Source organism: Microbacterium sp. 2FI, assembly GCF_005502885.1.
GTDB lineage: Bacteria > Actinomycetota > Actinomycetes > Actinomycetales > Microbacteriaceae > Microbacterium.
Window position 1 is genome coordinate 1 of sequence record NZ_SCMR01000009.1, and the last position, 56416, is coordinate 56416.

General features: G+C 69.1%; 57 protein-coding genes (1 of these 57 cut by a window edge). 21 read left to right on the forward strand and 36 right to left on the reverse strand.

The features are described 5' to 3' along the window. From FFS15_RS09085 to FFS15_RS09135, 11 genes are all read right to left on the reverse strand, one after another. Positions 1-183 (reverse strand): hypothetical protein (locus FFS15_RS09085; protein WP_137844707.1); only part of this gene is annotated, 183 nt, incomplete at its 3' end. A gap of 128 nt (positions 184-311) precedes the next feature. After that, positions 312-1586, reverse strand: coding sequence for a right-handed parallel beta-helix repeat-containing protein (locus FFS15_RS09090; RefSeq protein ID WP_137844708.1), 1275 nt, complete (start codon positions 1584-1586; stop codon positions 312-314). A 34-nt stretch (positions 1587-1620) separates the two neighbouring features. Beyond that, complete coding sequence (locus FFS15_RS09095) at positions 1621-2685, reverse strand: DMT family transporter (protein ID WP_137844709.1); 1065 nt, start codon at positions 2683-2685, stop codon at positions 1621-1623. Between the two features lie 39 nt (positions 2686-2724). Next, positions 2725-3708, reverse strand: coding sequence for an NADP-dependent oxidoreductase (locus FFS15_RS09100; protein ID WP_137844710.1), 984 nt, complete (start codon positions 3706-3708; stop codon positions 2725-2727). Positions 3709-3818: 110 nt separating this feature from the next. After that, positions 3819-4619 carry a DUF1206 domain-containing protein gene (locus FFS15_RS09105; RefSeq protein ID WP_137844711.1) on the reverse strand — a complete coding sequence of 267 codons (801 nt, stop codon included), beginning with the start codon at positions 4617-4619 and terminating at the stop codon, positions 3819-3821. Positions 4620-4695: 76 nt separating this feature from the next. Further along, complete coding sequence (locus FFS15_RS09110) at positions 4696-5385, reverse strand: phosphatase PAP2 family protein (RefSeq protein WP_137844712.1); 690 nt, start codon at positions 5383-5385, stop codon at positions 4696-4698. A gap of 56 nt (positions 5386-5441) precedes the next feature. Next, the gene (locus FFS15_RS09115; protein ID WP_137844713.1) at positions 5442-5777 is read right to left on the reverse strand and encodes a hypothetical protein; all 336 of its coding nucleotides are present in this window, start codon (positions 5775-5777) and stop codon (positions 5442-5444) included. Next, positions 5774-6622, reverse strand: coding sequence for a hypothetical protein (locus FFS15_RS09120; protein ID WP_137844714.1), 849 nt, complete (start codon positions 6620-6622; stop codon positions 5774-5776). The genes FFS15_RS09115 and FFS15_RS09120 overlap by 4 nt, the downstream gene beginning before the upstream one ends. A gap of 15 nt (positions 6623-6637) precedes the next feature. Continuing rightward, a complete protein-coding gene (locus tag FFS15_RS09125) occupies positions 6638-7501 on the reverse strand; it encodes an amidohydrolase family protein (protein WP_212743133.1) in 864 nt (287 codons plus the stop codon). Then, positions 7498-8649, reverse strand: a complete 1152-nt coding sequence (locus FFS15_RS09130) for a CoA transferase (RefSeq protein WP_171013140.1) — start codon at positions 8647-8649, stop codon at positions 7498-7500. The genes FFS15_RS09125 and FFS15_RS09130 overlap by 4 nt, the downstream gene beginning before the upstream one ends. 64 nt (positions 8650-8713) lie before the next feature. Then, positions 8714-9745, reverse strand: coding sequence for an alcohol dehydrogenase catalytic domain-containing protein (locus tag FFS15_RS09135; RefSeq protein WP_137844717.1), 1032 nt, complete (start codon positions 9743-9745; stop codon positions 8714-8716). A 147-nt stretch (positions 9746-9892) separates the two neighbouring features. Between FFS15_RS09135 and FFS15_RS09140 the strand changes: the two genes are divergently transcribed. Then, positions 9893-10978, forward strand: a complete 1086-nt coding sequence (locus FFS15_RS09140) for an ABC transporter substrate-binding protein (RefSeq protein ID WP_137844718.1) — start codon at positions 9893-9895, stop codon at positions 10976-10978. 142 nt (positions 10979-11120) lie between these two features. Here FFS15_RS09140 and FFS15_RS09145 read toward each other — a convergent pair whose 3' ends face one another. Genes FFS15_RS09145 through FFS15_RS09175 form a run of 7 tightly spaced genes read right to left on the reverse strand, consistent with a single transcriptional unit; the run spans position 11121 to position 17382 of the window. Further along, positions 11121-11528, reverse strand: a complete 408-nt coding sequence (locus FFS15_RS09145) for a RidA family protein (protein WP_171013141.1) — start codon at positions 11526-11528, stop codon at positions 11121-11123. Between the two features lies 1 nt (position 11529). Then, on the reverse strand, positions 11530-12357 hold the full coding sequence (locus tag FFS15_RS09150) for an ABC transporter permease subunit (RefSeq protein ID WP_137844720.1): 828 nt from the start codon (positions 12355-12357) through the stop codon (positions 11530-11532). Continuing rightward, positions 12354-13199: an ABC transporter permease gene (locus FFS15_RS09155; RefSeq protein ID WP_137844721.1), complete on the reverse strand. Its 846-nt coding sequence runs from the start codon at positions 13197-13199 to the stop codon at positions 12354-12356. The genes FFS15_RS09150 and FFS15_RS09155 overlap by 4 nt, the downstream gene beginning before the upstream one ends. Next, complete coding sequence (locus tag FFS15_RS09160) at positions 13196-14029, reverse strand: ABC transporter ATP-binding protein (RefSeq protein ID WP_137844722.1); 834 nt, start codon at positions 14027-14029, stop codon at positions 13196-13198. The genes FFS15_RS09155 and FFS15_RS09160 overlap by 4 nt, the downstream gene beginning before the upstream one ends. Positions 14030-14070: 41 nt before the next feature. After that, entirely contained in the window at positions 14071-15045 is a 975-nt protein-coding gene (locus FFS15_RS09165) for an LLM class flavin-dependent oxidoreductase (RefSeq protein WP_137844723.1), read from the reverse strand. A gap of 1 nt (position 15046) precedes the next feature. Beyond that, the gene (locus FFS15_RS09170; protein WP_137844724.1) at positions 15047-16435 is read right to left on the reverse strand and encodes a dihydroorotase family protein; all 1389 of its coding nucleotides are present in this window, start codon (positions 16433-16435) and stop codon (positions 15047-15049) included. Beyond that, positions 16432-17382 (reverse strand): alpha/beta fold hydrolase, encoded by a 951-nt coding sequence (locus tag FFS15_RS09175; protein WP_137844725.1) that lies wholly within the window; start codon positions 17380-17382, stop codon positions 16432-16434. Before FFS15_RS09175 ends, FFS15_RS09170 begins: the two co-directional genes overlap by 4 nt. A gap of 217 nt (positions 17383-17599) precedes the next feature. On the opposite strand from FFS15_RS09175, the gene FFS15_RS09180 reads away from it, so the two are divergent. The 3 genes from FFS15_RS09180 (at position 17600) to FFS15_RS09190 (ending at position 20477) form a co-directional block, all read left to right on the forward strand. Beyond that, positions 17600-18598: a putative F420-0 ABC transporter substrate-binding protein gene (locus FFS15_RS09180; RefSeq protein ID WP_137844726.1), complete on the forward strand. Its 999-nt coding sequence runs from the start codon at positions 17600-17602 to the stop codon at positions 18596-18598. Between the two features lie 116 nt (positions 18599-18714). Next, positions 18715-19683 carry a putative F420-0 ABC transporter permease subunit gene (locus FFS15_RS09185; protein ID WP_249353910.1) on the forward strand — a complete coding sequence of 323 codons (969 nt, stop codon included), beginning with the start codon at positions 18715-18717 and terminating at the stop codon, positions 19681-19683. Beyond that, positions 19680-20477 carry an ABC transporter ATP-binding protein gene (locus FFS15_RS09190; RefSeq protein WP_137844727.1) on the forward strand — a complete coding sequence of 266 codons (798 nt, stop codon included), beginning with the start codon at positions 19680-19682 and terminating at the stop codon, positions 20475-20477. Before FFS15_RS09185 ends, FFS15_RS09190 begins: the two co-directional genes overlap by 4 nt. Here FFS15_RS09190 and fgd read toward each other — a convergent pair. From fgd to FFS15_RS09220, 6 genes are all read right to left on the reverse strand, one after another. Next, complete coding sequence (fgd, locus tag FFS15_RS09195) at positions 20474-21490, reverse strand: glucose-6-phosphate dehydrogenase (coenzyme-F420) (RefSeq protein WP_137844728.1); 1017 nt, start codon at positions 21488-21490, stop codon at positions 20474-20476. The genes FFS15_RS09190 and fgd overlap by 4 nt on opposite strands. Then, on the reverse strand, positions 21487-22185 hold the full coding sequence (gene cofC / locus FFS15_RS09200) for a 2-phospho-L-lactate guanylyltransferase (protein WP_137844729.1): 699 nt from the start codon (positions 22183-22185) through the stop codon (positions 21487-21489). The genes fgd and cofC overlap by 4 nt, the downstream gene beginning before the upstream one ends. Beyond that, on the reverse strand, positions 22182-23087 hold the full coding sequence (gene cofE, locus FFS15_RS09205; RefSeq protein WP_212743134.1) for a coenzyme F420-0:L-glutamate ligase: 906 nt from the start codon (positions 23085-23087) through the stop codon (positions 22182-22184). The genes cofC and cofE overlap by 4 nt, the downstream gene beginning before the upstream one ends. After that, on the reverse strand, positions 23084-24076 hold the full coding sequence (locus FFS15_RS09210) for a TIGR03557 family F420-dependent LLM class oxidoreductase (RefSeq protein ID WP_283205749.1): 993 nt from the start codon (positions 24074-24076) through the stop codon (positions 23084-23086). Before FFS15_RS09210 ends, cofE begins: the two co-directional genes overlap by 4 nt. 174 nt (positions 24077-24250) lie before the next feature. After that, positions 24251-25015 (reverse strand): GntR family transcriptional regulator, encoded by a 765-nt coding sequence (locus FFS15_RS09215; protein WP_137844731.1) that lies wholly within the window; start codon positions 25013-25015, stop codon positions 24251-24253. Between the two features lie 56 nt (positions 25016-25071). Further along, positions 25072-25575: an Lrp/AsnC family transcriptional regulator gene (locus FFS15_RS09220; RefSeq protein ID WP_137844819.1), complete on the reverse strand. Its 504-nt coding sequence runs from the start codon at positions 25573-25575 to the stop codon at positions 25072-25074. A 124-nt stretch (positions 25576-25699) separates the two neighbouring features. On the opposite strand from FFS15_RS09220, the gene ald reads away from it, so the two are divergent. Continuing rightward, entirely contained in the window at positions 25700-26821 is a 1122-nt protein-coding gene (ald, locus tag FFS15_RS09225; protein WP_137844732.1) for an alanine dehydrogenase, read from the forward strand. Positions 26822-26844: 23 nt separating this feature from the next. On the opposite strand, the gene kynU is transcribed toward ald, so the two are convergent. From kynU to FFS15_RS09270, 9 genes are read right to left on the reverse strand one after another with little or no spacing between them, the layout of a single operon-like run. Then, positions 26845-28116: a kynureninase gene (gene kynU / locus FFS15_RS09230; RefSeq protein ID WP_137844733.1), complete on the reverse strand. Its 1272-nt coding sequence runs from the start codon at positions 28114-28116 to the stop codon at positions 26845-26847. A gap of 32 nt (positions 28117-28148) precedes the next feature. Continuing rightward, positions 28149-29186 (reverse strand): amidohydrolase family protein, encoded by a 1038-nt coding sequence (locus tag FFS15_RS09235; protein ID WP_212743135.1) that lies wholly within the window; start codon positions 29184-29186, stop codon positions 28149-28151. After that, a complete protein-coding gene (locus tag FFS15_RS09240; protein WP_137844735.1) occupies positions 29147-29671 on the reverse strand; it encodes a 3-hydroxyanthranilate 3,4-dioxygenase in 525 nt (174 codons plus the stop codon). Before FFS15_RS09240 ends, FFS15_RS09235 begins: the two co-directional genes overlap by 40 nt. Further along, a complete protein-coding gene (locus FFS15_RS09245) occupies positions 29668-30120 on the reverse strand; it encodes a RidA family protein (RefSeq protein WP_137844736.1) in 453 nt (150 codons plus the stop codon). The genes FFS15_RS09240 and FFS15_RS09245 overlap by 4 nt, the downstream gene beginning before the upstream one ends. Beyond that, a complete protein-coding gene (locus tag FFS15_RS09250) occupies positions 30117-30932 on the reverse strand; it encodes a fumarylacetoacetate hydrolase family protein (protein ID WP_137844737.1) in 816 nt (271 codons plus the stop codon). The genes FFS15_RS09245 and FFS15_RS09250 overlap by 4 nt, the downstream gene beginning before the upstream one ends. Further along, positions 30929-31990, reverse strand: coding sequence for a 4-hydroxy-2-oxovalerate aldolase (gene dmpG / locus FFS15_RS09255; protein WP_249353894.1), 1062 nt, complete (start codon positions 31988-31990; stop codon positions 30929-30931). Before dmpG ends, FFS15_RS09250 begins: the two co-directional genes overlap by 4 nt. Further along, entirely contained in the window at positions 31987-32916 is a 930-nt protein-coding gene (locus FFS15_RS09260; protein WP_137844738.1) for an acetaldehyde dehydrogenase (acetylating), read from the reverse strand. Before FFS15_RS09260 ends, dmpG begins: the two co-directional genes overlap by 4 nt. Next, positions 32913-33722, reverse strand: a complete 810-nt coding sequence (locus FFS15_RS09265) for a fumarylacetoacetate hydrolase family protein (protein ID WP_171013142.1) — start codon at positions 33720-33722, stop codon at positions 32913-32915. Before FFS15_RS09265 ends, FFS15_RS09260 begins: the two co-directional genes overlap by 4 nt. Next, on the reverse strand, positions 33719-35224 hold the full coding sequence (locus FFS15_RS09270) for a 2-hydroxymuconic semialdehyde dehydrogenase (protein WP_212743136.1): 1506 nt from the start codon (positions 35222-35224) through the stop codon (positions 33719-33721). Before FFS15_RS09270 ends, FFS15_RS09265 begins: the two co-directional genes overlap by 4 nt. A gap of 84 nt (positions 35225-35308) precedes the next feature. Here FFS15_RS09270 and FFS15_RS09275 point away from each other — a divergent pair, with 84 nt between their 5' ends. The 11 genes from FFS15_RS09275 to FFS15_RS09325 all read left to right on the forward strand — a co-directional run bounded on the left by FFS15_RS09275 (position 35309) and on the right by FFS15_RS09325 (position 47209). Beyond that, complete coding sequence (locus FFS15_RS09275; RefSeq protein ID WP_137844740.1) at positions 35309-36274, forward strand: LysR substrate-binding domain-containing protein; 966 nt, start codon at positions 35309-35311, stop codon at positions 36272-36274. Between the two features lie 133 nt (positions 36275-36407). Next, on the forward strand, positions 36408-38027 hold the full coding sequence (locus tag FFS15_RS09280; RefSeq protein WP_137844741.1) for a hypothetical protein: 1620 nt from the start codon (positions 36408-36410) through the stop codon (positions 38025-38027). Between the two features lie 85 nt (positions 38028-38112). Then, the gene (locus FFS15_RS09285; RefSeq protein ID WP_137844742.1) at positions 38113-38619 is read left to right on the forward strand and encodes an ester cyclase; all 507 of its coding nucleotides are present in this window, start codon (positions 38113-38115) and stop codon (positions 38617-38619) included. Beyond that, positions 38616-39458: a DUF427 domain-containing protein gene (locus FFS15_RS09290; RefSeq protein WP_137844743.1), complete on the forward strand. Its 843-nt coding sequence runs from the start codon at positions 38616-38618 to the stop codon at positions 39456-39458. Before FFS15_RS09285 ends, FFS15_RS09290 begins: the two co-directional genes overlap by 4 nt. Positions 39459-39466: 8 nt before the next feature. Then, positions 39467-40591 carry an ABC transporter ATP-binding protein gene (locus FFS15_RS09295; RefSeq protein WP_137844744.1) on the forward strand — a complete coding sequence of 375 codons (1125 nt, stop codon included), beginning with the start codon at positions 39467-39469 and terminating at the stop codon, positions 40589-40591. 50 nt (positions 40592-40641) lie between these two features. After that, positions 40642-41811 (forward strand): ABC transporter substrate-binding protein, encoded by a 1170-nt coding sequence (locus tag FFS15_RS09300; protein ID WP_137844745.1) that lies wholly within the window; start codon positions 40642-40644, stop codon positions 41809-41811. A 3-nt stretch (positions 41812-41814) separates the two neighbouring features. Then, positions 41815-43695: an iron ABC transporter permease gene (locus FFS15_RS09305; RefSeq protein WP_137844746.1), complete on the forward strand. Its 1881-nt coding sequence runs from the start codon at positions 41815-41817 to the stop codon at positions 43693-43695. 78 nt (positions 43696-43773) lie between these two features. Further along, on the forward strand, positions 43774-44505 hold the full coding sequence (locus FFS15_RS09310; RefSeq protein WP_137844747.1) for a patatin-like phospholipase family protein: 732 nt from the start codon (positions 43774-43776) through the stop codon (positions 44503-44505). 10 nt (positions 44506-44515) lie between these two features. Beyond that, positions 44516-45658, forward strand: coding sequence for a 3-oxoacyl-[acyl-carrier-protein] synthase III C-terminal domain-containing protein (locus FFS15_RS09315; RefSeq protein ID WP_137844748.1), 1143 nt, complete (start codon positions 44516-44518; stop codon positions 45656-45658). Further along, entirely contained in the window at positions 45655-46335 is a 681-nt protein-coding gene (locus FFS15_RS09320; RefSeq protein ID WP_137844749.1) for an iron-containing redox enzyme family protein, read from the forward strand. Before FFS15_RS09315 ends, FFS15_RS09320 begins: the two co-directional genes overlap by 4 nt. Before the next feature lie 52 nt (positions 46336-46387). Continuing rightward, a complete protein-coding gene (locus FFS15_RS09325; protein ID WP_249353896.1) occupies positions 46388-47209 on the forward strand; it encodes a hypothetical protein in 822 nt (273 codons plus the stop codon). Positions 47210-47221: 12 nt separating this feature from the next. Here the strand turns inward: FFS15_RS09325 and ppsA are convergent, their stop codons facing one another. From ppsA to FFS15_RS09340, 3 genes are all read right to left on the reverse strand, one after another. Then, complete coding sequence (gene ppsA / locus FFS15_RS09330) at positions 47222-49612, reverse strand: phosphoenolpyruvate synthase (protein WP_137844751.1); 2391 nt, start codon at positions 49610-49612, stop codon at positions 47222-47224. Between the two features lie 53 nt (positions 49613-49665). Beyond that, positions 49666-50520: a pyruvate, water dikinase regulatory protein gene (locus FFS15_RS09335; protein ID WP_137844752.1), complete on the reverse strand. Its 855-nt coding sequence runs from the start codon at positions 50518-50520 to the stop codon at positions 49666-49668. 143 nt (positions 50521-50663) lie between these two features. Further along, positions 50664-51416 (reverse strand): GntR family transcriptional regulator, encoded by a 753-nt coding sequence (locus FFS15_RS09340; protein WP_137844753.1) that lies wholly within the window; start codon positions 51414-51416, stop codon positions 50664-50666. 179 nt (positions 51417-51595) lie between these two features. Here FFS15_RS09340 and FFS15_RS09345 point away from each other — a divergent pair, with 179 nt between their 5' ends. The 5 genes in view from FFS15_RS09345 to FFS15_RS09365 are tightly spaced (at most 46 nt apart) and all read left to right on the forward strand, a layout consistent with a single transcriptional unit that may run on beyond the window. Further along, a complete protein-coding gene (locus FFS15_RS09345; protein WP_137844754.1) occupies positions 51596-52519 on the forward strand; it encodes a phosphate/phosphite/phosphonate ABC transporter substrate-binding protein in 924 nt (307 codons plus the stop codon). A gap of 46 nt (positions 52520-52565) precedes the next feature. Then, positions 52566-53390: a phosphonate ABC transporter ATP-binding protein gene (phnC, locus tag FFS15_RS09350; RefSeq protein ID WP_137844755.1), complete on the forward strand. Its 825-nt coding sequence runs from the start codon at positions 52566-52568 to the stop codon at positions 53388-53390. Further along, the gene (locus tag FFS15_RS09355; protein ID WP_137844756.1) at positions 53387-55123 is read left to right on the forward strand and encodes an ABC transporter permease subunit; all 1737 of its coding nucleotides are present in this window, start codon (positions 53387-53389) and stop codon (positions 55121-55123) included. The genes phnC and FFS15_RS09355 overlap by 4 nt, the downstream gene beginning before the upstream one ends. Next, positions 55120-56256: a TIGR03364 family FAD-dependent oxidoreductase gene (locus tag FFS15_RS09360; protein ID WP_137844757.1), complete on the forward strand. Its 1137-nt coding sequence runs from the start codon at positions 55120-55122 to the stop codon at positions 56254-56256. The genes FFS15_RS09355 and FFS15_RS09360 overlap by 4 nt, the downstream gene beginning before the upstream one ends. Next, positions 56253-56416, forward strand: partial view of a phosphonatase-like hydrolase gene (locus FFS15_RS09365; protein WP_137844758.1) — the beginning only. The gene runs 574 nt beyond the window's last position; the window shows 164 of its 738 coding nt (coding positions 1-164); it begins with the start codon at positions 56253-56255; its stop codon lies beyond the right edge, outside the window. The genes FFS15_RS09360 and FFS15_RS09365 overlap by 4 nt, the downstream gene beginning before the upstream one ends.

The window sequence follows — 56416 nt, forward strand, 5'->3', positions numbered from 1 at the left end:
GGCGGAGGGGGCGGGCGCGATCGCGCTGGCGGGTGCGATGCCGAGGGTGACGACCATGGCGGCGGTGACGACGGCTGCGATCCCCGAGATGCCGAGCGCGCGCGCAGTTCGTCGAGGACGATCCACGCCCCCACGGCGATCGGCGCGCAGAGCGCGGCGATCAGCGAACTTCGGAATCGGCACCCCTGCCCCCTACGCAGATTGCCCCAGAACGACCAGACGGCAACGTCATCGGCGTCTGGTCACCGACAGAGTGGAGTATGGCACTGCAGGCGAGCGCTGTATAGACCTCGTGTCGGAGAGTGTCGCGACTACGACGGTCCGCGGGCCAGCTGACAGCTGTTCTCGCCCAGCGTCGGGGCTGCGGCATCCGAGACCACGATGCCGAACGGCACGTCTTCGCACGAGGTGTTCGCGATCGACCCGCCCGACTCGCCGCCGTAGATCACGGCCGCCGAACCGCTGCCGCTGATGCGGATGCCGTCCACGATCGGTGCGGCGGCGGCATCCATCTGAAGTCCGACCGATCCTCCCGTGACCGTGCTCGACAGCCACGTCGGCGTCGCCGCGCCGGTCGCCGCGAGCCCGACGGTGTTGTCGGCGAACGTGCTGGCGCTGACCGAGCCGCTCGAGGAATCCAGGAACAGGATGCCGACCTCGCCGTTGCCGGTGAAGGCCGACTCCTCGATGCTCACGCGGTGCCCGCCGGCGACCGCGACGCCGGCCCACCCGTTGCGGTCGAAGACGGACGCGGTGATCTCGAGCGTCGTGCCGCGGCCCGAGCCCTCGTCGCCTTCGGCGGAGAGATATACCCCGGCTCCACCCAGGCCCGCCTCGCCGGCCTTCGCACCGGTGACCCGCACGCCCTTCAGCGCGACGGATGCCGACGGCCCGGCGACCAATCCCGACGCGGGATCGGCGCCGGCGAGCTCGAGCGTGAGGTCTTCGAGCCCGACGAGACTCGCGGTGGCGACGATCAGCGCCGCCTCGGGAGCCGTCGAGCGGATGGTCGTGGCATCGCGACCCGCCCCGCGGAAGGTCACGCCCTGCAGCAGCACGACGGTGGAGTCGAGTTCGATGATGCCCTCCGGCAGCACGATCGTGGTGCCTTCGGCCGCTCGGGCGACGGCGTCGCGGATGTCTTCCTCAGCCGTGAGGATCCACTCCCCCGCCTCGGTGCGCAGGGTTCCGAGGATCGACGCCGAGGCGCGGCGCCAGATCGCCTCGGCGATCGGCGTGCCCGGCGCGACCGCCGCGAGGCCCGCCTCGAGCGTCGCGGCGAAGGCCTCCGGGTCGCAGCCCAGTTCGTCTCGTCTCAGGCGAGCGGCCTCCACCGCGTCGGCGAGCGTGTCGGCCGACTGCGTGGGCGCAGGCTCGGGGGTCGCGGTCGGGCTCACCGCGGGCTCTTCGTACTCGGCGACGACCGCCTCGACGGCGTCGACGATGCCGGCCGCCGCATCGGCGCACTGCGCCGCGAGTTCGGCCGTCGACAGCGGCGACGGCGACGGTGACGCCTCAGGGCTCGCGCTGCAGCCGACGAGCGCGATCGCCACGCCCAGGACGACGATGATGCGCGGCAGGATCACACGCGGAGCCTATCGCCGCGGCGCGGCGCTGCCGCTATATGCCGTCGCCAGCATGGGAGTGCCGATGGTGGCTGTCGGGGTAGTGGTCGTGCGTGTGGGTCAGCTCGGCGTGCACGTGCGGGTGTCGGTGCCGCGTGCCGGCGGCGACCGGCTCGGGATTCCGATGATCGTGGTGTTCGTCGGGATGCGTGTGCCAGTGGTCGTGCTCGAGCGGCTCGTGCGTGTGCGGGTGGGCGTGGGTCTCGGTCAGGTGCAGCCACACCCCCAGTGCCATGAGTGCCCCCGCGACGACGAGGGGCACGGTGACCGGGTCGCCCATCGCGATCGCCAGCAGCGCGCCGAAGAAGGGCGCGATCGAGAAGTACGCGCCCGCACGCGCCGTGCCGATGTGGCGCAGCGCCACGATGAACAGCACGAGCGAGATCCCGTAGGCGAGGAGGCCGGTCAGCATCGCCGCGCCGACGTTCGCGATCGGGGGCAGCGACGCTCCGAGCGCGAAGGCGATCGTGAGGTTCACGGGTCCCGCGACGAGACCCTTGACCGCGGCGAGCCACGTGGCGTCGTGGAGGGCGACCTTGCGCGTGAGGTTGTTGTCGATGCCCCACGCCAGGCACGCGCCGAGGATCGCGGCCGCCGGAAGGATTCCGGCGAAGTCGGCCTGACCCGGCCACGAGAGCACCACGGCGCCGGCGATGATCGCGGCCACTCCGAGCGCGATGCGCCGGTCGAAGTTCTCGCGGAACACGAACCACGCCAGGAGCGCCGTGGCGACGCCTTCGGCATTGAGAAGGAGGGAGGCACCGGATGCCGGCATCCCGGCAAGTCCGAACATCAGCAGCACCGGCCCGATGATTCCGCCGAAGACCACCGCTCCCGCGAGGGGTGCGATCTCGCGCCGCTCGAGCCGCACGCGCGGGGTGCGGCGAACCGCGCGGTAGACGCCGAGCCCGACGCCCGAGCCGACATAGAGGAGGCCGGCCAGCATCCACGGGCTCACATCGTCGAGGAGGATCTTGGCGACCGGCGTGCCCGCGCCGAAGAGGACCGCCGCGACGAGCGCGGCCTGCACTCCGGGGTTGCGCAGTGAGGTCAGCCGCATGGCTCCAGGCTACGCGCGGGGCGCCGGCGCGGCACCCCGCTACGAGGCCTCGTGGACGTCGCGGGCCTTGAGCGTCCGGAAGGTCGTGACCGGGTGCGTCGCCACCACGATCTTGCCGCGCGCGTGCAGCCGCGCGAGGTCGGCGTACGCCTCGGCGATGTCGGTCAGCGGGTAGAGCCCCGAGATGAGCAGCGTGAAGGCGTGCAGCCGCGCGAGCTCGGTCACGCGCACCAGCAGGTCGGTGCCGAAGGCGACCGCCTCGGGGTCGCCCTGCAGCAGCCGCAGCTCCAGCATCCGTCGGTCGTCGCTCGAGCGGTAGCGGTGGGGCGGCACGTCGAGCGCCGCGGCGAGGTCGCGACCGTCCTTTCCGAAGTTGTCGATCATCGCGGTCACCGGCCGGCCGGCGGCACGGCGGATCCGCTCCTCGAGGCCGTCGCCGTACTTCACCGGGGTGATCCCGAGCTGGCGCAGGTAGTCGAAGTTGCGCTCGCCGCACGTGCCGATCACCCGCGCCCCACGGTGCTTCGCGAGCTGCGCCTCGATGCTGCCCACGCCACCGGCAGCCGCCGAGACGACGATCGTGTCTCCCGCGCCGATGCGCAGCTCGTCGAGCGTTCCGAGCGCGGTGGCCCCGGCGAGGTAGAGCCCGCCGGCGGTCTCCCACGTCACCTCGCGGGGCTTGGGGACGAGCACGCGGTCGGACACGTTCAGGTACGTCGCATGCGCTCCGCTGGAGACGTGCCCGATGACGTCCGACCCGACGGCGAAGCCGGCGACCTCAGCACCGCGTGCGACGACGACGCCGGCGAAGTCGCTCCCCGATCGCCGCGGCCACTCCTCGTCCCATTCGGTCTCGCTGCCGCTGCGGATGAATCCGTCGATGTGACTGAGGCCCGACGAGATCACCTCGACCGTCACCTCGCGCGGTCCCGGCCTCGGCAGGTCCCTCGTGCGCATCTGGAGCACCTCGGCATCGCCGAAGGCCTCGTACTCGACCACCGTCGTCTGTCCTGGAACGCGCATCGCGACTCCTCCGCACTCTTCGCTGAGCTGCTGACGGAGAAACCCCGTCGTGGAGTTGTTCGTCCACGACGGGGTTCTTGGATGCACGCGGGGGCCGGATGCCGAGCGTGCTACATCTTCGCGTACCGCGCACGGGCGAAGCAGAAGATGCCGTAGGTCACGAGACCCGCACCCACGATCCAGAGGATGATCGGGCCGAACGGGAGCGCGGCGAGGGCGTGGAGCGCGGCATCCAGCCCCCCGGCGCTCTCGGGGTCGTTCGTGAGTGCGGCAACGACGAAGAGGATGCCGGTGACGCCGATGGCGATGCCCTTTGCGACGTACCCGACCACGCCGAAGGTGACGATGCCCTTCCGGGCGTCGCCGGCGGGCAGGTCGAGGTGCTTCTCGAACGCCTTGGTGATGCCGCGCACGATGAACGCGATGCCGATGGCGGCGACGCCGAGGCCGACGAGCACCAGCAGGAACACCCCGCCCGGCGTCGCCAGAAGCTTCGCGCTGAAGGTCTGCGACGACTCGGACGAGTCGGACTGACCGCCGAGCGCGTAGATGAGGGCGGTCGCCGCGATCGCGATGTAGGCGACCGCGGTGCCCAGGAACTTGAGGCGGTGACCCCACTTCTTCTTCGTGTCGGGGTCGCGCTCGAGGAACGCCTCGGCGATCTGCCAGATCGCGAGCGCGGTGAGCCCGAGCACGATGATCCACAGCAGGAAGACGCCGAACGGCGTCTGCTGGATCTGCGCCAGTGCACCGCCCTGGTCGGCTTCACCTCCTCCGCCGGTGGCGACCGAGACGGCGAGCACGCCGATGAGGATATGGAGGATGCCGAGGACGACGTAGCCGATGCGTGCGATCACGCGGAAGACGGTCGAATCCTGCGCGGCGCGCGCCGCGGACGAGGGGGCGTTCATAGCCGAAGCGTATGCCCTGCCGGCACCCTCACGGGGGGCCTTGCGCCGGGAGGCTCCGACGTGCAATACGCCGGGCTCACGTATCGAGGGTCACTGCTCTCGCCCGGACCGCGCGCCGGTCTCGCACGGCCTCGACCGCGCACCACACGAGGGTCGCCACTGCGATCCCCTCCAAGAGCCCCGCGACCACGTCGCTCAGCCAGTGCGCGTGCAGGTACGTGCGGCTCCACATCATCAGCACGACCCACAGGGCCCCGCCCACCCAGACGTACCAGCGCCGCAGCAGCAGGCCGAGCGTGACGGCGACCGTCGTCGCGACGGCGGTGTGACCCGAGGGGAACGATGTCGCGACGCTCTCGGCGAGCGAGTCCACCGGCCGCAGCCGCGCGATCACGGCGGCCATCGGGGCCCCGATCGCGACGACGACGACGATCGCGATCGCGACGTTCGCGGCATCCCACGGCCTCTTCCGCCAAAGGAAGAGGACGACGATCAGGATGCCGATCACGATCATTCCGATCGTGCCGCCGACCACGGCGGGGATCCACGCGATCAGCACACCGGCATCGGTGAGGATCGCGTGCATCTGCGAGTTCCACCACACGTCGATCGCGAGCGGCGCGTGATCGTCGATGGCAACCACGAACCGCAGGATGACGAAGGCCACCGTCGCCGAGATGCCGACGACGAGTGCGATCATGCGGCGGGCATCGGGTTCGGGAGCGGGGTCGAGCGCGGACGTCGGTGGCGGCGCTGGTTCGGTCATCGTCCGATGGTGTCAGATCGAGGGCCGCGAGACGAAACGATCCGAGGCCTCGCCGATCAGGCGATGTAGTCCACGTGCCCGTACGGCGTGACCGCAGCGCGGTACTGCTCGACGAGGTCCCGCCAGCCGACCTCGTGACTGTAGACCGCCTCGATGAAATGCCAGAGCAGGTACGGATGGGCGCCCAGCGCATACAGCGCCGCGTAGTCGCGAGTGGCGAAAGCCGACCGCTCGGGCGGCGAGAGGACCCGATCGTCCGAGGGGAGATCGGAGCGCCCCGCCTCCGCCAGCCATGCGTCGACGAAGGCTCCGGGGTCGGCGACGTAGGCGGCCACCGCCCGGTCGCTCATCTCCACTGCGCGCATGAACTTGCCCAGCATGTACTTGCTCATCGGGGCTCCTTCCAGAGGAAGAACGGACTCGACGCGAACCTCGACTCCGTCGCCTCGGCGAAATCCGCGGGACGCCCGCCCATGGCCGCCAGCGCCGCGATGACGTTCACGTACTGGTAGGTGACGTTCCCCGCCGCCATGATGCGGTCGTAGCGGCATCCGTGGATCGCCGCCTCGAGGTCGCCGTCCCGCATCCATCCGACCGCTTCCGCGTCGAACGCGGGGTCGGGCGATCCGTGACCCAGGAACTGCCGGGGTCCCCCGATGTCGGTGGCCATGTGGCCGGACGTGATGAGGGCGACGCGCGCATCCGACTCCCACCGCTCGACGGTGGCGCGAAGGTGCTCGCCGAGGGCAGCGAAGCGACGCGGGCTGGGCAGCGGCGGCAGGGCGGCGTTCACGTGGATGGGCACGACCGGGATGTCGAGCGCGGGCGTGAGGTACTGCAGCGGAATGATGAATCCGTGGTCGAGGCGCCATTCATGGCTCACCGCGAAGTCGATCGCCTCGGTCAGCACCTCGCGCCCGGTGATGAGATCGGCGAGTTCACGATGACCGGTGACCTCGACGTACTCCATGCCGAACGTGCGGACCTCGTTCTCGTAGGTGCCGTGGTAGCTCTCCGCCTTGCCGACGACGAAGGCGGGTGAGTTGTCGGCGTAGAACTGCCGGATGTGATCGGTGCCGATCTCGATGATCACATCGACGCCGAGGTCCTCGATCGTCGTGCCGATGAGGTCGAAGTTCGCCCGGACCCCGACGAGGTCGTCGGGCATGGGCTCGACCATCGCCCGCCAGAGAAGCGGATTGTGCGGCGTCGCCGCAGCCATCACCAGTTCTGCCATGGTGTGCTCTCCTCCTCAGATGCCGAAAAGTCTGCGCGCGTTGTCGAGCAGGATCTTCTGCCGCGACTCCGCTTTCACGGGCAGCGCGTCGAATTCCTCGAGCCACCGCTCGGGAGTCATCACGGGCCAGTCCGATCCGAAGAGCACGCGATCGCTGATGAGGGAGTCCGCGTAGCGGACGACCTCGGGGGGCAGATACTTCGGCGCCCACCCCGACAGGTCGAGATACACGTTCGACTTGTGCCACACCATGGCGAGGTTGTCCAGGTGCCAGGGCCACGCGGGGTGAGCGCTGATGATGTTGAGCTCGGGGAACTCGGCTGCGACGTCGTCGATGTACGGCACCGGGCGCGCGTTCTCGAGGCGATACCCGCCGCCGCCCGGGGTGCCGGCACCGGCGCCCGGGAAGCCCGAGTGGAACATGACCACCAGCCCGAGCTCGGCGCACACCTCCCAGATCGGGAAGAACCGGCGATCGTTCGGGAGGAACTTCTGCCGTGCCGGGTTGAGTTCGCCGACGCCCTTGATGCCGTACTCCGCGTGCATGCGGCGGATCTCGGCGACCGCGGCCTCGCCCTTCCACGGATCGATGCCGGCGAAGGCGATGAAGGCGTCGGGATGATCGGCCTGCGCCTTGCCGAGCAGATCGTTCGGCGCCCCCTTGATCCCCGAAGTCGTCTCGGAGTCGGAGTTGACGATGACCGCCATCATCCTGAGGTCCCGGTATCGATCCGCCTGCTCCGCGAAGGATACGACCGGGCGCTCCCGGCCGAAGTGCTTGGCCATCTCGAGATGGCGGGAGCCCATCGCCGCGAGGAACTCCTCGGTCTGGGGGTGGGTGTGAACGTCGATCGCGCGGAGATCCCGGGGAATGCTCACCATGCGCTCCTCTCGTGGGCGTCGAGCTGCGGAGCGGCTCGATAGTCGGGACGCCCGCTCACCGAGAATCCGGCGCTGTGGACGGGAACGCGCAGCGGCTCGCCGTTCGGCCCGTCGATCTGCTCCACCAGACCCATGGAGGCGATCTGGGGGTCGTCGAAGAGATCGGCCACCGTGTTGAGCGGGCCGTGCGGGATATCGTGCTCGAGAAGACGCGCCAGCCAGTGCTCGCGCGGTCGCGCCGACGTGATGCTCTTGAGCTCGACGTCGAGCTCGTCGTAGTGGCGCACGCGCGCCTCGCGTGTCACGAAGCGAGGATCCTCGGCGAGGTCCGGCCGCTCGAGCACCGCGAGGAGGCCCACCCAGAACTTCTCCGGTACCGAGAGATGGACGACGAAGGCGCCGCCGTCCGAGCCGACGCACGCGAACGCCTGCGCACGTCGCGGTCGGGAATCGGGCTGCGCGACCTGCCCCGTCTCGAGGTACGTCGAGGATGCCTCGGTGAGGAAGTCGATCAGAGATCCCACCATCGAGATCTCGACGTGCTCGCCGGTGCCCCGACGATCTCGTGCGTGGAGCGCCGCGAGGATCGCCTGCACGGCGGCAGCGCCCGAGAGCAGGTCTGAGAAGGCAGGACCCAGGGGGCGGAGGATCGACGCCGGAACGACCTGGCTGTACATGCCGCCGACGGCCGAGATCACCGTGTCGTAGGCGGGCCGGGTCGCGTAGGGACCGGTCGGACCGAACCCCGTGATCGAACACGACACGATGCGAGGGTTGCGCGCGCTCAGCGCTTCCGGCCCGAAGCCCAGCCGTCGTGCGACGCCCGGACGGAAGTTCTCGATGAGCACATCGGCGGTGGTCGCAAGATCGAGGAGGTACTCGAGGCCCTCGGCCGACTTGAGATCGAGGACGACGCCGCGCTTGTTGCGGTTGTATGCCGAGAACTGCGGACTCATGAGGCCGCCGCCCTCCCAGCGACGCATCGGATCCCCCTCAGCGGATTCGACCTTGATCACATCGGCGCCGAGATCCGCCAGCACCTTGGCTGCGTACGGTCCGGAGATGTACTGTCCGACCTCGATCACGCGGACACCGGCGAGGGGTCCGGCTGCGGGGTGGTGCGGCTCGCCGTGCTCTGCCGTCATCTGACCTTCTCCTGTCGGGGTTCGGTGCGTCGCCTGCGCGCCATTGTCCATCGTCGCTCGGGTATCAGGACACATCGATGATGACCTTTCCGCTCGCACCCGCCGAGAATGCCCGGTAGGCGTCGGCGATGTCCGCCAGCGGGAATCGCGGGCCGATGCGAGGCCGCACCACTCCGCGGGCGACCAGTTCGAGGGCGCGTGCGACCTGCGCGAAGTCGGCGCTGGCCACTCCGGCGAGACTCTTGCGCTGGAGATAGAAGTCGCGGGCGTCGAGAGTGAGCCGCGGGTCGACCGATGCCGAGCAGAAGACCGCACGGCCTTTCCACCCGAGTGCCGCGATTGCCGCCGCGATGACGCCGCCGTGGCCACTCACGTCCACGGCCACGGTCGGGCGGCCGAGATCCAGCGCCGCTACGGCCGCGGGGATCTCAGCCGGGCTGGCGCAGCGGACCGCCCAGGAACCGGCGGGGGCATCGACCGCCGCCCGCGAGGCTGCGATGACACGAGCACCGCGGCCGAGCGCCACCTCGACGGCCGCACGCCCGAGCGTGCCGCTCGCTCCCGTGACCAGCACGAGATCGTCCTCGGTGACCTCTGCGACGTCGAGGGCGTTCAGGACGATGGGGACGCTGTGGACCGCCGCTGTGGCGATCGCCGCGTCGAACGAGCCGCAGGCGAAGGCGTTCATCGCCGGAACGACCACGAACTGCGCGGCTCCGCCGTCGCAGTGGACGCCGACGACGCGCTGCTGCGGGCAGTCGGCCTCGCGCCGCGCGGTGCACTCCGCACACGCTCCGCACGGAATGTTGGGCTTCACGACGACCCGCTCGCCGACTCGCACGGGGTCGACCCCTGCGCCGACCGCCACGATCGTCCCTGCCGGGTCGAGCCCGAGCGTGCGCGGAAGGGCCGCCGCCGCGCCGGGCCCGACCCCGCCGATGACGTTCAGGTCGAGCTGGTTCACGCCCACCGTCTCGACGGCGATGCTCACCTCGCCCTCACCGGGTTCGGGTCGGGGGATCTCACCGACGACGAGCTCGTCGAGGCTTCGGCCCATCAGCCGCGCTGCCTTCATCCGATCCTCGCCTTCGCTCATTGGATACCGTATCCAGTTTTAGGTCGAGTGTCCAATGCGCGCTGCGCAAACCCGTAGACATCAGGGGAGATTCTGGATACCGTATCCACTAATTCGCGGGCGTTGCCTGTGCTCCGTTCGTGAGTGACCCGTCCAAGAAGGAGACTCATGCGCAATTCGAAACGGAACATCACCCTCGGCGTCGCCGCCGCGGTATCGGTGTTCGCCCTGCTGACCGGCTGTGCGGCCACGTCGGGAGACGACGGCGGCGGAGGCGGCCCGGCCGCCCTCCCCGACGGCGAGCCCGGCGCCGCGGAAGACACGGAGATCGTCGTCGCGATCCCGTTCCCCGACATCACCATGTACTCGATGTACATCCTCGCCAGCGAGCTCGGCTACTACGAAGACGAGGGCCTCACCGTCGAGGTCATCACCGCCGACAACGTCACCGCCGCCGTCGCGAGCGGCAGCGCCGACATCGGCGTGGAGTCGACGGGGACGGTGATCGAGGCCATCCGCGGCGGCGTCGAAGTGGACCTCGTCGCCGGGCACTACTGCCGGCAGAACTTCGACTTCGCCACCCAGGAGGGCATCACGGCCGTCGACCAGCTCGACGGCACCGCGGTCGTGCTGGCGGGCACGCCCGGCGATCCCGCCGAGTTCCAGCGCAAGCTCGTGCTCAAGGAGGAAGGCTGGGATCTCGACACCGTGGACGTCGAGGTGGTCTACCCCGGGCCCGGCTCGGAGTCGTGGACCGAGTTCTTCGTCAACGACAAGATCACCCTGCAGCCGTTCTACGGGGATGACCTGCCGGCCCTCGAGGCACACAACGCGAACATCATCGTCGAGTCGCTGCGCAACTGGGCGAACGACGTCCAGGTCGCCGGGAGCGCGTGGGCGCAGGAGAATCCGAACACGCTGGTCCGGTTCCTCCGCGCGACGATCATGGCGACGGATTTCATGCTCGCCCCGGAGGCCGGCGCGGTTCCGGAGAACAAGGATGAGGTGCTCGACATCTACGAGGCGAACGACTTCGACGTCGCCGCGCTGCGAGAGCTCGACAGCCCCTGGGTCCTCGATGGTCACCTCGCCTGCCCCAACCTGTACTTCGATGCAGAGGCGTGGGACACCACGATCGAGACGCAGTCGCTCGAGCCGATCGAGTTCGACGACGCGCAGCTTGCCTATCTGCTGAAGGCGCAGGAGCTCTTGGGCATCACCAACGAAGGACCCTCCACGCTCACCTACCCCTGAGTCCGAACGACTCACGACGAGAGCCCCCGCCGTAGCGCATGACGGCGGGGGCTCTCGCGTGCCCGCTCTACGTCGGGAGAGGAAGAGAGCCGGCTCTCGGCATCGCGCATGATGCCGAGAGCCGGTGGTCGGTCCGAACGGGCTACTCCACCGGTTCGGGCGGCAGCACAGCGATCGCCTCGATCTCGAAGAGGTAGTCTGCCCCGGCGAACCCCGCCACCTGCACCAGCGTCGAGACGGGGTACTCGCTCGTGAAGTAACGCGCGCGAATCGCGCGAAGATCATCGCGGATGAGGGCGAAGTCGTCCCGGATGAACAGGGTGACCTTGACGATGTCTGCCATCGTGCCGCCGGACGCGTCCATCACCCGGGCGAGGTTCCGGAAGGCGAGGTCGATCTGCTCCGCCGCGGTCTCCGGCATCGTTCCGTCCACACGCATGCCGATGATGCCGCTGAGGAAGACCAGGTCGCTCCCGCTCACGCGGATGGCCTGACTGAACGCAGCTGTCGGCGGATAGACGCCATCGGGCTCGATGATCTCCTTGCGCACGTCAGGCTCCGCGCATGATCTGCTTGTCGTCGTACCACGGCGCCAGGCGCCTGCGCAGTGCGGCGATGAGCATGAGGGTGAGATTGGCGATGATCACCATGACGACGACCATCGCGATCGCCTCGGCCATCTCGAACTGGTACGCGGCGAACTCGAGCATGTGCCCGAGGCCTCCGGAGCCTCCGAGGAACTCGCCGAGCACCTCGCCGGTGAAGCCGAGGGCGGCGCCCCGCTGGATTCCGGCGAGGCTGTAGGGCAGCGTCGCCGGGAAGATGACCTTCCAGCCGAGTGCGGGGCCGTTCACTCCGAACACTCGAGAGGCATTGACCAGCGAAGCGGAAACGGTCACGGCGCCTTCCATCGTGTTCAGGATGATCGGGAACACCGACAGCAGGAACACCAGTGCGATCTTCGATTCCGCGCCGAGCCCCAGGACGAGGATGAAGATCGGCGCGAGCGCGACCTTGGGCGTCGAGTACAGCAGCCACAGGAACGGCGCCACCGTGAAGCGCAGCACCGGCGACCAGCCGACGGCGAGGCCGACGACCACGCCGACGACGACGGCGAGCACGAGCCCGATGAACAGGTTCTGGATGCTGTACGCGAACGCCTCCCAGAACTCCGGATCGACCATCAGCTCGAGGAAGGCCGCGAAGACCGCGGTCGGGGGCGGGAGGAAGGACGCCGGGATCAGCTCCAGCCACGAGACGGCGGCTTCCCAGATGAGGAGGATCCCGAAGACGACGGCCAGCAGCAGCAGTCGCCACTTGGTCTCACCCGGGGCGACGAGTCGTCGCGGTCGCATGACGCGGCCGGTTGCGGAGCTCATTTGCGGCCCTTTCTCGTCCACGGGGCGAGTCGTCGCTCGATGAGCGTCACGACCTGCGTCATCCCGACGCTCCAGAGCACCACGACGGCGATCGCCGCGAACGCCTGATCGGTCTGATACGTGTTGGTCGAACGGATGATGAGAGCTCCCATCCCGGTCGGCGACCCGGTGAGCTCGGCGACGACCATGCCGATCGTCGCCAGCACGACGGCTTGGCGCAGCCCCGCGAACAGGAACGGAACCGTCGAGGGCAGGAACACCTTGCGATAGAGATCCATCCTCGATGCGCCGTAGACGCGACCGGCCCGCAGAATCGAGGGGCTGGTAGTGCGCATGCCGGCTGAGATGTTGAGCAGGATCGGGAACACCGCGCTGATGGCGACGAGGAAGATCACCGGCCCCATGCCGAATCCGAACCACGCCTTCGAAAGCGGCTGGTACGCGATGGTCGGCGTCGCATAGATCGTCCAGGCGATCGGCCCGACCACCCGATCGACGGGGAGCGAGCTTCCCATGAGAAGCCCGAGGGGGATGCCGATGACCACCGCGATCGTGAAGCCGGTGATCCAGGCCTGAAGCGAGTAGACCGCGTTGACGGCGAGGCTCCCGTTCGCGACGATCTCGACGAATCCCTGGGCGATCGCCGAGGGCGGGGGGAGGAAGACCGGGTTGATCCAGCCGAGCACGCCGACGACGAGCTCCCAGATCAGCAGGAAGATCACGAACTCGCCGGCGAAGACGAGCGCTTTGCCGCGAGGACTCAGCCCCACCAGCCAAGCGGCGAGCCCGCGGCGCTCGACGCGGGGACCGGAGGCGGTGAGGATCGTCGTTGTCGTCGTCATGAGCCCGACGTCTTCGCGGCCGCCGTCGCCTCCCCCTGCAGGGCGTCCCACAGATGGTCGCGCAGCTCGAGGAACCGCGGATCGCTCTGCACGCTGCGCTCGCTGCGCGGGCGCTGGATGTCGGTGCGGATGATCTCCTTGATCGCGCCCGGATGACTCTTGAACACGACGATGCGGTCACCGAGGAGAATGGCCTCCTCGATCGAGTGGGTGATGAAGAGCACGGTCTTGCCGGTGGCCGTGATGAGCTTCTCGATCTCGTCGCGCATCACCTCGCGGGTCAGCGCATCGACCGCGCCGAGCGGTTCGTCCATCAGCAGGATGCGCGGCTTCGCCACGATCGCGCGGGCAAGTCCCACGCGCTGCTGCATGCCTCCCGACAGCTCCCGCGGATAGGAGGACTCGAATCCCGCGAGCCCGACCAGCTCGATCGCCTCCTGCACGCGATCGCGCCACCCCTCTCCGCGCAGCGGCTTCTGCATCTCGAGGCCGAACTTCACGTTGTCGAAGACCGAGCGCCAGGGAAGCAGCGCATAGTCCTGGAACACGACCGCGCGGTCCGGACCCGGGCCGGTGACCTTCTCGCCACCGACCCGGACCTCGCCGCTCGTGGGCTGCACGAGCCCCGCGATGACGTTCATGAACGTCGTCTTGCCGCAGCCCGAGGGGCCGAGGACCGTGACGAACTCGCCCTCCTCGACATCGAGGTTCACCCCCTCGATCGCGACGAGCGATCTGCCCGTGCGTGCCACGTCGTAGCTGACCGTCAGATCTCGCACCGAGATCAGGGGGGTTCTCCCGGGGGTCTGGCTGGGCTCGTCGGTCGTCATGGCATCACTTTCTCGTCGCGTCGGCTGAGACTGGATGGCGGTCAGCGCATCCGGGGCAGGACTTCGTCGCCCAGCAGTTCGATCTGCTCGAAGAACCGGTCGAACTTGAAGCGGAAGTCGAACACGAGGTGCTCGACGCCCGCGGCTTCGAACTTCTTGAGCTCGTGTACAGCTTCCTCCGGGCTGCCCACGATGAGCTGACCCTCGAGGTCCTCGACGGTCTCGAACGTGCCCGACGGCGGCTTGACCGCGAACTTGGCCTTGTTCGCCCATGCGAGCAGCCCCGGGACGTTGACGTCCTTGAGAGCCTCTTCGCGCGTCGCCTCGATCGACGTCGGGGGGATGACCGCGACCGTCGGCATCGGGCGACCCGACTCGTCGGTCATGTCGCGCATCACGTCGATGCGCTTGCGCATCGACGCCAGCGAGATGCGGCCCGGCATCCATCCGTCGGCATACTCCGCGGCAAGTCGGGCCGAGCGCGGTGTCGCGCCGCAGTACCAGAATGGGATCCGCCCGCCGACGGGCTTCGGCTCGATCGTGACGTTCTCGAACGAGAAGATGCCGTCGTCGTACGTCACGTCGTTTTCCGTGAACACGCGCTTGAGGATCTCGGCGTTGGAGCGCACCATCTCCACGCGGTTCAGGTCGCCCCATCCGATGGCCTCGAACTCGTGGTCGAACGTGCCGGCGCCGAATCCGAGGATCAGGCGCGGGCCGACCAGCTGCGTGATCGTGCCCGCCATCAGCGCGGTGACCAGCGGGTGCCGGAAGGGAATGAGCGAGCCGGTGCCGAGCTCCAGCTTCTCGGTGACCGCACCGATCGCCGTCAGCGTGGTCAGGGCGTCGTAGAACGTGCGGTTGGGCTTCTCCATCTCGCCGTGGGGCTCGAACACGAGGTGATCGCGCACCCATACCGAGTCGAAGCCCTTCTCCTCCGCGAGCTTCGAGCCTTCCAGCAGCTTCTCGCGGCTGGCCTCCTCGCCGAAGTGGGGCAGCAGCAGTCCGAACTTCATGTCACTTTCCTTCCTCTGCCCGCGCAGCCGCGAGCGTTCCGAAACCTGGTTCGCCCACGACGACGCCGTCGGCATAGACATCTCGCCCGCGCACGAGCGTGCGCTCGATCCGGGCGCTGATCGTGCGGCCGTTGTAGGGGGTCCAGCCGATCTTGGACAGCACGTCGTCGTCGGTGATCGTCCACTCCGAGTCCATGTCGGCGATGACGACGTCGGCGTCGGCGCCGACCTGGAGCGAGCCCTTGACACCGCCGAGGCCGAACTTCGCCGACGGCACCGAAGCGACCATCTCCACGACCCGGTCGAGAGTGAGCTCACCCCGGTTGACCGCGTCGAGCATCAGCTCGTAGTAGTACTGGATGCCGGGTGTGCCGGTGTGGGAGCTCCACATCTGCGTCCACCCGATCTCCTTCTCCTCGCGCGTGTGCGGGGCGTGGTCGGAGGACGCGATGTCGATCGTGCCGTCGCGCATCCCCTCCCAGATGGCCGCGCGGTTGTCGTCGGGCACCCAGTACGACAGCGCGTAGGGCCCGAGCGTCTCGACGTCGTTCCAGGTGGAGAGGAAGGGCGCCCAGTGGTTGACCTCGCACGTGACGTCGACGCCGGCGGCCTTCGCGCGACGCACCGCCTCGATCGATCGCCTCGTCTGGATGTGGGCGATGTGGACCGGGCAGCCCGAGGCCTCGGCGAGGCGCAGGACGACATCGATGGCGGTGTCCCAGATGACGCCCTCGCGAGCGGCGTACGCAGACGCGTATCCCTGCGGCGTGTTCTCGCCGCGTGCGAGGTACTGGCCTTCGATGTAGTCCATGAGGGCCTGGTCGTGGGGGTGGACGATGAAGCGGATGCCGGTCTCGGCGATCCGATCCATGATCTGCAGCAGATGCCCGTGATCATGGATGCCGGTCCCCGCCGGATGCGGGTAGGTGCGCCCGGTGTCGACGACCATGTAGATCTTGAACGCCCGGATCCCCATCGCCGCCATCGGGGCGATCTCGTCGAACTTCGTCGGTGCCGGGTTGTGGTTCCAGTCGACGATCGACGTCGACGCGTAGCGCTCGAAGACATCGGTCAGGCTGGCGACATCGGTGGTCGGCGGCTTGAGGTTCGGCATCCCGAAGATGGTCGTCACGCCGCCGGCCGCCGCCTGGCGGGTCGTGGTGAGGATGTCCTCCTTGTGCTCGTAGCCGGGTTCGCGGGTGTGGACGTGGACGTCCACCATCCCCGGCAGCACCAGTCGGCCGGTCGCGTCGATCTCGCGCTCGGCGTCGACGGCCACTCCGGGGGCGACGATGCCGGCGACGACGCCGTCCTTGATGAGCAGGTCGCCGACGACAGGGCCGCCGGGCGCCATGACTGTTCCTCCGCTGATCCTGACGTCGATGCTCATAGCGGGGCCTCCAGGTTCTCCGAGCTCTCACCGGACGTCGGCGAGAGGGTTGTGGTGATGCGCACGTCGGCGGGTCGCACGAAGCGTGCGAACCACTCCACGATGCGCGGGGTCGTCTGCTCCCAATAGCGGTCGTAGGCCGCGTAGTGCGACGTGTGCCGCTGCATGATGAGCTGCTTCGGCCCGCGTGCCGCGGCGTAGAGCGCCTCCGCGTGATCGGTGGGCGTCGTGGCGTCCGCCTCGACGCCGATGACCAGCAGCGGCGTCGTCAGCCGGGCGGCGGCGTCGATGGGGCGGTAGGCGAGGATCTCCTCGGCGCTGGAGAGCGAGATCGCGGTGGGGATCCGGTCGTCGACATCGGCCTTGATCGTGGTGGTGCGACGCTCGGGCGTCGGCACCATGATCTCCTCGCGCGGGTGCACCAGCCGGCCTCGACCGGTGCTCACGCGCTGGCGGCGGTCCTCCTCGAGCGCTGCGAGGAACGCGAGCCACTCGTGCTCCTGTCGCATGCGGTGGAGCCAGTCCGTGCCGTCGGCGACGGGAACCTGGCTCACCGCAGCCTTGACGCGCGGGTCGGCATCGGCGAGCAGGACGGCGTTGCCGCCGCCGGTTCCCCCCGTGCCGAACACGCCGATCGCGTCCGCGACGACATCGTCGCGGGTGGTCAGGTAGGTGACCGCGTTGACGAGGTCCTGCAGCTGACGTGACGGCGAGAGCACCCCGCGATCACCGTCCGAGTCGCCGAAGCCGCGGTAGTCGAAGACGAGGACGGCGAAGCCGGCTGCCGTGAGCGCCTCGTGGTACCGCACGTAGAGCTTGGCGTCCTTCAGACCCAGCCAACCCGGCCCCTGCACGATCGCCGGGTAAGGCCCCGCGGTGTCGGGGGTGCGCCAGAGGGCCGCCAGGCGATCCCCCTCGCTGAAGAAGTCGACCTCTGTGGTCTGCATGGGTGAAGGACCTTCCGGTGGAGACGGTGGCGCGAACCTCGCGCAGATTCATCATTGCGCATTCTGGATCCAGAATCCAGTATTGTTTCCAACACGTCGGACAAGCACTGACGACGACCGCCGATCGGACTGATCGGCTGAAGCGAGCCCGGGACTGGGCCGCGTGTCGCCGACACCGTCGGATAAACCGCGCACGCTCACACATCCCGGAGGAATCATGCTCAACTCGCCCATCCGCCACGGCGCCGCCCTCTCGCTGCTCATGGCAGCCGGAGCCGTCGCACTCGCCGGCTGCGCTGCACCGCCCTCCGTGGCGTCGGAGGGGGCTCCCGCCTCCGAAGCCCGCTATCCGCTCACGATCGACAACTGCGGAGCAGAACTCACCTTCGACGAGGCACCGGAGCGCGTCATCACGATCAAGTCGTCGACCCTCGAACTGCTGCTCGCCCTCGGCCTCGCAGACCGCATCGTCGGCAGCGCCTTCAGCGACGGCCCCCTGCCCGACGCTCTGTCGGCCGGCGCGGAAGACATCGACGTCCTGTCCGACAAGGTGCCCTCGCAGGAGGTCGCGATAAGCGCCGAACCCGACCTGATCTTCGGAGGGTGGGAATCGAACTTCTCGGCGGAGGGCGTCGGCGAACGCGAGTCCCTCGCCGCCCTCGGTGTCACCGGCTACGTCGCCCCGGCTGCGTGCAAGGGCCCGGGGTACATGCCCGACCCGCTCACCTTCGACACCGTCTTCGCCGGGTTCGAGGAAGCGGGCGCGATCTTCGGGGTCCCGGATGCCGCGAACGAGCTCGTCGCGCAGCAGCGTGCGGCCCTCGCCGACGTCACGCCGAGCGATGACGGGCTCAGCGCCCTCTGGTACAGCTCCGGCACCGACACCCCGTACGTGGGCGCGGGGATCGGCGCCCCGCAGATGATCATGACGGCTGCAGGACTGAGCAACGTCGCGGCAGACGTGCGCGACACCTGGACGGCGATGGGCTGGGAGGCCGTCGTGGCCGCCGACCCCGATGTGATCGTGCTCGTGGATGCCGCGTGGAACACCGCGGCGTCGAAGATCGACCTCCTCGAGTCGAACCCGGCGACCGCCGCGCTCCCTGCTGTCCGAGACGAGCGGTACGTCGTGATCGACTTCCCCGCCACGGAGGCGGGGGTGCGCAACGTCGACGCCGTGGCATCCATCGTCGACCAGCTCGAATCGATGGACTGATGTCGCACGCGCCCATGCTCGTGGCTCCGGCAGCTGCCGGAGCCACGGGGGCGCCCGCGCCGGAGCGCGGCGCGCGGCGACCCGCACGCGCGGCCGCCTGGATCGCCGGCCTCACGATGCTGCTCGCCGTCTCGGTGCTGGTGGCGGTGACGATCGGCCCGGCGAGCCTCGCACCCGCCGACACCCTGTCGAGCGTGCTCGCCCGCATGGGTCTCGGCGACTCCGCCCTCACCGCTGTTCAGGACGGGATCGTCTGGGAGCTGCGGATGCCGCGCGTGCTCACGGCCGCAGCCGTCGGCGCAGGACTGGCGATCTGCGGCGTGGTCATGCAGGCGCTCACGCGCAACCCGCTGGCCGACCCGTACCTGCTGGGGCTGTCGGCGGGCGCGTCGGTCGGCGCCGTGATCGTGATCGTCCTCGGTGCGGCCGTCGTGCTGCCGTTCGCGGCATTCGTGGGTGCCGTGGCCGCGCTCGCCGCCACGCTCGCACTCTCGCGGGCCGGGGGCGCGATGACCCCGACACGCACGGTGCTGGCCGGACTCGCCGTGTCGGCGGTGTTCGGAGCCGTCACGAGTCTCGTCATCTTCTGGTCGTCGACCGGAGACAGCTATCGCGAGATCCTCAACTGGCTGCTGGGCTCGCTAGCCGGGACCGACTGGGGCTCGGTGGCCATCGCCGCCGGCGCTGTGGCCGTCTTCGGTCTGCCGCTCGTGGCGAGCGCGCGCACCCTGGACTCCTTCGCGTTCGGCGATACCGCCGCCGCCGCGCTCGGCGTGAACGTCGGGCGCAGCCGGACGCTGCTGCTCACGACGACGGCGCTGCTGACCGGAGCCCTGGTGTCGGTGAGCGGCTCGATCGCCTTCGTCGGTCTCGTCCTGCCCCATGCCGTGCGTCTGGTGGTCGGATCGGGCCATCGGGCGCTGCTGCCCCTGTCGGCACTCGCCGGGGCGGTGTTCCTGGTCTGGGCCGACACGGCCGCGCGCACGCTCTTCGATCCGCGGGAGCTGCCCGTCGGCATCCTGACCGCCCTCATCGGCGGTCCGGTCTTCGCCTTCCTCCTCGTGCGCAGCAAGGCCGTCACGTGAGCGGGCTGGAAGCCTCGCGACTGCGATTCACCCGCGGCGGACGACTCATCGTGGACGACGTCGACATCACCGTGCCGACGGGCTCGGTCGCCGCGCTCCTCGGGCCCAACGGCGCCGGGAAGTCGACGCTCCTCAATCTCATCGCGGGCGTCGACCGGCACGATGCCGGTTCGCGGCGCCTCGATGGCGCCGATCTCGGCGCGATGCGGCCACGCGACCGCGCGAAGCGCGTCGCCCTGGTGGAGCAGGAGGTGCAGGGACCCGTGGGGCTGCGCGTCGACGACGTCGTCGCGATGGGACGCACCCCGCACATCGGCGCGTGGTCCGGACTCGGCGAGGAGGACCGCCGGGTCGTGCGGCGCTGTCTGGAGGACGCCGGAGTGGCGGGCCTCGCCGACCGTCGCTACGCGGACCTCTCCGGAGGCGAGCGCCAGCGCGTCAACCTCGCGCGCGGTCTCGCGCAGCAGCCGACACTGCTGCTGCTGGACGAGCCGACGAATCACCTCGACATCCGCGCTCAGCTGTCGACGCTGGGGCTGCTCACCGAGCTTGCGCGTGGCGGCCTCACCGTGCTCGCGGCCCTCCACGACATCGCCCTCGCGGGGACGTACGCCGATCACGTGATCGTGCTCGCGGAGGGGCGTGTCGTGGCTGCGGGCGCCCCGTCCGACATCATCGACGAGGCGCTTCTGCGAGATGTCTGGGGCGTCGACGCGAAGGTGGTCCCGCACCCCGTGAGCGGACGACCGCTCGTGGCGTACGAGGGCGTCGCGCCGACGCCCGCCCGCACCTAGAGCGAGCGCAGGCGCGGCGCGATGTCGCGCTCGAACAGCTCCATGAAGCGCAGCTGATCGTGACCGGGCGCGTGGAAGACGAGGTGATTCATCCCCGCGTCGACGTACGCCCGGATCTGCTCGACGACCGCATCCGGATTGGTGCCGACGATCCAGCGCCGCGCGATCTGCTCGATGGGGAGCGCATCGGCTGCCCGCTCCATCTCGACGGGGTCGGTGATCGAGTGCTTCTGCTCGGGCGAGAGCGACAGCGGTGACCAGAAGCGCGTGTTCTCGAGCGCAGTCGCCTCATCCTCCTCGTACGACAGCTTGATCTCGATCATCCGATCGATGGCGTCGAAGTCGCGCCCGGCGGCCTCGGCGCCTTCGCGCAGGGCCGGGATCAGCTTCTCGGTGTACAGCTCCATGCCCTTGCCCGACGTGCAGATGAAGCCGTCGCCCGTGCGGCCGACGTACTTCGCGACGACGGGCCCGCCGGCGGCGATGTAGACCGGGACTCCGCCTTGAGGCCGATCGTAGATCGACGCGTCATGCGTGGAGTAGTACTCCCCCTCGAAGTTCACCCGATCCCCGCTCCAGAGGTCCCGCATGAGGCGGACCGATTCACGCAGCCGTGCGAAGCGCTCGCGGAACTCGGGCCAGTCCTGCGCACCCGCGCCACGGAATCCGGGCGCGATCTCGTTCAGCGCCTCTCCCGTGCCCACGCCGAGCATGATGCGACCCGGGTACAGGCACCCCAGCGTCGCGAACGCCTGAGCCATCACCGCGGGGTTGTAGCGGAACGTCGGGGTGAGGACGCTCGTGCCGATGCGGATCGTCTGCGTCCGCTCGCCGACCGCAGCCATCCAGGCGAGCGAGAACGGGGCATGACCGCCCTGATCCCGCCAGGGCTGGAAGTGGTCGCTGACGGCGACGGATTCGAATCCGTGCCGCTCCGCCGCGACGGAGAGTTCGACGAGCTGACGCGGTGCGAACTGCTCCGCCGATGCCTTGTATCCGAGTGTGAGCGTCACGCGAGGTCCAATCTGTTGTGGTGTCCGGTGCGGCCGCGCCCGCGTGATGCGGACGGGACGGGTTCGAGTTCGAGTCGGCGCAGAACGGCCGCAGTGCGAGCACCGGGTCCGATCCGCCCGACCGTCTCGAGGTCATCGGCGGTGTCCACGTCCGTGCGCAGCGCGAGCGCGACGACGGTCGGCGACAAGGAGGTGAGGTCGACGAATCCCGCACCGCGATGGCGGGCGGCGGAGTTCGGCCCGAAATGGGCGTGCAGTGGGCATGCGGCATTCGCCGTCGCGAGCGTCGTGCCGTGGCCCTGGACGTCGGGGACGAAGGCGAGTGGATGCTGGGCGGCCTCGCGCAGAGCGCGCTCGAGGTGCGCCGGCGCCAGCGCGGGCAGGTCGCCCAGCAGCACGGCGGTCGGCTCGACCGAGCGTCGGCGTGCGTGCGCGACGCCCGCTGCGACAGCGGAGCCGAGACCGCCGCCCGCCGGCTCGGCGACCACCTCGACGCGAACGTCGAGCAACGACAGCTCGTCGGGCCGCCCGACCACGATGACCCGCCGCACCGACCGCGCACCCAGCGCGGCGTCGACGGTGTCCAACGCGAACGCTCGGGCGAGCGCCGCGCGCGTCGGTGCATCGAGAGGCTGAAGCCGCGACTTGGCGCGAGCGAGGGGCTTGATCGGGATGACGACCGTCCACGCCGTCACAGCAGCGACCCCTCAGGGCGCAGCGCCCCGCGTCGCGACGGAGCGCGCCCGGCTGAACCGGCGGCGTGCCCGGACGACCAGCCTTCGCCGTAGCCGGCGGACCACCCCTCGGCCTGACCGACGGCACGGCCGTTCGCATAGCCGGCGCGAACGCCTTCTGCGCGCCCGAGCGCGATCGCCTCGTCGGTGCCGAGGCGGAAGAGGTCATCGGCCGCGCGTCGCACGATGGCGGCGGCGCCGGCGAGGTCGAGGTCGCCGACCAGGTGGCCGAGACCGCTGATGACCGCGACCGGGCATCCGCTGGCCTTGCCCTTCACGAGATCGCCCGTCGCGCACAGCTCGTCGGCGATGCAGGGCATGGTCACCGACAGCGGCCGCCCCTCGGCATCCGTCGAACCGCGAAGGTCGTCGAAGACGCGCACCCCCGCTGCGCCGATCGCGATGTCGGTCTGACCCTCGCGCCACGGTCGCCCGAGGGTGTCGCTGAGGAGGACCCCCACGCGCGCACCGGTCGCACGACGGAGTCCGGCAGCCAGTGCGCGCGCCGACGCGTCGGGATCCTCCGGCAGCAGCAGCACGGTTCCCTCGGGTGTGTTGGATGCATCCACCCCCGCCGCCGCCGCGACGATCCCGAGCCGATTCTCGACGATGCGGGTCACGCCGCCGGCGTGACGGCGCGACGCCACGACGCGCTCCGTCTCATCGGTGATCGCCTGCTCGCGGTCATCGGCGGCGACGATCCGTCCCTCCGCCTTCGAGACGATCTTCGACGTGACGATCAGGATGTCGCCGTCGCCGAGCATCCCCTCTGCCGCGGTCGCGATGAGCGCGACGAGATCGTCGCCGGGCCGCACCTCGGGGATTCCGTCGAGGCGCCGGACGCCGAACCCTGCGGCGCTCATCGGCTGAGCCTCGGGAGCACGTCGCGGCCGAAGACCTCGAGCCACTCCGCCTGATTGCGCCCGACGTTGTGCAGGTAGATGCGGTCGAAGCCGAGGTCGACGTATCGCTGGATCGCCGCGCGATGGACGTCGGGATCGGCGGAGACGACCATGCGGCCCTCGAAGTCCTCACGTCGGACGGACCGCGCCATCTGCTCGAGATCGAACGGAGAGCGGATGTCGCTGCGCGAGAACCGCATCCCTCCGTTCGGCCATTCGAGGATCGCGTTCGCCATCGCCTCCTCGTCGGTCGGCGCCCACGAGAGGTGCAGCTGGAGGACCCTCCGCATGCTGCCCGGGTCGCGCCCCGCCTCGCGGGCGCCTTCGCCGAAGCGTGCGAGCAGGGCGGCGAGGCGCTCGACAGGTGCTCCGGTCGTGATCAGTCCGTCCGCGATGCGCCCGGCCCGCTTGGCGGTCACGGGACCGGCCGTCGCGACGAGGATCTCGGGCGGGACCGCGGGCATCGTCCACAGCCGAGTGGACTCGAGGCGGAAGTACTGCCCGGCGTGGCGGACGTCTCGCCCGGCCACCGAGGCGGTGAAGAGCTTGCGGATGAGCTCGACGGCTTCGAACATGCGGGCGATCCGCTCGGGAGCCTCGGGCCAGTACTGGCCCACCACGTGCTCGTTGATCGCCTCGCCCGAGCCGATTCCGAGCCAGTGCCGGCCCGGGTGCATCGCAGCGAGTGTCGCGCTCGCCTGCGCGACGACGGCGGGGTGCATGCGGAAGGTCGGCGTCGTCACTCCCGGGCCGAAGTCGCCGGTCGTGCGCTCGGCGACGGCTGCGAGAACGCTCCACACGAACGAGGACTGCCCCTGCTGGGGGACCCAGGGCTGGAAGTGATCCGTCGCCATCACACCGGTGAATCCGTGCGACTCGGCGATCGCGCTCAGTGCGACCGCCTCTGAAGGCGGCAGCTGCTCGAGCATCGCGGCGTAGCCGATGTGCACGGGACCCTCCTCACTGCGTGGCTCGCTTCTGCGAGCCGTGGATCCATTGTCACGTATCCTGGATCCAAAATGCAAGACAGGCATACCGCACACGCAACAGAGCACCGCCCCCGCGCTGTGCGCAGGGGCGGTGTCGAAGGGAGAGGGATGCCGAGGGCGGCGTCGCCGAAGCGGCTACGTGCGTCGGCCCCGCCCGCGCGTCGCGGCCTCTTCGCGCGCGGCGGAGTCGGCTTCGAGCAGATCGATGACGGCGTCGCGCACACTCTCGAGATGCGCTCGGAGGACGCCGAGCGCGTGATCCACGTCACCGGCGGCCACGGCCGAGGTGAGCTCCTCGTGCGAGTGGCTGTGGTTTCCACCCCCGACGAGGCGCCAGCCCAGGACGTACCGGCCGACCTTGAGGCGCAGCTGCTCGATCATCTCCCACAGCATCGGCCGCCGAGCGGCGTCGTACAGCTCGGCGTAGAACGCCGTCCGGGCTTCGACGAACTCGGTTCCCTCGTTCTCGGCATCCGCCGTCTTGCTCAACGCGATCAGTCGCGCCAACCGCTCGTCGGTCATGTCGGCCATCGACAGCCGGAGCGCCTCGAGCTCGAGCAGCGTGCGGATCTCGTAGACCTCGCGAGCGCGTTCGACCGACAGCGACTTGACGACGGCGCCCTTGCGCTCATGGAACTCCACGAGCCCGTCGGCCTCGAGCTGGATGAGGGCCGACCGCACCGGCAGACGCGAGACGCCGATCAGCTCGGCCAGCGTCTCCTGCCGCAGCTTCTGCCCGGGCGCCAGCGTGCCGTTGAGTATCGCGTCGCGAAGGATGTCGTACGCCATGACGCCGACCGACCGGTAGCCGGTGGAGAGTCGGCCGGCCAGTTGCTGCAGGGCCTCTGCCCCACTATCATCGGCCGGCTCGGCGAAACCTGGGGACGTGCGTGCGCTCATGGGAACCGAATCTAACGGGGTTTGGGCGCAAAGGCGACTATTGGATCCAGTATTCGCTAGTCGAAGGCCGCAGCGACGACGTTGCGGTGATAGTCGAACACGATGCTCGTCCGCGTCGACGCCACGCTCGACTGGGCCGAGAGGTGCTCCACGACGAACTCCCGCAGTGCGGCCGACCCGTCGGCGGCGACGTGCACGAGGAAGTCGTCGGCGCCGCCCAAGAAGAAGACCTGGATCACCTGGGGCAGGCGACGCACCTCCTCGGAGAAGGCCGTGATGTTCTCCTGGCGCGAGCCGGGGCGGAGCGTCACACCGATCACCGCCTGCAGACCGGTGCCGAGGGTGCGCTGATCGATGCTGGCGTGGAATCCGGTGATCACGCCGCGCTCCAGGAGCGACCGCACCCGCGCGTGCGCCGTCGAGGGCGCCACACCGAGCGCTGCGGCGAGGTCGACGTTCGCCAGGCGCCCGTCCGCCGAGAGCAGCGACACGATGCGCCGGTCGGTCTCATCGAGTTCGACGGTACGAACATCCTTCGGCGCGTTCACGGCGTTCCCCAGGTTCACGTGAACGAATCTATCAATCAGACGGCATCTGCCGCACTTCCTTCAGTCCATCTTTCGTCAGGTCGAATAATCTGCGAATGTCATTGCCGCACACACCCACCGGCCAGCGAGGACGAACGTGAAGATCGGCATCCCGACAGAGATCAAGAACAACGAGAACCGCGTCGCGATGACCCCGGCAGGCGTCGACGCACTCGTCGCCGCCGGCCATCACGTCACCGTGCAGGCGGGGGCGGGCCTCGGGTCCCGTATCGACGACGACGCCTACCGACGCGCCGGAGCCTCGATCGCAGGAAGCGCCGAGGATGTCTGGCGGTCGTCCGACCTGATCGTGAAGGTCAAGGAGCCGATCGCGGCCGAGTACGCTCTGCTGCGCCCCGACCTCACCCTCTTCACCTACCTGCATCTGGCCGCGGACCGACCGCTGACCGAAGCGCTGCTCGCCGCCGGCACGACCGCGATCGCGTATGAGACGGTCGAGCTGCCCGATCGCAGCCTGCCGCTGCTGGCGCCGATGAGCGAGGTCGCCGGCCGACTGTCGATCACGGTCGGCGCGTACGCGCTGATGCGGGCGTCAGGCGGACGCGGCACGCTGCTCGGCGGCGTGCCCGGGACCCCCAAGGCCAACGTCGTCGTCATCGGCGGCGGCGTCGCCGGCGAGCACGCCGCCGCCTGCGCGGTGGGGCTCGGCGCGAACGTGACCGTCGTGGATCGCTCGCTCCCGCGACTGCGGCAGCTCGAGAAGCAGTTCGCCGGCGCCATTCAGACCCGTGCCTCGAGCCGCTACGAGATCGCCGAGCTCGTCGCGACGGCCGATCTCGTGATCGGCTCGGTGCTCATCCCGGGCGCCGCCGCGCCGAAGCTCGTGACCGACGCGATGGTCGCCGCGATGAAGCCCGGGTCGGTGCTGGTGGACATCGCCATCGATCAGGGCGGATGCTTCGAGGGCTCCCGGCCGACGACGCACGACGAGCCGACCTTCGCCGTCCACGACTCGCTCTACTACTGCGTCGCGAATATGCCCGGAGCGGTTCCGGAGTCGTCGACGCGGGCGCTCACCAACGCCACGCTGCCGTACGTGCTCGCGATCGCGGACAAGGGCTGGCGACGCGCAGCGGCCGACGACCCTGCCCTCGCGCTCGGCGTCACCATCGTCGCCGGCGAGATCGGGTGCGCGGCCGTCGCCGAGGCACTCGGCATCCGTCCCGCCGACGCCGCGGCCGGTGCGCACGCGGCGTGACGACAGGCTGTGCCGCCTGGCCGTCAAGTCACCGCACCCCGGCTGGCGAACCGCGCGTCGCGCCACACGCCGGTCTCGAGGATGTCTTCGAGGGCAGCCACCGCGTCCCACACGTCGACGTGGGAGACATAGAGCGGTGCGAAGCCGAAGCGCATCAGATCGGGGGAGCGGAAGTCTCCGATGACCCCGCGCTCGATGAGCGCCTGCATCACCGCGTATCCACCCTCGACGCGGAGCGCCACCTGGCTCCCCCGCTGTGCGGACTGACGCGGCGTGACGACCTCGACGTTCCACCGCGACAGGCGCGCGTCGACGAGCGAGATGAACAGCTCCGTGAGCCGAAGGCTCTTCTCGCGGAGCTCCGCGAGATCGACCTCGCTCCAGATCTCGAGGCTCGCCTCGAGCGCTGCCATCGAGAGCAGCTGGGGCGTGCCGACCCGGAAGCGCCCGATCCCGTCGGCCGGCGCATAGTCGATGTCGAAGTCGAAGGGCTTGGCGTGGCCGTGCCACCCGGTCAGGGCCGGGCGGGATGCCGCGTGGTGTCTCTCGGCGGCCCAGATGAACGACGGTGAGCCCGGGCCGCCGTTGAGGTACTTGTACGTGCAGCCGACGGCGAGGTCGGCGCCCACGCCGTTGAGATCGACGGGGACGGCGCCGACGCTGTGGCACAGGTCCCAGACCATGATCGCCCCCGCCGCCTGCACGCGCCGGGTGACTTCGGCCATGTCGTGCATGCGTCCCGTGCGGTAGTCGACATGCGTGAGCACCACGACGGCGACCTCGTCGTCGAGGACGTCGTCGATGGTGGGACCGTCGTCGTGGATGAGCCGCCGTTCGAGAGGCGCCCCCGTCCCGAGCAGGGTCTGCACGCTCTCGAGGACGTAGAGGTCGGTCGGGAAGCTGCTGCGCTCGGAGACGATGACGCGCCTGCCGGGACGGAGCCGTGCCGCCGCGACCGTCGCCTGGAACAGGCTCGCCGAGGTCGAGTCGCCGAGCACCACCTCGCCGGGCGCCGCGCCGATGAGCGGCGCGATCCGATCGCCGAGCGTGACCGGCTTCGCGAACCATCCCGCATCGTTCCAGCTGCGGATGAGGCCGGTGCCCCACTCGTCGACCATCACGCGCTGCACGTGGGCGGGGGTCGCCCGCGGCAGGGCGCCGAGAGAATTGCCGTCGAGGTACACCACCCCTTCCGGCAGGAAGAAGCGATCGCGATACGGGGCGACCGGATCGGCTGCGTCCAGTGCCGCGCACGTCTCGCGGTCGATCGTGTGCAGGGTGGGTGCAGTGCTCATGGGGCGATCGTCCTTCGTCGGCTCGGCGGTGCTCATAGCGCCAGGAATCGGCGGGCGTTCCCGGAGCGGATGGCAGCCTTCTGCGGTTCGGTGAGGAAGTCGGCACGCTCGAGCACGGCCCCGACCGGACGCTCGCCGAGGGGGTAGGGGTAGTCGCTGCCGAGCATTACCTGTTCAGCGCCGAGCGTGTCGACCAGCAGCCGGAGGGCCGCAGGGTCGAACACCACCGAGTCGACGCTGAACCGGTCGAGGTAGTGCGACGGCGGCCGTTCGCTGACCCCGATCAGGTCGCGGCGCTCGTGCCACGCGTTCTCGAGCCGCCCGAGCCAGAACGCGAACGACCCGCCGCCGTGCGCGAAGCAGATGCGGAGCGACTCCGGCACGCGGTCGAACACGCCGCCGAGGATCATCGCGATGATCGAGAGGTGGGTCTCGGCGGGCATGCCCGTGAGCCAGGCCGCCATCCAGCGGTCCAGGCGCGGCGATGCGGGCATGTCCCACGGATGCACGAAGACGGGGATCCCGCGCTCGGCGCAGTGCTGCAGGAACGTGACGATGCCCTCGTCATCGAGATCGCGGTCGCCGACGTGATTGCCGATCTCCACGCCCGCATGACCCGAGGCGATCGCGCGATCGGCCTCGGCACACGCTGCGTCGGTGTCCTGCAGCGGAACCTGCGCGAACGGAATCAGCCGGTTGCGGGCCGGGGCGCACACCTCGAGCACGAGGTCGTTGAAGATCCGCGCGACCTTCGCGGCCTCGGCCCCGGACTTGCCGTACGAGAAGAACACCGGCGTCGGGGAGACGACCTGGAGGTCGACACCCTCGGCATCCATGTCGGCGACGCGTGCGGCCGCATCCCAGCACCGTTCGTCGACGCGGCGGAACTCCCTCGCGCCGATCATGATCATCGCCTCGCGCTCGGAGTCCACCCGCAGCCGCGGCCAGAGGCCCGGCCCGACCTCTGCGGACAGGTCGGGCCAGCCGAAGGGCACCATATGGGTGTGGACGTCGATCGTGCCCACTCGGTTCAGCCCTTGCCCGGGTGCACGGCGCCGCAGTTCGGGCACGTGCGGCCTTCTTCGCTTTCGTAGAAGTCGCGGAACACGGGGGGAAGATCCTCGACGATGTCACGGACCTGCAGCTCGACCTCGTGCACCTTCGTGTCGCAGTTCGGGCAGAACCAGGCGAACTTCTCGAGCGTGCCCTCTTCACGGATCCGCTCGATGACGATGCCGATCGAGCCGGCCTCCGGGCGCTGGGGCGAGTGGTATACGTTGCCCGGCAGCAACCACATCTCGCCCTCGCGGATGTCGATGCGCTGCGGGCCGTCCTCGGTCATGATGTTGACGTGCATGGCACCGCGGTACTGGTAGAACCACTCCTCGTACGGGTCGAAGTGGAAGTCGGTGCGCTGGTTGGGGCCGCCGACGACCTGCACGATGAAGTCGCCCATCGGCGTCCACGCGGCCTTGTTGTTGACCGGCGGCTTGAGGAGGTGCTCGTTCTCCTTGATCCAGGCGGGGAAATCGATGACGGGTGGGATGGTGCTCACTGTTCCTCCTTGATAGTGGCCTCAGGCGTGGCGGTCGACCGCCGTGCGATCGCCTGAATCTCGATGCGCAGATGCGGATGCGGCAGCGCATGGACGGCGACCGTGGTGCGGGCGGGTCCGGCCTCGTCGAAGTACTCGGCCCAGACCGCGTTGTAGCGGCCGAAGTCGTTCATGTCGACGAGGAAGCTCGTCGTCTGGACGATGTCGTCGAGCGTGCAGCCGCATGCGGCGAGCACCTCGCGGATGTTCTCGATGACCGCACGCGTCTGCACGGCGACGTCGAGAGACGTCGTGCCGAACTCATCGACCTCTGCGCCCGCGATCGAGTTGTCGGGGCGGCGGCTGGACGTTCCCGAGACGAACACCAGGTCGCCCGAGATCTTCGCGTGCGGAAAGCGGCCACGCGGGGTCGCCTTCCCGGCCACCGTGATTCCGCCCTGCTCGGTCATTCGTCGCCCTCGCCGTCGATCGATATCGATACCCGTCCGAGCCCGGCGACGGTCGCCTCGACCACCCCGGCACGGGGGACGGGCACGGCGACGGTCGCCGCGCCCGCGAGCAGGATCATGCCGGCGCGCAGCTCGAAGCCGTGCACCCTCGCCAGTCTCGCCGCGGCGGCGAGGGCTCTGCCCGGATCGCCCAGGATCGCAGAGGTCGAGCCGGTCTGCACGATCCGGCCGTCGAACTCGAGCCGGACCGCGCGATTGTCGAACGAACCGGCCTCTGCGGGCCGCACCCACGGGCCGATGGCATAGGCCGCCGCAGAGGTGTTGTCGGCGATCACGTCGCCCAGGTCGAAGCGGAAGTCGCGATAGCGGGAATCGATGATCTCGAGGGCGGGCGCGACCGCGGCGATGGCAGCAGGGTCGGGGACGCGATCGGTGTCGATGTCGGCGCCGAGGAGGTAGGCGATCTCGGGCTCGATGCGGGGATGGATGCAGGTTCGCGGGTCGAACCCGCCGCCGTCTTCGATCCGCATCCGGTCGGTGACACTGCCGAGGATGACGTCGTCGACACCCATCTGCCGCGCCTTCGCGCGACTGGTGAACCCGAGCTTCAGACCGGCGATCCGGTCGCCGCTCGCGACCCGCCGCCCGGTGAGATCGTGCTGCACCGCGTAGGCGGTCGCAAGCCCGAGAGGCGCGCTGACCGAGGACTGCGCGATCGGCGTCACCGTGAGCCGGGCGCGTTCGAGGGCGTCGGCGATCGCGGCGACGGACGGACGATCGTCGAGATCTGTGCCGTGCGTGACTGCGCTCATGGGGTCCTCGCTCCCGTGAGCAGGGCGTCGCGGGCGTCGACGAGATCGAGTGCGACGTCGACGATCATGTCCTCCTGACCGCCGACCATCCGGCGGCGGCCGAGTTCCAGGAGGATCTCGCGTGCATCGAGTCCGTAGCGCTCCGCGGCCCGCTCGGCATGGAGCAGGAAGCTCGAGTAGACGCCCGCGTATCCGAGGGTCAGGGTCTCGCGATCGACACGCAGCGGACGCCGCTGCAGCGGGCGGACGAGGTCGTCCGCCGCATCCTGCAGCGCGAAGAGGTCGCAGCCGTGCTCCCAGCCGAGCAGGTCGGCGACCGCGACGAACGCCTCGATCGGGCAGTTTCCGGCCCCAGCGCCCTGGCCGGCGAGTGAGGCGTCGACGCGGTAGGCGCCGTGCTCGACCGCGGTGACGCTGTTCGCGACGCTGAGCGACAGATTCTCGTGTGCGTGGATGCCGATCTGCGTCTCGGGTGCGAGTACCTGACGATAGGCGTCGACGCGTTCGCCGACATCGCGCATGGTCAGGCGACCGCCGGAATCGGTGACGTAGACGCAGTGCGCACCGTAGGACTCCATGAGCCTCGCCTGCTCGGCGAGGCCGCGGGGGTCGTTCAGGTGGCTCATCATGAGGAATCCCGAGACGTCCATGCCGTGCTCGCGCGCCCAGCCGATGTGCTGCGCGGCGACATCGGCTTCGGTGCAGTGGGTTGCGACGCGGACGCTCCGAACACCGAGATCGCGGGCACGCTCGAGTCGTTCGATGGTGCCGATGCCGGGCAGGATGAGCGTCGTCAGCGTGGCGCGCGTGAGGACGGATGCCGCAGCCTCGATCCAGGCCTCATCGGTGCAGGCGCCCTGGCCGTAGGCGACGCTCGAGCCGCCGAGACCATCGCCGTGGGCCACCTCGATCGCGTCGACGCCTGCCGCCTCGAGGGCGGCCGCGATCGTTCGCACGTCGTCGACCGTGTAGCTGTGCCCGATGGCGTGCATGCCGTCTCGGAGGGTGACGTCCTGGATGTACACCTTCGGCCGCATCGCCTCTTCCGCTCCGGTCATCTCATCGCTCCCACCCGTGCGGCGACGAGGCGCTCCGCGGTGCGCAGCGCGGCGCTGGTCATGATGTCGAGATTGCCGGCGTACTCCGGCAGGTAGTGCCCGGCGCCGGCGACTTCGAGCAGAATGGTGACCTTCGTGCCGCGGAAGCCTCGATCGAGCGCCGGCACGAAGGGAAGATCGACGGCTTCGAACTGCACGCTCTGCTTGAGCCGGTAGCCGCCGACATAGCCCTGCACGTCGGCGACCATCGCCTCGACGGAGGCTCGCACCTGCGCGTGGTCGACATCGCCGTCGACGAGGCAGTACACGGTGTCGCGCATGATGAGCGGGGGTTCGGCCGGATTGAGCACGATGATCGCCTTGCCGCGCTCGGCTGCGCCGAGCTGCTCGATCGCGCGCGCGGTCGTCTCGGTGAACTCGTCGATGTTCGCGCGAGTGCCGGGTCCTGCCGACTTCGAGGCGATCGAGGCGACGATCTCCGCGTAGGCGACAGGAGCCACGCGCGAGACGGCCGCGACCATCGGGACGGTCGCCTGACCGCCGCAGGTGACCATATTGACGTTCGTCGCGCCGACGTGACCGTCGAGGTTCACGACGGGCACGACGTAGGGTCCGATCGCGGCGGGCGTGAGATCGACCATCACGCGGCCGCTTGCGCGGACGACGGCGTCGTTGTGCACGTGGGCACCCGCCGACGTCGCGTCGAAGACGAGTTCCACGTCGGCGAACTCCGGCATGAGCACGAGCCCGTCCACTCCGCCGTGCGTGGTCGCGACCCCGAGCCGGCGAGCGCGGGCGAGCCCGTCGGAGTGCTCGTCGATGCCGGCCATGGCGACGACCCGGAGAGTGCTCGAGAGCCTCGCAACCTTGATGAGCAGGTCGGTGCCGATATTCCCCGACCCGATGATGGCCACGCCCGCGGTCACGCCGCCACCGCCGGGAGGCTCGATGCGTTGAAGTCCGCGCGAACCTCGCCGATTCCGTCGAGGCGCGCCCGGTAGACGCCGGCGCTCGCGGCGACCATGGGACCGAGGGCGCCCGAGAGGACGATCTCACCCGCCAGCAGCGGGCGGCCGTGGCGGGCGACCGCACGTGCGAGCCACGCCACGGCGATGACGGGACTGCCGAGGCACGCGGCGCCTGACCCTGTCGAGACCGGTTCGCTCCCGCGATCGAGGGACATGCCCACGGCCGAGAGATCGAGACCGTCGAGCGATCGGGGGGTGGTGCCGAGGACCACCGCACCGCTGGAGGCATTGTCGGCGATGGTGTCGGTGATGCGGATGTCCCAGTCCGTGATCCGCGAGTCGACGACCTCGATCGCCGGCAGCACGAACTCGGTCGCGCGAAGCACGTCGGCGACATGCGTGGTCGGCGAATCGAGATCGCGGCCGAGGACGAACGCGATCTCGGCCTCGACGCGAGGAGCGAAGAAGCGGGAGAGCTCGAGGGGCTCACGGTCCGCGACGATCATGTCGTCCAGGAGCACGCCGTAGTCGGGGGTGAAGACGCCGAACTGCTCCTGGACTGCAGGCGACGTGAGCCCGATCTTGCGGCCGACGACCCGACGCCCTTCGGCGATGCGGCGATCGATTCCGAGCGACTGGACGGCGTACGCCTCATCCTGATCCACCTCGCCGATCAGGTCGCGCACCGGCGGGCAGGCGATGCCGGTCTCGCCGGCTCGCCGCAGGCGCTCTGCGGCCTCGCGTGCGGACGCGCTGACGCTCACAGCTGTACGCAGACGTTCGTGGGCTCGGTGTAGAACCCGAGCGAGTGGAGTCCGCCCTCGCGGCCGATGCCCGACAGGCCGACGCCGCCGAACGGACTGCGAAGATCGCGCAGGTACCAGGTGTTCACCCACGACATGCCCACGCGCATGCGCTGGGCGACGCGGTGGCCGCGCGTGAGATCGCTCGTCCAGGTCACGGCGGCGAGGCCGTAGTCGGTGTCGTTGGCCAGAGCGATCGCCTCCTCTTCGGAGTCGAAGGGGATGAGCGTGGCAACCGGCCCGAAGATCTCCTCGCGGACGACGCGGTGCGTGTTGTCCAGACCCGTCCACAGGGTCGGTTCGATCCAGGACCCGGCATCCAGCCCATCTCCGAGGGTCGGGATCCCGCCGCCCGCGAGGATGGTCGCCCCGCCTTCCTGTGCAAGCTGGAAGTACGACAGCACCTTCTCGCGGTGCTTGCGCGAGATGAGCGGGCCGGTGGTCGTCGCGGGATTCTCTGGGCGACCCAGCCGCAGCCGCCCCGCCTGCTCGGCGAGACCGGCGGCCACATCGGCGAAGACGGCCCGTTCGACATAGATGCGCTCGGTACAGAGGCAGACCTGGCCGGTGTTGAGATACGTGGAACGGGCGAGCCCCGCGACGGCCGCGTCGAGGTCGGCGTCGGCGAAGACGACGGCCGCGTTCTTGCCGCCGAGTTCGAACGACACCGGTCGCACGCGCGGCGCCACGGCACGCATGATCGCCGACCCGGTCGAGGACTCACCGGTGAAGGTGACGCCGTCGATGCCCGGGTGCGTCGTCAGGAACTCGCCCGCGGAGTCGGATCCGAAACCGTGCACGACGTTGACGACGCCGGCCGGAAGCCCCGCCTCGACGAGGATCTCAGCCAGCAGAGTGGCCGAGGACGGCGTCTCCTCCGACGGCTTGACCACAACGGTGTTTCCGCTGGCGAGAGCCGGTGCCAGCTTCCAGGTGAGAAGCAGCAGAGGAAGATTCCAGGGCACGATCACCGCCACGACGCCGAGCGGCTTGCGCACTGCGTAGTTGAGCGCACGGCGCCCGTCCGGCATTTCGGTGAGGTACGAGTCCATGCCCGCAGCCGAGACGACGTCGGCGAAGGCCCGGAAGTTGGCGGCCGCCCGTGCGACGTCGAGATCCCGTGCGAGTGATTCGGGCTTGCCGGTGTCGCCGACTTCGGCATCGACGAGGTCGGCGAAGCGCAGCTCGATCACGTCGGCGATGCGACGCAGGATCGTCGCGCGCTCGTTGACCGTCATGCGACCCCACGGACCGTGGAGAGCAGCGCGCGCGGACGCCACCGCGAGGCCGACCTCGTGCCTCCCCGCCTCGTGCACCTCGGCGATGAGGGAGCCGTCGATCGGATTCAGCTTGGCGAACGTGCGGACCCCGTCGACCGACTCGCCCCCGATGAAGTTGCGGAGCTGCCGTGTGGCCTGAGCGGCCGGTGCCATCACGGGCGGCGACGTCGTCTGTGAGGTCATGGTCATCAGGCTAGGAACTCGGGGAGATGCCCACAAATACTCTCTTGCGGCATTGCCATACCCGTTCGGCTATAGTTCCGGAGCATGGCCACCGACCGCTTGCTCGACGGACGCCTCAAGATCAGGCATCTCGTCCTCGTGACCACCATCGCCGACGAAGGCACGCTGGTGCGGGCCGCGGAAACGCTGCACATCAGCCAGCCCGTCGTGACGCGGGGCCTGCGCGAGATCGAGGAGCTGCTCGGCGTGCCGCTGTTCGAACGCCTCCCCCGAGGAGTCGTGCCGACGCAGTACGGGTACCCGTTCATCGAGCGCGCCCGCTCGGTGCTCGCCGAGCTGCGGACGGCCGGCGAAGAAGTGCGACTGCTGCAGTCCGGCCAGCTCGGCACCGTCACGGTGGGCACGCACCTCGCCGGCTCGAACCTGCTCCTTCCGCGGGCCATCGCGGCCCTCAAGGCCGAGCATCCGCGACTGACGGTGATCGTGCGCGAGGGAACACCCGACACGCTGCAGCAGCTGCTCCTCGCCGGCGACCTCGATCTCACGGTCGGTCGACTCTCCTCGACCGTGCCGGTCCGGCTCGAGCAGGAGCGACTGCACCAGGAGCCCATCCGCCTGGTGGCGCGGGCAGGTCACCCCGTCCACACCGGATCACGCAAGTCGCTCGCCGACCTCGTCACGTTCCCGTGGATCTTTCCGGTGGCCCAGACGGCGCTGCGCGCCGAGCTGGAGGCCGTCTTCTTCCATGAGGGCCTGCCCCTGCCCGCGGACCGGGTCGAGTGCACCTCGATGCTGACGCTGCGCAACCTCCTCATCTCGACCGATGTCATCGCGGCGCTCCCCATGTTCATCGCCGTGGACGACGCGGAGCTCCGCATCCTCGACACGCCACTGAGCTCCATCCGTCGATCGGTGGGCGTCACGATGCTGAAGGACCGCGCACCCTCGGCACCCGCCGCCGCGATCCTCACGCACCTGCGCAGGGAGGGTGCGCGACTCGCTGAACTCGAGCGAGAGTATGCACGATCTGAGCCCCGAATCGCCGGTTGATATGTCCTGACGGTCATATCGGCGAGCGGGATAGATATTGGACAGTCCTGAGCGATCCGGAGACGCTGTGAGGGACGACACCCCCCGAGTGTCGTGACCCAATGCACTTTCTGCAGCGAATCCTGGAGGCGACATGGCCGGCTCTCCCTACGTGCCCGACGCGAAGAAGTACGACCCGAAGGACTTCGAGCGCGTCGTCGGCGAACCCCTCGATCCGGACCCTGCGAGCTGGGGCATGCAGCCCGACGGAACCTTCCTGCCGCCGGCTCACACGCCGTCTGTGCCGCGCGACGTCTTCGTCGATTGGCCCGGCCAGCTTCCGTACCGCGACGCGGCGACCTACAGCCTGAACGCGGCAGCCGAGGCCTTCTACCCCATCGTCGTCAACACGAGCCACTCCTGGCAGGCGATCTACGACTGGGACGACCGGCGCTACATGCTGCACTACGGCGGCGGCAACCGCTGGAACGTCTACGACATCACCGATCCGCGGGCCCTCACCGTCGTCGACGAGGAGACGCTGCCCTGGACGGGGCCGAGCTTCGGCGCGGTGACGATCCAGTGGAATGAGAATCTCGGCAAGCACATCGCCATCCAGGCCAACGAGACGCCGCGCTACTTCCTCAAGGGTCGGGTGGCGAACAAGTGGACCGACGCGACCGTGGAGGGTCAGCTCCTCGAATGGGAGGGTCTGCGCGGCTTCCGTGTGTTCGAAGTCAACGGCCCCACCCCGCGCGACTGGACCCTGCTCACCGAGGTCTCGACGGACCCGAACCACGGGCCCGACGAGGTGCAGGAGGGCAACGGCGTTCTGGATCTTCCCGTCTACTACGGCGACCGCTACCTGTTCGTCGCGACGGCACCCGACAACACATTCGTCAACCAGCCCTACAAGACGACGCTCTGGGCTGCCGGCCACGCCGCATACGACGTGTCCGACCCGGCGCACCCCGTCCACCTGTCGACATGGTGGGCCCCGGGAACCCGTGCCGGCGAGGAGGCCGATTCCGAGTACCTCGCCGGCAACCCGCGCTGGAACAACAAGACGTCGTGGTTCGGATCGCGCATGGGCATCTTCATGCCGCGGTCCGTCGAATCGGGCTGGCGCCACGGGTATGCCGCGCAGGGAGGCCAGGGCTTCTTCGTCCTCGACGTGTCCGACCCCGCGAACATCCATCACGTCGGGTGGTGCGATCTGCCCGAGAGCGTCGCCGGCACCGAGGGTGACAACGTCGACACCACGCAGGTCGAGGAGACCGGGTACGTGTACGTGTCGGGCTACCCGATGAACACCGACTGCTACGAGCCCGCCAAGGAGATCTACCAGATCGATGTCAGCGACCCGACGCAGCCGCGACTGGTGCGCACCCTCCCTCGACCGCTGCCCCCGGCAGAGGCGCCGTTCACCGACTGGGCGCAGCGCCGGGGCTCGTTCGGACCCAAGCGCTCGGGCTACTTCATCAACACGGGCACGCCCCACGGCGGCATCCTCCCCTACGCGTTCTACGCCGCAGGTCTCCAGATCTTCGATGTGCGCGACCCCGAGGACCCGAAGGTCGGCGCCTACTTCGTTCCGCCGATGGGACTCAAGGACGACGACGATCTCGCGGCGCCGGTCCACGGCATCTTCGTGGAGTGGGACCGGAACCTGATCTGGGTGTTCGCCAATCACGGGATCTACGCGGTCTCCACGCCGCTGCTCGGCGAACCCGTCATCGGCTTGCCCCAGGCGCACTCCGCACTGCCGGGCTAGTCCCCACACGGCACGGACGGCGAGATCGCAGTATCCTGTTGTCCCACCATTTTGGATCCAGAATACAGAATCCCCAGGAGTAGACATGCAAGACATCGCAGCCCGCAACAAGGAGATCGCCCTCGAGGTCTGGGGAAACGATCTGGCCTCTCACAAGACCGGGGGGCCGGACGACCCCGCGTTCAAGGAGCACTTCGACAAGTACTACACCGAGGACTACTGGAACCACGCCTCCGAGCCCGGCAAGGATCGCGGGTTCCAGAACGCGTACTTCGTGCGGAAGGCGTTCAGCCAGCTCTTCACCGACCCGAGCTTCGTGATCGACAAGGTCGCCGCGGAGGGCGACCTGGTCTTCCTGGAGGGGCGCTTCTCGGCCAAGCACACCGGCCTGACGCTCTACGGGGTTCCGGCCAGCGGCGTCGCGGTGAGTCAGCAGCAGGTGCACATCCTCCGCTTCCGCGACTTCAAGATCAGTGAGCACTTCGTCGTGCGCGACGACTACGAGATGTACCGGCAGGTCGTCCCGATCGATCAGGATGCCGGCATCCTGCGCTTCGTCGACACCGAAAAGTACGCCGAGGTCGCGCAATGACCGATACCGCCTTCCAGCTCGAGGACAAGGTCATCGAGCGCGAGAAGGATCCGAGCCGCTACGCGTTCCGGGTCGAGCCGACCGGCCGGCAGGTCACGGTCACACTCGGCGGCGTGGTCGTGGCGCGGAGCCGACGCGTGCAGCTGCTCCACGAGTCCAAGCACATGCCGGTGTACTACTTCCCGGCCGAGGACGTGCGGATGGATCTGCTCGCGCCCTCCGGCCGATCGAAGGACCTCCCGGTGCGAGGCACCGCCCGCTACTTCGACATCACGGTCGGACAGACGCGCGTGAGCGACGGCGCCTGGATCCATGAGTCCCCCGAAGCCCCCGCCGAGGCGCTCCGCGGAATGGTCGCGTTCTACTGGGCGAAGATGGACCGCTGGTTCGAAGAGGACGATGAGGTCTACAAGCACCCGCGCGACCCGTACCACCGCGTCGATGTGCTCTCCAGCTCACGCCACGTGCAGGTCGTGATGCTCGGGCAGGTGGTCGCTGAGACCCGGCGACCGCGCCTCCTCTTCGAGACCGGCCTGCCGACGCGCTACTACATCCCCTGGGCGGACGTGCGCTCGGACCTGTTCGTCGCGTCGACGACGTCGTCGATCTGCCCCTACAAGGGTGCGGCCGAATACTGGTCGCTGCAGATCGGCGACCAGCTCGTCAAAGACATCGCCTGGGTCTATCGGCACCCCATTCCCGAGTGCCCGAAGATCGAGAACCTCGTCTGCTTCTACGACGAGCAGGTCGATGGGGTCATCGTCGACGGCGAGCGCCAGCCGCGCCCGCAGACGGCGTGGTCCAAAGCTCCGCTCATCCGCACAGTCGCCGGAAGTTGAGGTCGGTCATGGTCGCACAAGATGGTGGCGGGCGTCTCGTCGTCGAGGGGCTCGAGAAGCACTACGAGCTCGACGGCGCCGAGGTTCCCGTCGTGAAGGGCGTCACCTTCACGATCGAGCCGGGCAAGTTCTATTCGCTGCTGGGGCCGTCCGGGTGTGGCAAGACGACCACGCTTCGGTGCGTCGCCGGCCTCGAGAACAGCAACGGCGGCCGCATCCTGCTCGATGACAAGGTCCTCTCGACCGGCACCGAGCACGTCTCCCCCGACAAGCGCGATGTCGGAATGGTGTTCCAGAACTACGCGATCTGGCCCCATATGACCGTCTTCGCCAATGCCGTCTTCCCGCTTCAGGTCGCCTCCGGGCGCCTGCCGAAGAAGGAGGCGCGCAAGCGCGCGATGGAGGCTCTCGAGCTCGTGCAGCTCGACTCCTTCGCCCACCGGCCGGCCACCGCGCTCTCGGGCGGGCAGCAGCAGCGTCTGGCTCTGGCCCGCGCCCTCGCCCACCGTCCGCGCCTGCTGCTGCTCGACGAACCGCTCAGCAACCTCGACGCCAAGCTGCGCGACACGATGCGCAGCGAACTACGCAGCCTGCAGCAGCGCCTCGGCATCACGGCACTGTATGTCACCCACGACCAGTCCGAAGCGCTGTCGATGTCGGACCGCGTGGCCGTGATGCACGAGGGCCGCATCGTTCAGGAGGCCGCACCCCGCGACCTGTACTACCAGCCGGCCGACCGCTTCGTGGCCGACTTCGTCGGCCGCGTGAACATGATCCCCGCCGTCGTCCGCGATCGCAGCGCCAACGGCGACGCGCTCGTCGAGGCGTTCGGAACCCGGATGGTGACGCCCTGCCCGAGCGGCGTCGGCACCGGTGGGGATGTCACCATCACCTTCCGCCCCGAGAGCGTGCGATGGCACGAGACCGCGCCCGACCGGCCGAACGTGTTCCCCGCGCGCGTCGCACGCGTCGAGTTCCTCGGCGAGATCGTCGAGTACGAGGCAGACGTGCTGAGCGGGCAGACCGTGGTCGGCAGCCTCGTCGCCCGGGGCGCGCCGCTGAATTCGCCGGCTGCCGGCGACACGATCTTCATCGAACTCGCCCCGCACGCCTGTCGCGTGCTCGCGGCCTAGACCTCCCCCTTCCCACCACAGAGATCCACGTCAGAGAGGACACCCGGATTATGAACGCATCGAAAGCACGCAGCGCGAGTCTCGCGCTCGCGGCGACAGGGATGCTGCTGCTGAGCTCGTGCAGCTCACCTCAGGCATCCGTCCCGAGCCCCATCGCGCCGTCCGGCGACAGTGCGCCGGAGGTCGCCTGCGACGCCGTCCAGGTCGGCGAGTTCACGCGCTGCGAGAACTTCTACGAGGACTTCTGGCCCGAGATCGACCGCCAGATGGACGCCCTCTACGAGGAGGCGAAGGAGACCGACGGCGGCCGCCTCGTGATCTGGGACTGGTACGAACTCGCCCCCGATGTCATCGCCGAGTTCAACTCCCGCTACCCCGACCTGAAGATCGAGACGCGCGGGCTGACCTACAACCTCCCGTCGGCGATCATCTCGGCCGACGCGACCGGCGCACGCAACACCGACATCCTGTCGGGTTCGCTCGTCTCGGCCGCCGCGATGACCGATGAGGGCTACTGGGCGGAGATCGACTGGACCCAGTACGGCGTGCCCGCGGAGTTCCTCACCATCGGCGCGCCCGAGATGCTGCCCGACAGCATCAACGGCTCGCTGATGCAGTACAACACCGACAAGATCGAGGTTCCGACCTCGCTCGAGGGACTGCTCGACCCGCAGTACGAGCGCAAGGTCTCGATCGCGAGCTACAACCCGATCGTCTTCTCCGGCTACGGGATGGCCAACGGCGAAGACGCGATGGTGGAGCTCATCGAAGAGCTGAAGTCGTCGGGAACGCTCGAGATCCTCGAGGACCAGAACTCGCCGCTGTCCAGCGGTGACGTGCCGATCGCCCTCAACCAGACGCTCTTCAACCCGAACCCGAGCCTCGCGGTGGCGCCGTTCGAGCACACCGGGGTGTTCGCGCAGTTCTCCGGCGTGAACGTCGATGCGAAGAACATGCCCGGTGCCGTGCTGTGGTCGCTGTGGAACGCGTACGACCCGGACTGGCTCGAGCTGCGCATGACGGACGAGCGCTTCTCCACCACGCAGGTGCCCTACCCGGGTCTGCCGTCCTCGCTCTTCGATCAGGCGACCGGACTGATGAAGACGAACGCCGAGGCGCTCCTGCTGAGCCTGGAGAACGGGGCGAGCATCGAGACCGAGGACACCCGCGACGAGTGGATCGCGATGACCACCGCCGCTGACGCAACGCTGAACGGATAGCACGTGTTCAAGGCGGAACGGACCACGAAAGCCGGGCGCACGCGCCCGACCACGATGACGGTCGCGACGGTCATCGCGGGATCGGTGATCTTCATCCTTCTCGCGATCCCGCTGATCGTCCAGGTGATCACCGCGTTTCGTGGTCCGTTCCTGCCTTTCGGCGTCTCCTCCTCGCGGTGGACCGTCGAGAACTTCGTCACCCTGTGGGGGCTGCGCGAGGACTTCTGGGCCGTCCTCGGCTCGACCGCGCTGTTCGTCGGCGGGTCGACGGTGCTGTCGCTCGCGATGGCATTCGGGCTGGCGTGGGTGACGGTGCGCACCGATGCGCCGTTCCGGCGCGTGATCTCGGTGCTCGTCATCGTGCCGTTCATCGTGCCGCCGATCGTGAAGGCGCAGGCATACCTCCTGATGCTGTCGCCCGAGTCGGGCGTGCTCAACCAGCTGCTGGCCGCCCTGCCCTTCACCGACCTGGTCATCGATCCGTACGCCTTCTCGACCATGATCGTCATCCAGTCCCTGACCAACGTCACGTTCCCGTACCTGATGATCGTCCCGATCCTCACCAACATGGACGGCGCACTCGAGGAGTCGGCCCGCGTCTCGGGCGCATCCTGGCCGCAGACCCTCCGGCGGGTGACCCTCCCGATGCTGTGGCCGGGTCTGCTCGGCGTGGGCGTGCTGACCTTCATCCTCGGCCTCGGAAGCCTCGAGGTGCCGCTGCTGTTCGGGCAGGAGTCGGGCCAGTCCATCTTCGCGCTCAAGCTCTGGACACTCATCAGCGCCGGCGCGGGCCAGCTTCCGCAGTACGGTCTGGCCGCCGCGTGGGGCTGCGTGTTCCTGGTGATCACCACGTTCGCGTTCATGCTCTACCTGCGAGCGACTCGGGATGCCGAAAGGCGGGCCTCCGTTTCGGGCAAGGGCTTCCGGCCCACCACCATGAAGCTGGGCGCCTGGCGCATCCCGGTCCTCATCGCGATCTTCATCTTCACCCTGCTGACCGCGATCCTGCCGTTGTTCGCCCTGTTCTGGTCGGCGATCACGCCCTACCCGATCGCGTTCTCGCTCGAGGCGCTGGTCGAGCAGACGCACTTCACGGCGTTCGCGGAGGTGCTCGGCGACCCGGAGTTCTGGGCATCGCTCGGTCGCACCCTGATCATCGCGGGCGGCAGCGCCACCATCGCCAGCGTGGCGGCGACCGTGCTCGCGTACGGGATCGCGCGCAGCCGCTCCACCATCCGGACGCGGAGCATGGACCTCTTCGCCTCGTCGTCGGTGGCCATCCCCACCGTCATCGCCGGTTTCGCGATGTTCCTCACCTTCATGGTGATCAACCCCGTCATCCCGCTGGCCGGGACCATCGCCGCGCTGACGATCGCCTACTCGTACCGCGTCTCGATCGCGTACCGCGCCGGCTACAGCGCGACGCTGCAGATCCGCAAGGAGCTCGAGGAGGCCGCGGTGATCAGCGGCGCGAGTCGGCTCGAGGGCTTCCGCAAGATCGTCGCTCCGCTGCTGATGCCGACGGTGTTCGCCGTCTGGATCCAGATGTTCATCCTCGGCACGAACGAGTTCACCCTGCCGGCCTTCCTCGCGACGCCGGAGTCGCGGCCGCTGTCGGTGTACATGTACGCGATGATCAACCCGCGTTCGGCACAGCTGTACGCGCCCGACCAGGGCGCGGCGATGGCGCTGATCTTCACGCTCCTCGTCTTCGCGATCGGCTACGGACTTCAGTGGGCGCTGTCACGGCGCGCGATCGGTCGCGCGAACCGGCGACCCCGCTTCGCCATGGAGCCGGCGTCGCTGGCCGCGCTCCCCGATCCGGAGGCGGCCGATACCGTCACGATCGCACTGAAGCGCAGGCGCGCCTCGTCGAGGACCTGAGCGACTCTTTCGGGCTACCATCGGGCTCATCACGGGATCGCCCCGGGGTGAGGATGCTGCGCAGAGGAGCGTCGGCCGATGAGCGACGACACGACCCTCGGACTCGCCCTCTCGGGCGGCGGCGCGTACGGCGCAGCGCACGTGGGCGTTCTCCAGGAGATGGCGGAGCGCGGCATCCGTCCGGGGCTCGTCGCCGGCACCAGTTCAGGCGCGCTCGTGGCCGCGGCCTATGCGGCCGGCGTTCCGCTGCCCGACATCGAACGCGCGGCGCGGGCCTTCCGATGGAGCTCGATCGCGCGGATGTCGCTGAGCCCGCGCCTCGGGCTCCTCGACTCCGGCGCCGTCACCGACGCCATCCATCACACGCTCGGCGAAGACCCGCTCATCGAAGAGCTGCCCCGGCGGTTCGCGGCGGTGGCGACGGATCTCCGCACCCGCGAGGCCGTCGTGATCGACAGCGGCCCGCTCAACATCGCGCTCCGCGCGTCCATCGCGGTGCCGGGCCTCTTGCCGCCCGTCCGCCGCGGCAAGCAGGTGCTGATGGACGGCGGCATGGTCGACAATGTGCCGGTCGGCGCCGCCCGGCACCTCGGCGCATCGAAGATCATCGTCGTGCGCCTGCACGCCAAATGGGAGAACGTCCGCATGATGCGGGTCGTTGCGAGCACCGCCGAGCTCGAGGAGGACCCGTCGATCATCCTCGTCCAGCCCGAGATGGAAGGGCTCGCCCAGTGGTCGATGGCCGACGTGCCGCACCTGATCGAGGAAGGGCGCCGCGCGGCACGCGAGGCGTTCGACGCCGCGGCCTAGGGTCATCTGCATGGGCTCGACTGCGACGGCGTATCTCACCGGCTTCGGCGCCTATCTGCCGGGCGATCCGGTCGACAACGACGGCATCGCAGCGCGCCTCGGCGGCGACGACGCGGTCACCGAGCGCATCCGCCGCCGCATCCTCGAGTCCAACGGCATCCGCCGGCGCCACTACGCCCTCGACGAGCAGGGCGAGCCGACCGAGCTGAATGAAGAGCTCGCGGTCAAGGCGCTCCGGGCGGCGTTCGAGGATCGCGGGATCGACGCGGCCGACATCCGGATGCTGGCGTGCGCGACGACGATGGGCGACGTGCTCGTCCCCGGCTTCGCGTCGATGGTGCACGGACGCCTCGGCGGCGGTCCGATGCAGCTGCTGTCGGCCTCGGGCGTGTGCGCCTCGAGCCTCGCCGCCCTCGACGCGGCCGTGAGCAAGATCCGCCTCGGCGACCATCCCCGCGCGGCCGTCGTGGGTTCGGAGCTGCCGAGCCGGAGCCTGCGCCAGCGCCGGTTCGACGGCTATCGCGCGGGCATGGACTCGCATTTCCTGCGATGGATGCTGTCGGACGGCGCGGGCGCCGTGGTCGTCGAGTTCCAGCCCCATCCGACGAAGCCGTCACTGCGGGTCGACTGGGTGCGTCACGTCTCGCTCGCGCACGAGCACGATGTCTGCATGCGCGCCGGCATGACGGGCGCCGAGCCCGTGGTGGGCGGCACCTGGCAGGACGTCGGGATCGCCGACGCCGAGGCCGCCGGCATGTTCGTGCTGCGACAGGACGTCAGCATGCTCGACGACCTCGCCGAGGCGGGCATCGCGCAGTTCGAAGAGCTCGTCGACACCGGACTCGTCGACGTGCACCACCTCGACCATGTCGTCTGCCACTACAGCACGAACGTCTTCCGCGACGTCGCCTTCGAGGCGCTTCGCCGCCGCATCCCGACCCTCGACACCGACCGCTGGTTCTCGAACCTCGAGACGCGGGGCAACACCGGCTCCGCCAGCATCTTCATCGCCCTCGAAGAGGCCTGGCGCACCGGGCGCTTCGCCCCCGGCGAGACCGTGCTGCTGGCCGTGCCCGAATCGGGTCGATTCTCGTTCGCCTTCGCCCACCTCACCGTGGTCGCCCCACCGGATCAGCAAGGAGCACCGCAATGACGATCAGCCCTCCCCCAGCCGCGACGCGCACCCTCGCCGAGCGGCTCGCCGACGTCTGGGACGAGCTCGAGGCGCACCTCGCGCGCGTGCCGGTGCTGAACCGACTCGACGACGGCACGGTCACGATCGAGGACTACCGGCGGCTGCTCTTCAACCTGCGGCAGCAGGTCGTCGACGGGTCGCCGTGGATCTCGCGTGCGGCATCCAGCTTCGACATCGAGCATTTCGAGCTGCGCGCGGCTGCGATCCGCCATGCCGAGGAAGAGCACCGCGACTTCCTCATGATCGAGCGCGACTACGTCGCCGTCGGAGGCACCCTGGACGAGCTGCGCGCCGGCCGCAAGAACGTGGGCTCGGAGGCGCTCTCGGGCTACATGTTCCACTACGCCGACCAGCCGAACCCGGTCGGCCTGCTGGGCGCGATGTTCATCATCGAGGGGCTCGGCGCGAAGCGGGCCGCGGGATGGGCAGCGCGCTTCCAGGAAGTGCTCGGCCTCGCAGACAGCCAGGTGCGCTTCATGACGTACCACGAGGCCGCCGACAGCGCCCACACCGGCGACCTCGACGCGATCCTCACGTCAGGGATGATCGACGAAGCGGCGGCTGACGAGATCGTCCGCTGCGCTCAGGTCGTCGCGCGCCTCTACGCCCTGCAGCTCGAAGAGCTGGATCACTGAGATGGCGGCGCCGCGGCCCTCCATGCCGGAGTTCGTGCGCTCTGATCCGAGCATGTGGGAGGCGATCTACGCCGACCCGTCGGTGCCGCTGGATCGTGCCCTGGTACGGCAGATCATCAACGACCAGCGGCGCCTCTCTCGGCGCTGGGTCTACCCGATCGCGCGGTTCGTCTCACGTGTGCTGGTCGCGATCATCTCGATCGTCAAGCGGGTGCTGCCGATCCGCTGGATGCCGTTGCGCACCATGGACGTCCTGTGCGTATGGTTCCTGCGGCACTTCGTCGCGCCCAACGCATGCGAGCTGCTGATCCGGCACTTCGTGGTCGAGACCAACCTCGTCAACTTCATCATCCGCAACACCCCGGTCGACATGGCTCCCGTGACCCTCCGACCCGAGACTCTCGCCGGGCTCGGCGACTCGGCGGTGGTCGAGCACGACGTCAACGTCTACGACCTGCTGATCGCGCTCGACGAGGTGACGCTGGCGCGGCCCGAGACGCTCGATTTCGCCCAGCTCGACGTGCCGCCGCTCGATGCGGAGCGCGGGCAGAGGCGCATCTTCCGCCTCGACATCCAGACAGCCCTCTGCTTCATGAACATCCCATTCTCGATGGCGCTCACCCTCGAGGAGTACCGACGTGCGGTGCACTCGATCCGCTTCGACGACTCGTTCCTCGAGATCCTCGCGGTGCTCACCGACGACGACTCGTTCCGGCACTGGAAGATCGCCGGCCTGAGCCTCTGGATGGACTCGAACGTCGACGTGCCGCGCATGGTCTACCGGCACGCGCTCGTGTGCGAATACGCCCACGCCCGCCTCGTGAAGCTGGCGGGCGGTGAGTATCCGCGCAGCACGAGCGTCGACTACGACTGATGGCTCGACCTCCTACGCCGGAGCGAGCGTGCGATGGTTGCGCGCGAGCCGCAGCCAGGTCTCGACGACGGTGTCGGGGTTGAGCGACATCGACTCGATGCCCTGTTCGACGAGCCAGTCGGCGAGGTCGGGGTGGTCGCTGGGGCCCTGGCCGCAGATGCCGACGTACTTGCCGGCGCGCGCACACGCCTCGATCGCCATCGAGAGCATCTTGAGCACGGCGGGGTCGCGCTCGTCGAAGGTGGCGGCGACGAGCGCCGAGTCGCGGTCGAGCCCGAGGGTGAGCTGGGTCATGTCGTTGGACCCGATCGAGAACCCGTCGAAGTACTCCAGGAACTCGTCGGCGAGGACGGCGTTGGAGGGCAGCTCGCACATCATGATGATGCGGAGGCCGTTCTCGCCCCGGCGGAGACCGTTCTCGGCGAGCAGGTCGATGACGGCGGCGGCTTCGCCGAGGGTGCGCACGAACGGCACCATGATGGCGATGTTGGTGAGTCCCATCTCGTCGCGCACGAACCGGAGTGCTTCGCACTCCATGTCGAAGCACGCGCGGAAGTCGTCCGAGATGTACCGCGAGGCTCCGCGGTAGCCGATCATCGGGTTCTCCTCGTGCGGCTCGTACAGGTCGCCGCCGATGAGGTTGGCGTACTCGTTGGACTTGAAGTCCGAGAGCCGCACGATCACGGGTTCGGGGGCGAAGGCTGCGCCGAGCATCGAAACGCCTTCGGCGACGCGCTGCACGAAATACTCGCGGGGTGACGCGTACGCGCTGATCCGCTCGGCGATCTCGTCCCGGAGCGGCGCCGGCAGCGTGTCGAACTCGAGCAGGGCGCGAGGATGGATGCCGATCTGACGGTTGATGACGAACTCGAGTCGAGCGAGCCCCACCCCGCAGTTCGGCAGCTTCGAGAACGAGAACGCCTGGTCGGGCGTGCCCACGTTGAGCATGATCTTCACGGGACTCTCGGGCATCGCGTCGAGCTGGGTGATGCGCTCGTCGTAGCGCAGGATGCCGTGGTAGACGAATCCGGTGTCGCCTTCGGCGCACGACACCGTGACCTCGTGCCCTTCGGCGAGGACCCGGGTGCCGTCGCCGGTGCCGACGACGGCGGGGATGCCGAGCTCGCGTGCGATGATCGCAGCGTGGCAGGTGCGGCCGCCGCGGTTGGTGACGATCGCCGACGCGAGCTTCATGATCGGCTCCCAGTCGGGATCGGTCATGTCGGCGACCAGCACGTCGCCCGCCTGGAACTGGTCCATCTGGTCGATCGAGGTCATCACACGTACGGGACCGGCGCCGATCCGCTGCCCGATCGCGCGGCCCTCCGCGGCGATGACCCCGGTCTCTTCCAGCACGAACCGGCGCATCACGTTGCCGTCGACGCGCGAGACGACCGTCTCGGGCCGGGCCTGCAGAATGTAGAGTCCGCCGTCGACCCCGTCCTTCCCCCACTCGATGTCCATCGGGCGGCCGTAGTGCGCCTCGATGATGAGCGCCTGGCGTCCGAGCTCCTCGACCTCGGCATCCGTGATGCTGAACCGTCCGCGGTCCGCGGGGGCGACGTCGGTGAACAGCGTGCTGCCGCCCACGTGGCGGCCGTGGGCGTAGACCATCTTGACGGCCTTCTCGCCCACCGACCGCTTCAGGATCGAGGGGTGCCCGGCCTGAAGCGCCGGCTTGTAGACGTAGAACTCGTCGGGGTTCACCGCTCCCTGCACGACCGCCTCGCCGAGCCCGTACGAGCTCGTGATGAACACGGCCTGATCGAAGCCCGACTCGGTGTCGACGGTGAACAGCACCCCCGAGGCGCCGATGTCGGACCGCACCATCCGCTGCACGCCCGCCGACAGCGCCACATCGTGATGGTCGAAGCCGTGGTGCACGCGGTACGCGATCGCGCGGTCGTTGTAGAGCGAGGCGAACACGTTGCGGACGGCCGAGAGGATGTTGTCGATGCCGCTGATGTTGAGGAACGTCTCCTGCTGACCGGCGAAGGAGGCATCCGGGAGGTCTTCGGCGGTGGCGCTCGAGCGCACCGCCCACGACACGAACTCGGGCTGCGGGTCGCCGGCGACGAGCCGTGCGTACGCCGCGCGGAGGTCGCGCTCGAACCCGGCCGGAAACGGCTGCGCCATGATCCAGTCCCGCACGTTCGCGCCGACGCGGGCGAGCTCCGCCACGTCGGTGACGTCGAGGGCCTCCACCGTGGTCCGGATGCGGTCGTAGAGCCCGTTCGCCGCGAGGAACTCGCGGTAGGCGTCGGCGGTCGTGGCGAATCCGCCCGGCACCCGGACGCCCGCACCGGAGAGGTTCGAGACCATCTCGCCGAGCGACGCGTTCTTGCCGCCGACCTGTGCGACGTCGGCCATGCCGACCTGGTCGAACCAGAGGATGTTCGTCATGTTGTCTTCTTTCGGGTCGTCGGGCGAGCGAGGCGGGTCGAGACGGGAGGGGGTCAGGCGCGCAGGCGCATCGACTGCATGATGACCGCCGACATCTCCTCGACCGACTTGGTCGCGGAGTTGAGGAACGGCACGCGGTTGCGGCGGTAGAGGTCTTCCGCGCGACGGAGCTCGAGGGTGCACTGGGCGAGGCTCGAATAGGTCGAGTTCGGTCGGCGCTCGTGGCGCACCTGACTGAGCCGCAGCGGCGTGGTCGTCAGCCCGAAGCACTTCGCGGCGTGCCGGTTGACGGTGTTCGGCAGGTCGTCGGTCGGGAAGTCGTCGTCGGTGAGCGGGTAGTTCGCCACCAGCAGCCCGTACTGCAGCGCCAGATACATCGTCGTCGGCGTCTTGCCGCATCGGGACGGCGCGATGATGATCACATCGGCGATGTCGAGCGCGCGCGCGCTCTGGCCGTCATCGTGCTCGATCGCGTACTCCACCGCACGCATCCGCGCGAAGTACCGCTCGATGTCGCCCACGCCGTGGAACTGCCCGAGCTGCTCCGACCGCGATGTGCCGAGCGCCACCTCGAGTTCGGTGAGATGCCCGCTCAAGAGGTCGACGATCACCGCCCCCGACACCTGGAGCTCGCCGAGGATCTCGGCCGACTTCACCGTCGTGAACACGACCGGCTGGATGCCTGCCGCGATCAGCCCGCCGATGTCACGAGCAACCGCCCGCGCCCCCTCGACCGTGTCGACGAAGGGCACGGTGTGCCGCGTGAACGCCACGCCCGGGAAGTTCGCGAGAAGCGCGCTGCCCAGAGTCTCCGCCGTGATGCCGGTGCTGTCCGAGATGAAGAACGCCGCCCGCGTCGAGGACCGCACCCCAGAGCCTCCGAGCGCGGCGTTCGACGCATCCAGCATCCGGTCTCCGCTCGCTCGACAAACTGTGTGGTCGAGGTCAGTCTGAGCGATGTTGCAGAGTGTTTTTCGGACCAGAGAGCTGAAAGAAGCGGTTTTCTTGCCTCACCGCAAGATTGCGATGCCCTACGCGGATGCTCGCAGAATCACGCCGTGCCCAGGGGACGCACGTACGCATCCCCCTGCCGCGACCGGCCGGAGGCCGAGACCGTGAAGCGGACGATGTCACTGAGGTAGCGGTCATCGGACGCCTCGAACGTGCGACCGTCGGCGTCCCTAGAGATCCGTCGGAGGCGCAGGATGGGCGATCCGGTCGGCACCTCCAGCAGCGCCGAGTCGACGTCGTCGGCCGCAACAGCCTCGATCTCGTGGTCGACGTCGGCGAAGCCGTGGCCGCGCTCGTCGAGGTACTCCGTGATCGAGACGGAATCGAGGTCTACGCCGAACAGCAGGCGGCCGACCGGTTCGATATAGGTCAGCCGCTCGAGCATCGTGGGGCGGGCATCCAGAAGACGCAGACGCAGCACGTCGACGACGGGTTCGCCCTCGTCGATGCCGAGCAGCGCAGCCTTCTCGGCATCCGCTCGCCGGAGGCTCACCTCCTGGGTGCGCGCCCCGGGGACCGCGCCGATCTCGCGCGCCCAGCGGGTGAACGGGATGGAGACGTCGACGGCCTGGTGGGCCTTCCGCTCACGAACCCGGGCGGGTCGCCCGCGCGACGTCTCGATGAGACCCTCCGCGCGCAGTGTCGCCAGCGCGTTGCGGATCGGGCCTCGTGAGGTGTGCCAGCGGTTGGCGAGCTCAGCCTCGGTGGGAACCTCGTCGCCGGGCGCAAGGATGCCGCTGACGATGCGACCCCGCAGGTCGTCGGCGATCTGCTTGTATACGACGTCTGCCACATAGGAATACTACTGAGCGGCGACGATCGGCAGGCGAATGGCGACCCTTCGGCCCCGACCGTTCACGTACAGCACCACTTAGGTGAACAAGTGCTGAATCATGAGGACATAGGTATACATGTCGACTTCGCGAGTGCGAGAGTTCTGGAGGTTCCCACCCCCCTCACCGAAAGGTCGTCATGAACCCCCGTGCCCAGAAGTCGTCGGTCGCTCTCGCCGGCGCCGCCCTGCTCGCTCTCACGCTCGCAGCTTGCTCCGGTTCCGCGGACGCCGCGGCGCCCGCCGACGCGGCCGACGGCTACGCGGTCGACGCGAACACCCTCGTCTTCGGCGTCGTGCCCGACTCTGCCGACACCGAGACCAACTACCAGCCGCTCATGGACTACATCGCTCAGGAGACGGGCAAGACCGTCGAGTACCACGAGTCGACCGACTACGCGGCGATGATCGAGGCGGCGATCGCCGGCAAGATCGACGTCGCATCATTCGCGGGCTTCTCCTACATCGTCGCCACGAACAACGGCGCTGAGATCACTCCCATCTCGTCGATCATCGAAGCGGACGGACAGGAGCCGGGCTACTTCTCACAGGCGATCGTGCCGGCGTCGAGCGACATCGAGTCGCTCGCCGAATTCGCCGGCAAGAAGGTCTGCTTCGTCGACCCGTCGTCGACGTCGGGTTACCTCTTCCCGTCGTACAACCTGCTCGAAGAGGGGATCGATCCCGAAGCCGACGTCACGCCCGTCTTCGCCGGCAAGCACGACGTCAGCGTCCAGAAGGTCGGAGAGGGCGTCGAATGCGAGGTCGGCTTCGCGGAGGACAGCGAGGTCGAGGTGTCCGACAAGGTGCGTGTCGTCGCCGAGACCATGGTGCCGGGCGCCCCGCTCGTCTACTCGAACACACTCCCCGACGAGCTCGCGGATCAGCTGGTCGATCTCCTCGGCGAGGTCACGATCGACGACATCATCGCGAGCGGAATCACCCAGGCCGACTCGGAGGGGTTCCGCAGCGTGTTCTACGCGACCAAGCCGGTCGACGACGCGTACTACGACCTCATCCGGGACATCTGCGCGAAGACGAACGCGACCCAGTGCCAGGGCTGACGCCGGCGCACTGACCCACACCGATACGAACCGATCCGGGCATCCCATGACCTCTCCCTTCGCACCCCAGGCGATCGTCCGACTGGACGGTGTCACGAAGCGCTTCGGCGCCACCACCGCCCTCGAGGACGTCTCGCTCACCGTCGATCGCGGCGAGATCGTGGTGATGCTCGGACTCTCCGGATCGGGCAAGTCCACCCTTCTCCGCCATCTCGACGGGCTCGAGGTTCCGACCTCGGGTTCCGTCGAGGTGCTCGGAGCGGACGTGTCCGGTCTCAGCGGTCGGCGGCTGCGCACCCTCCGCAGCCGCGTCGGCTTCATCTTCCAGCAGTTCGAGCTCGTCCCCTCCCTGACCGTCCTCGAGAACGTCCTCACCGGTGCGCTCGCATCGCTGCGCGGGCCGCGATTGGGACTCTGGTCCTACTCCAAAGCACGCAAGCTGACCGCGCTCACGCATCTCGACCGCGTGGGTCTGCTCGACCGCGCTTACCAGCGCGCCGACACGCTGTCGGGCGGTCAGCAGCAGCGCGTCGCCATCGCACGAGCCCTGATGCAGAACCCCGATGTGCTGCTCGCAGACGAACCGGTGGCCTCTCTCGATCCGGAATCGAGCGACCAGGTGATGGCCCTCATCCGCGAGATCGCCGCCGACGAAGGGCTCACGGTCATCTGCAGCCTCCACCAGGTCGACCTCGCGATCTCGTGGGCCGATCGCATCGTGGGGCTGCGACACGGCAGGGTCGTGCTCGATCTGCCCACGCACGACCTCACGAAGGCCCAGGTCATGGAGATCTACGGCCGCGTCGCGACGACGACCTCCGAGCTGCGTGCCGTCGAGGACGAACTCCTCCACCCGGAGCCGGCACGATGACCGCCACCCTCCCGCAGCTGCGGCTCACCCGACCCCCCGCGACGATCGCCGAGCGCGCGCCGCGGCGTCCGATCTCCGCCGAGCGGGTCGCAGCAGTGCTCACTCTCGTCGCGATCCTCGCCCTCGCGGTGGCCGCACTCGCAGAGGTCGACATCTCGATCGTCGACATGATCGGCAGCTGGGCGAACGCGGAGCGGTTCTTCGCGCGCGTCGGCGGCGTGACATTCCCGCCCGCAGGCGAGCTCGCCTATCTCATCGCGCTCACCCTCGGCATCGTGCTCACGGGAACACTGCTCGCCGCCGTGCTCTCCATACCGATCGCCTACCTCGCCGCCTCGAACACGACGCCGGGGAACGCGTGGCGCGCCGCCGCGCGCTTCGCAGGCGTCCTGGCCCGCGCCCTGCCCGATGTGGTCCTTGCGATGGTGTTCGTGCTGATGTTCTCGCTGGGCGCCCTCCCCGGCATCCTCGCCATCGGCATCCACTCGATCGGCATGATCTCGAAGATGTTCGCCGACGCGGTCGAGCAGATCGATGAAGGACCGCGGCTCGCGATCCGTGCAGCCGGCGGCTCGAGGCTGCAGGAGTTCACGAGCGGCGTCCTGCCCCAGGTTCTCCCGTCGTGGGTCGCGACCGTCCTCCACCGCAACGACATCAACCTCCGCGGCTCGGTGGTGCTCGGCTACGTCGGCGTCGCGGGGCTCGGGCTCGAGATGTCGACGGCGTTCAAGTCGCTCGACTACGGCCGAGGGCTCGGCATCGCGCTCGTCATCCTCGTGCTCTGCATCGTGATCGAGATCGTCTCGAGCGTCGTGCGCGCCGCGATGCTCGGGGCCGCCGGCGACCGCCGCACGTGGGTGGACCGGGTGCTGCATCGCCGCATCGCGCGTCCGGCATCGACACGGGATGCCGCGCCCGCTGCCCCCGGCTGGGCGGCTTCGCCGGCCTCCGCCGTCCGACGCCCCTGGACGGGGGAACGAGTCCGCAACGTCGCAGCAGGCTGGGTCGCCGCCGCGCTCGTCGTCGCCGGAGTCTGGGTCTGCCAGATCGACTGGGCCGACTTCTTCACGGTGTGGGCGAAGATCCCTGCCGTCGCCGTGCAGTTCTGGCCGCCGACGTTCGGCGTCTACGGAGCCGAGGTGCTCTTCGAGGCCCTCCGCGAGACCATCGCGATCGCGCTCGCGGCCACGCTCCTGACCCTCGGCCCCTCCCTGCTCCTGGGCTCCCTCGCCGCACGCAACGTCGCGCCGAACAGCGGCACCCGCGGACTCGCGCGCTTCCTGCTCGTCGGCATCCGCGGGGTGCCCGAGCTCATCCTCGCGATCATCCTCATCGTCATCACGGGGCTCGGCATGCAGGCCGGCACCCTTGCGCTCGCCTTCGGCGGCATCGGGCTGCTCGGAAAGCTCGTCGCCGATTCGCTCGAGGAGGTGGAGCGCGGCCCCGAGCGCGCGCTCATGGCGACGGGCGCCACGCGGCTGCAGGTGTATGCCGGCGCCACCGTGCCGCAGAGCGGCCGAGCGATGATCGGCCACGGCTTCTACATGCTCGACACGAATCTGCGCGCGGCGACGATCCTCGGGATCGTCGGCGGCGGCGGCGTGGGCTACTACCTGCTCAATGCCAGCCAGGGTTCGAACTACGGCATGGTGACCGCCATCGTGCTGATGATCCTCGCGTGCGTGCTCGTCGTGGAGGGCCTCGCGATGTGGATGAGGAAGGTGTTCCGATGAGTCATCGATTCGATGTCGTCGTGGTCGGCGCGGGAATCGTCGGCCTCGGTGCCGCGTACGCCGCTGTCACCCGCGGTCAGTCCGTGGTCGTGGTCGACCGCGGCGACGAGCCGAGCGGAGCGAGCATCCGCAACTTCGGACACCTGTGCATCGGTGCGCAGACCGGCGCGGCGCGCGAGTACGCCGATGCCTCGCGACCGCTGTGGATCCGGCTCGCCGCCGACGCGGGCTTCTGGCTCCGCGAGTCCGGCACCCTCGTGGCCGCGCGGCACGACGATGAGCTGGCGCTGCTCGAGGCGGCCGGACGAGAGGGCGGCATCGAGATGCTCGACGCCGCCGATCTCGAGCGTCGCAGCGGGGTGGCGCCGGGCTCGACGATCGGCGGAGCGACGATCGCTCCCGATCTGCAGACCGATCCGCGCACTGCGTCGGCGGCGATCCGCGCCCACCTCGCCTCACTCGGCGTCGAGTTCCGACTCCGCACCGCTGTCACCGGGGTCGCGACGGGCCGCGTCGACACGACGCGCGGCACCATCTGGGCCGGGACTGTCGTGGTCGCGGTGAACCACGACATCGACCAGTTGCTGCCGGAGCTCGCCGAGCACGCCCAGGTCGTTCGCTGCGGGCTCGACATGCTGCGCGTCCGCGCCGATCTGACGGCTCCGCTCAGGGCGCCCCTCCTCACGGGGTGGTCGCTCGTGCGCTACGGACGATTCGCCGCTCTCCCCGAGTCCGCCGCGGTACGCGCTCGCCTCCATCGCGAGCGCCCCGAGCTCGCCGCAATCGACCTCAACCAGATGTACACGCAGCTGCCGGACGGATCGCTCATCGTCGGCGACACGCACTGGCGTGGAGCGAGCATCGCGCCGTTCCAGCAGGAGGATGCCGCGGAGCTGCTGCTGGCCGAGTTCGAGGCGATCTTCGGCGTGACGCCGCGGCCGGTCGAGCGCTGGCAGGGCATCTACGCGAGCGGCCCCGAGGACTTCCTCGTTGCCGAGCCGGTGACCGACGTCCTCGTCCTGACGGCGACGACCGGCATCGGCATGACCACCGGTCTCGGCCTCGCCGAGCTGAACCTCGCCCCGCGCCTGGGCGCGCGGCCGAACCCGATCCGGGAAGGAATCCCCGCATGACCGCACTCACCACCTCCTCCGTCGCCGACACCGCCGCCGAGCAGGCCGACGGAATCGCCACCGCCGAACTGGTCGTCCTCGATATGGCGGGCACCACCGTGCGCGACGACGGCATCGTCGAGCGGGCGTTCGAGCGGGCGGCCGCGACGACCGGCGTCGG

What these genes read in the sequence shown, in the direction of transcription:
- FFS15_RS09140 (WP_137844718.1), top strand. Translation starts at nt 9,893, where the DNA reads ATGCGCAATTCGAAACGGAACATCACCCTCGGCGTCGCCGCCGCGGTA.
- phnC (WP_137844755.1), top strand. Translation starts at nt 52,566, where the DNA reads ATGACCTCTCCCTTCGCACCCCAGGCGATCGTCCGACTGGACGGTGTC.
- FFS15_RS09285 (WP_137844742.1), top strand. Translation starts at nt 38,113, where the DNA reads ATGCAAGACATCGCAGCCCGCAACAAGGAGATCGCCCTCGAGGTCTGG.
- FFS15_RS09290 (WP_137844743.1), top strand. Translation starts at nt 38,616, where the DNA reads ATGACCGATACCGCCTTCCAGCTCGAGGACAAGGTCATCGAGCGCGAG.
- FFS15_RS09310 (WP_137844747.1), top strand. Translation starts at nt 43,774, where the DNA reads ATGAGCGACGACACGACCCTCGGACTCGCCCTCTCGGGCGGCGGCGCG.
- FFS15_RS09130 (WP_171013140.1), bottom strand. Translation starts at nt 8,649, where the DNA reads ATGACGGCAGAGCACGGCGAGCCGCACCACCCCGCAGCCGGACCCCTC.
- dmpG (WP_249353894.1), bottom strand. Translation starts at nt 31,990, where the DNA reads ATGACCGGAGCGGAAGAGGCGATGCGGCCGAAGGTGTACATCCAGGAC.
- FFS15_RS09100 (WP_137844710.1), bottom strand. Translation starts at nt 3,708, where the DNA reads ATGCGCGTTCCAGGACAGACGACGGTGGTCGAGTACGAGGCCTTCGGC.
- FFS15_RS09115 (WP_137844713.1), bottom strand. Translation starts at nt 5,777, where the DNA reads ATGAGCAAGTACATGCTGGGCAAGTTCATGCGCGCAGTGGAGATGAGC.
- FFS15_RS09150 (WP_137844720.1), bottom strand. Translation starts at nt 12,357, where the DNA reads ATGAGCTCCGCAACCGGCCGCGTCATGCGACCGCGACGACTCGTCGCC.
- FFS15_RS09360 (WP_137844757.1), top strand. Translation starts at nt 55,120, where the DNA reads ATGAGTCATCGATTCGATGTCGTCGTGGTCGGCGCGGGAATCGTCGGC.
- FFS15_RS09270 (WP_212743136.1), bottom strand. Translation starts at nt 35,224, where the DNA reads ATGACCTCACAGACGACGTCGCCGCCCGTGATGGCACCGGCCGCTCAG.
- FFS15_RS09355 (WP_137844756.1), top strand. Translation starts at nt 53,387, where the DNA reads ATGACCGCCACCCTCCCGCAGCTGCGGCTCACCCGACCCCCCGCGACG.
- FFS15_RS09215 (WP_137844731.1), bottom strand. Translation starts at nt 25,015, where the DNA reads ATGAGCGCACGCACGTCCCCAGGTTTCGCCGAGCCGGCCGATGATAGT.
- FFS15_RS09120 (WP_137844714.1), bottom strand. Translation starts at nt 6,622, where the DNA reads ATGGCAGAACTGGTGATGGCTGCGGCGACGCCGCACAATCCGCTTCTC.
- FFS15_RS09180 (WP_137844726.1), top strand. Translation starts at nt 17,600, where the DNA reads ATGCTCAACTCGCCCATCCGCCACGGCGCCGCCCTCTCGCTGCTCATG.
- FFS15_RS09250 (WP_137844737.1), bottom strand. Translation starts at nt 30,932, where the DNA reads ATGAGCGCAGTCACGCACGGCACAGATCTCGACGATCGTCCGTCCGTC.
- FFS15_RS09315 (WP_137844748.1), top strand. Translation starts at nt 44,516, where the DNA reads ATGGGCTCGACTGCGACGGCGTATCTCACCGGCTTCGGCGCCTATCTG.
- FFS15_RS09155 (WP_137844721.1), bottom strand. Translation starts at nt 13,199, where the DNA reads ATGACGACGACAACGACGATCCTCACCGCCTCCGGTCCCCGCGTCGAG.
- FFS15_RS09295 (WP_137844744.1), top strand. Translation starts at nt 39,467, where the DNA reads ATGGTCGCACAAGATGGTGGCGGGCGTCTCGTCGTCGAGGGGCTCGAG.
- FFS15_RS09135 (WP_137844717.1), bottom strand. Translation starts at nt 9,745, where the DNA reads ATGAGCGAAGGCGAGGATCGGATGAAGGCAGCGCGGCTGATGGGCCGA.
- FFS15_RS09280 (WP_137844741.1), top strand. Translation starts at nt 36,408, where the DNA reads ATGGCCGGCTCTCCCTACGTGCCCGACGCGAAGAAGTACGACCCGAAG.
- FFS15_RS09170 (WP_137844724.1), bottom strand. Translation starts at nt 16,435, where the DNA reads ATGAGCATCGACGTCAGGATCAGCGGAGGAACAGTCATGGCGCCCGGC.
- FFS15_RS09325 (WP_249353896.1), top strand. Translation starts at nt 46,388, where the DNA reads ATGTGGGAGGCGATCTACGCCGACCCGTCGGTGCCGCTGGATCGTGCC.
- FFS15_RS09345 (WP_137844754.1), top strand. Translation starts at nt 51,596, where the DNA reads ATGAACCCCCGTGCCCAGAAGTCGTCGGTCGCTCTCGCCGGCGCCGCC.
- FFS15_RS09275 (WP_137844740.1), top strand. Translation starts at nt 35,309, where the DNA reads ATGGCCACCGACCGCTTGCTCGACGGACGCCTCAAGATCAGGCATCTC.
- kynU (WP_137844733.1), bottom strand. Translation starts at nt 28,116, where the DNA reads ATGAGCACTGCACCCACCCTGCACACGATCGACCGCGAGACGTGCGCG.
- FFS15_RS09165 (WP_137844723.1), bottom strand. Translation starts at nt 15,045, where the DNA reads ATGAAGTTCGGACTGCTGCTGCCCCACTTCGGCGAGGAGGCCAGCCGC.
- FFS15_RS09175 (WP_137844725.1), bottom strand. Translation starts at nt 17,382, where the DNA reads ATGCAGACCACAGAGGTCGACTTCTTCAGCGAGGGGGATCGCCTGGCG.
- FFS15_RS09105 (WP_137844711.1), bottom strand. Translation starts at nt 4,619, where the DNA reads ATGAACGCCCCCTCGTCCGCGGCGCGCGCCGCGCAGGATTCGACCGTC.
- FFS15_RS09185 (WP_249353910.1), top strand. Translation starts at nt 18,715, where the DNA reads ATGCTGCTCGCCGTCTCGGTGCTGGTGGCGGTGACGATCGGCCCGGCG.
- FFS15_RS09095 (WP_137844709.1), bottom strand. Translation starts at nt 2,685, where the DNA reads ATGCGGCTGACCTCACTGCGCAACCCCGGAGTGCAGGCCGCGCTCGTC.
- FFS15_RS09245 (WP_137844736.1), bottom strand. Translation starts at nt 30,120, where the DNA reads ATGACCGAGCAGGGCGGAATCACGGTGGCCGGGAAGGCGACCCCGCGT.
- FFS15_RS09335 (WP_137844752.1), bottom strand. Translation starts at nt 50,520, where the DNA reads ATGCTGGATGCGTCGAACGCCGCGCTCGGAGGCTCTGGGGTGCGGTCC.
- ppsA (WP_137844751.1), bottom strand. Translation starts at nt 49,612, where the DNA reads ATGACGAACATCCTCTGGTTCGACCAGGTCGGCATGGCCGACGTCGCA.
- FFS15_RS09320 (WP_137844749.1), top strand. Translation starts at nt 45,655, where the DNA reads ATGACGATCAGCCCTCCCCCAGCCGCGACGCGCACCCTCGCCGAGCGG.
- FFS15_RS09300 (WP_137844745.1), top strand. Translation starts at nt 40,642, where the DNA reads ATGAACGCATCGAAAGCACGCAGCGCGAGTCTCGCGCTCGCGGCGACA.
- FFS15_RS09110 (WP_137844712.1), bottom strand. Translation starts at nt 5,385, where the DNA reads ATGACCGAACCAGCGCCGCCACCGACGTCCGCGCTCGACCCCGCTCCC.
- cofE (WP_212743134.1), bottom strand. Translation starts at nt 23,087, where the DNA reads ATGAGCGCCGCAGGGTTCGGCGTCCGGCGCCTCGACGGAATCCCCGAG.
- FFS15_RS09160 (WP_137844722.1), bottom strand. Translation starts at nt 14,029, where the DNA reads ATGACGACCGACGAGCCCAGCCAGACCCCCGGGAGAACCCCCCTGATC.